The organism is uncultured Nostoc sp. (assembly GCF_964245575.1).
Classification (GTDB): Bacteria; Cyanobacteriota; Cyanobacteriia; order Cyanobacteriales; family Nostocaceae; genus Nostoc.
In genome coordinates this window covers 1-57,671 of record NZ_CAXTNP010000008.1, presented here as the reverse complement: position 1 = coordinate 57,671, position 57,671 = coordinate 1, and the positions used below count along the sequence as shown (strand labels likewise).

Here is a 57,671-nt window from a genome sequence, read left to right as displayed (position 1 = left end):
CGCGTGAAATTGCGTAACTTAACGCGTTTTTTAACTCAGTTATTGTTAAACTACTAGTTGGATTTATATGTATCTGACCTTTATCATCTTGGCTATGACTATGGCCAGCAAAAAACAGTATATCCCAGCCTTGTTTATCCCAAAGCCACTTATCTAATTCCTGACGTGAAGGTTCTACTAAAAATACTGTTGATGCATCTGGTAATTGTTCTAAAATTTTTCTATCTTGCTGAATATCAATTCCTTGACTATTACCCAAAATTGCCAATATTCTAACTTTATTTGTTTTTTGTTTGGGTAATGGTATTACTCGCTCATATTTTGGAGTACTTACAGCAACTTCGCATAATTGGTAATGCTCAATAAAATTCCACAAATGCCAAGGTAGGCGTTGCAGAAGATAATCGCTTGCTTCAATAATAACTTGAAATTCTTCATCTAAAGCCAATGTTTCTCGTAGTTTTTGATCTATTGGGCGAAATAAATCAGAGTTTAGCCAAGAATTTATTGCTTCATATAACTGTTCTTGAACTTCACTAAAATCTACTTCACTAACGTTATTTAAACCTGTTGATTCTACTTCGAGTCCAGAACGACTTACGAATCGTTTATGAAGTGCTTGATATATTAATTGAAAGCGTTTATAGAGTTCAGCAATTTTTGGTGCAGGAGGTAAACTACCTATAAATTTTATCGGACGAGAGTTATTAGTTTCCCACAATTGTGCAGTTACAGGGAAAAAGCCATCGTTTAAGTTACCTTTTTCTAAGCTTATAACAATTAACTTACTCATCTTTAATTATAAAATAGCTATGATTCACAGGCATAATGCATCCTGTTTCAATGTATATTATAAGTGTTTTTATATTAATTCATGACTTGAAAATATTAATTAGCTAATCCAGGTTTGCTTAAACACTTATAATATTTGTAGGTTATTAGGTTGAGCAATGAAACCCAACTCCAGTTTAAGGTTCATGTTGGGTTTCACAAGGTTCAATCCAACCTGTCCTATATTGATAAACTTTATTATAAGTAATTACCCAAATTTGATATAATTTCAAATCGAAAAACTTTCTATCATCATGAAATTATCAAGAGTCAATTGGATAGAAAAGCTGGTTCCGCTTAAACCTTTAAAACGGTTAAGTTGAATGTAGCAATCTAGACTTCTCGATTCAATTTGTTGTAGAATGTTTCCCGATTCCAAAAGCATAATTTTGAGATTTGGTGGCAAATATTTCTTATTGCCAGTGGGATGAACTTGTACGATGATAGCAATTTTTTTGTCTTCTTCCTGCGAGAGAGCAAGCATCAGTGCTAAAGATTGTCCTCCTAATTGTACCCCCAAATCAATTAGTTTGACTCCATTTACACCTGTTTTTTTAGTTTCAGAAAAACTTCTTAACTCAAATACTAAATTTCCTAGCTGGGAATTTAAAACTTGGTCAATAGGTTGCCATCCTGCTGTAAACAGCTTTTGAAACCATTGATTAAGGTTAACCTGAATCAATGAGGAGTCTACAGAGATGCTATTCATTGATTCTATGCTAGGTGACAAGTATTTCTCAGCAGTGGAAACAGTATTTTTTTGTTTACCTAAACGTTGATTATACAGTTTTTGTCGCCACTGTTCATTGCAAATTAATGCCGCCCACTGAGCAAATGGTATATCCAAACGTAGCCTGGGAGAATAAATAGAAGCATCGTTCAATGTCTGCAACAGGTTTTGAGCTTCTGTTACTGATAAAGTTACTTCAGGTGGAACTTCTTCTCGCCAACGCAGTCCCAGTGTAGCAAAAAGTAAAGTGAAGTTTTCAGTTAACTGTTCGATAGGTAAAGAATAAGTGCGATCGCTTGAATTATATTTGCCTTGGTTTTTCAATTGAAGATGCGTAGCAAACCCGCATACTCGTATCCAACAATCATCATCATCGCCATCCAAATTTATCTGCACTGGTATATAATAGTCAGCCGCCCAACTATTAATATCTACCCATTCTTGTGGTACGCACAATTCTTCTATATCTATTGTTTCAGTTGGTACTAATACTATTTTGGTTTCACCCACCTTAATTGCTGTGCCATTTACTATCTCTAAGATACTAGGTAAATTTTCTTCACTAGGAAATACCTCTGCGCGTAACGTTGATTCTTGTAAGGAGGCCTGAAACCAAGTGAGTAAGGGACTCAAGCAGATGCGATTAAGATAAGCATTGTAAATTGCGATCGCATTTGAGTGATGTTGGGAAAGTTGCCATACTTTTTCTTGTGCGGCTGTCTCTATTTTTAACCAAATATGCTTAGTGTCAATATTTACGAAATCTGATAAACTCAACATAATATTCCTCCTCCCTAATAAAGTTAATACAGCTGATTTTGAATATATATTTCCACTAGTAAAATCTTTTGTTATAGTTTTAATTATTTCTTTCATAATTTAGCTTAATTTTTCAAAACTTTTTTTATGATAGATTTATAATAATTACCTAACCACTTTTCTAAGTATTCTTTAATCCAAATGTTTATTTCATGCATCAACTTTTCTTGTAATTGATTTTTTATTTTAGTAAGTTTTGTAGCTATTTCATTAAAGCTAATACCTAACTGAGAAGCAATTTTTATTTCATTCATTCGCTCTCCATAATAAAGTTGTAAAATTTCGCGTTCTTCATTTACTAATTTCTTAATGGCTGACACCAAAGCTGCTTGAATCAAATCTGAGTGTACTGGTACATGATACTCACTTTCTAACCATCGTCCTACATACTGTTTAACCCATCGTTGTGGTTGAGAGATTCTGGCTATAGTTTCTAATAATTTGATTGTAGATTTAGTTAGATAACGAGAAATTGTACTTTGATTCATTCCTAATCTATCTGCTAGCTGTTTTTGATTGAGTTCAAATCCATAATAGAGAAGTAAAATTTTCCGCTCATCTACTTTCATGGATTGAAGTTGCTCAGATAAAATTGAATTAGCTTGATTCGCTAAAAATCCTTGTTCTTTTGTATCCTCAATGCTTGATATCTTTTCCCATTCGATTTCCGTAACTTGTAATTCTGATTTAACTTCAAATTCACTTTTTAAAGCATCAAGTGAAAATTTCGGTAAAATTGATATCGGATAACTTTCTAAAGCTTTAATGCAAATCTCCATCCAATCTTGTATTTGTTTTGCAGTCACCTTAGGAGAGTTAGCAAATACCTCATGGGGTGCAGTTGGTAATATCTTTTCTATGTTATAACATTGAGCAGATTTTGAAAAATCTTCTTCGTCAGGGTCTATCCATTTTTTACCTGTAGTTCTGGTTGGATTTTTAACCTTATTAATTAAATAAACTTGTTTAAAGTATTTTCTAGCAAAAATAATTAATGAAATTTCTGGTTCGATAATTCCGAATACTTTTAGTGCTTCTATGAGTTCTTTATCACTCTTTTTGTATAACAATCTCCACCGCGAAAATCTACTTACTTCTGCTGAGTATTTAATGTGGTTTCTTAATATATTGGCTATATATGTATCTAAATTCGCACTTTTAGAATTATATTTAACTAAAATTTCTTTCAATTTTAGTGGGTTGTAAACTAGTAATCTGGCAATACATAGATATTCTTCCCAAGAATTGGCGTTCCGGTCTTTACATAAGTCTTTGGCAGCCCAATAGCATTTTTCTTCAAAGTAACTTGCTAAATGTTCATAGGCAAGTTTTGTTTTATTGCTTGGCTCCCAATCTGCTATTAATTCTGATTCATCAAATGCTACTTTTCGCCAAAAATTTGCGATGTCTATTGCTTTATCCTGGTGGGAAAATAAATTAGAAAACTCCTGATGCTTTTCTTCATATAATTTCAAATTCCGTTGCAGAGAAGGTTGATGCTTCCATTGCAACGCTAATTGATTATTTTGGTTAATTAGCACAATATGGGTAGAAAACTTGTTAATATTATGCCTCCGCTTTGGTAGTATAGGAATACTATCATATTTAGTAAAATTAAGCACCATAATTTTTTTCCCTACTAGACAAAAAAATGAGGTTTACAATCTATGCAGGGGGAGCAACGCGATTTGGTGAAGTGCTAAAACCAAGAATGGAAATAGGCTATTTCGGAATGCGATTACCTCCGGTACTGTACGCGTAGGCATCGCAACAAAAACCCTAGTTCTATTGATAATTTAACCCCAATCTCACTAAATCGCGTTGCTCCCAGCAATATGCAAGTATTAAGTACACTGCATTGTTTTGTGTGATTTTAGCTTTACTGAACTTATTGGGAGCAAAGCAAGCTAATTATGCAGACTGTAGGCATTATAAAAACTTGAGAGTAGAAATAGGTCAAAATGCTTATACTTTTACCCTGCTAGCATAGAATATTTATTTATCAAACAACAAAAAGACAGGTTTTAGCAAGCTAGAAAAAATAAATAATCTCAAAGCTTACGCAACTGGCAAATAATTTGGGTATAAGGAAAGACAAGTGCTGTTCACGTATGACAAGGACTACAACTAGTACCGCAAGGCGGAAGTCAAAAATTAAAAGTCAAAATTCAAAAGTATTATAGAATAAGCTATGCAGGGATTTTAGATGGTTACTCTATTTATGCCGTGGCGTACTAGTAGGGTGCTTAATACCTCTTTTTTGTCACTTTCCGAAAGCAAAAATCAAAAGCAACTTTTAAAACTCTGACTGGATTCGTGTCTCAGATTTTTGAAGTTGCTGCATAACCAGATGTAATTAATAAGGAGCTTTTGTCCTCAGTAAGTTTTTGCGATACAACCTTAAATCCAGCCAGAAATTTCTACGCTAGTTAATGATTTCCCTAGTTTTTCATACTCTGTTTGAGTTGCTCTAAGAATATGCTTCATTTGCACAGGCTCTTCGGCATCGGCGGCCATAAAAGCTGAGTTGAGGGCAATGATGCGGATATTACCACCAGGAGCGTTAAGCTGGGCCAGTCTTTCAACGTTTAAGCCTTCAGTTGGCGTATCAGGCGGAAAAATCCGTCGCCAAATTTCAGCTCGGTGGGCGGCATCTGGAAGAGAAAATTGAGTTACGAACCGAAGTCGCCGCATGAATGCAGGGTCTAAATTACTCTGTAAATTCGTCGTTAAAATAGCCATTCCTGGATAGGATTCCATTCGCTGAAGTAAATAACTGACTTCTAGATTGGCATTGCGATCTTTAGAATCTTTAACTTCACTCCGTTTACCAAAAATAGAGTCTGCCTCATCAAAAAGCAAAATTACACCCCCGCTCTCAGCCGCATTAAATATCTGCTGTAGATTTTTCTCGGTTTCGCCAATGTACTTACTGACAACAGCAGAAAGTTCAATTTTATAAAGATCGAGGTTCAACTCATTAGCAAGAACACCTGCTGCCAAAGTTTTTCCAGTTCCGCTAGGCCCAGAAAATAGCGCTGTAATACCCAGTCCGCGTCTACTTTTAGATGCGAATCCCCACTTTTCGTATACTTTGGCCTTCTGTCGGACATGAGCCGAAATTTCCTTTAGGATTCCCTTCTGAAGGGGCGGCAATACTAAATCTTCCCAGGACAATTTAGACTCAATCCGCTCTGCAAGCTCATCTAATCCAGGACGAGCTTGAATGCGGCAGCTTTGCCATAGAGCCTGTTTTAGGGAAGGAGCAGACTGCATTGTCAACTGTCCGACAGCTGCTGTACAAGCTCGACGAATCATAGAGGTACTAAGTTGAAACTGAGATGTGAGTCCCTGCAACTCTTCCAGCAGCTTATTTGAGTCTGGTATATATTTTCCTTGCTCATTAAGTTGAGTTTTGAGTTCGTCCACAGAGGTTTCCCAGGTAATTAACTGCTCCTCAGGTAGGGGTTTAGGAACATCAAAGCGAATCATCTGACGCTTTATGCCTTGAAGTGGAGAAAGTGTCGTAACGATCGCAAAACATTGTAGTTCCTCAAGCAGTTGATGGAGAGAAGCGAGCTGTAGCTTGTCGGAATGATCGATATCCTCACAAGCTAGAAGGAGTGCTCTACGCTCCAAAATACATTCTCTTTGCAGGCGGCGGATAAAAGTCTCTAATTCATTGGGTTTGAGAGGGATACGCTGGCAGTTCAAAAGACTTACGTGTAGATTAAAATGCTGACAGACAGCTTGGGCAATGTCGGTTTTATCCTCCATCTCTGAACCACATAGCTGAATGATAGGTGGAGAATTCTGAAATGAATTCAATTCCCATAGAGCCTCTATACTATCTGCCAAGCATTGATGAGAAGGAATCAGTTGTTGTGTGTAAAATGGTAGCTCAGTAATTTCTGTCAGTAACGAGTCTGTTGTTTTCACACCTATAAGATAATGAAGAATTCTCTCATCTATATGAAGAGATGTGCTGGTCAGGGTACTACCTGAGCCTAAGTCGATCAGTTTCCAATAGCGGAGTGCTCCATCGGGTGCCAAAGCGCTCCAATGGGCGTTAGGCAATGCACTAAGAGCCAAACCGAACGTTGGATGATATTGACTATTGCCGTTATGGGCTTCAACACATAACTCCGAAAAACGTAGATCGATTTCAATAGCCGCACAAAATACTAATATAGAGCGCTCAAATTCTGAAAGCTCAAACCTTTGACAAAGTTGTTCTAAAGCTGGAGGCTGCAACATCACTGCTTCCAGATCCGTAAGCTCATGTATATCTTGATTCTGGCTAGTAAGCTTTTCTTTTGAATTATTTTCAAGCTGATTAATATAGCTCTGAAGAACTGTGTGAAGCTGGTTAATGACTGCGAGAAAATAATTTCGATTAGATTTATACCAATCTTCAAAATCATTTGAGGTATACATATAAGATTATCCTTATCCCAGATTTCTCACAAGTGACAGAAAATCATTAGAGTGAACAAAATTTAAAGTATTTTAATTAATACATCATTAGATGAATGAGTAAGATAAATATAAGTAAAAAACGAAAGCTCAAAGATAAATAAATTCCATTTTACCTATATTCCAAGGAGATAGAAAATCATGATAAATGAAAATAGACATAGCAAAGCGAGAGTTTAATAAAAAAAATTCACCGGAATAATAAGCCAATAATAAGGAATTAAATTATGTTATCATTAACCAAGGTAAGGGAGTTGAGATAAACACTTGAAACTCGACTACGGTTTGGAGTTTTTTGGAATATTCCAGTCCATAATAAGGATTAAAAAAGGCTTCTAAGCGGAGCTTAATGCGATTATTTTGGTCTTTATTGAGATTAGGACTTTATTATTGACAAGATGCGCTGACTCTGGATATTATAACCGGATAATCGCTTACAATACAGGGCGACCGCATCATGTCAACAAGTCTAGTATATTCTCGACAAAGTCTAAATCAATCTCATTAACCTATGCTTATTGCTAAATGTTTAGGCAATGGCTTTGAGTTCTGCAAACTAAACCAAGCGAGAAATACTGATTCTTTCGTTGATTCTTAATCTTGGTCATGGTTAAGAGTAATTTAGATGCGTTTGCCCCGGCTTACGATAAATATAATGAGTGCAAAGATGAGTCATGCCAAAACGAATTGGTGTAGCCGCACACATTAATCTTGAAAAGCTAGAACAGCGCCATCGTCTATGGTTGGATGTAAAAGGAAGGTCTGCTCATTCGATACTACCTCTAAATCTTTATAGTTTTGGTACTTATATAGTTGTTGATGAACAACTTGAACCTTTTGAACCTCAGCATGTAGATTTTGAGGCAATTTAAACAAAATTCTGTTGTCTTCAACAATTTGTGGTTCTAATAGGTTTTCTCCTTCGTTCAGACGCAACAGAGTTATATCCCCATTAAGATTTTTCCCATAGATGATTATACTGCTCCCCGCTACAATCTCGCTATTTGTAGGTGATGCAACAATTTTCTCAATCTGCGGCTTATTCAATGCCCCTTTATTAGAACTTGAAGCAAGTGAAGATTTCTTAGATCCAATAAACATCATCGATACTTCGTAGGCAATTGAGGGTCGATAAGAACCTTGTAAGAGCGACCACAATCTAGACATTTGTTCTGTATCAAATAAGTTTGGCGTGATCCTTACTTGGTCTAACTGCTCGGTCAAAGCTTCAACAGAAATCGATTCGATCGCTTGTGCCAAAAGACCGGAACGATTGATGGTTGCGACATGATTTAGCGCTGCTCGAATCGCGGCGTTGGATAAAACCGGAGTTTGATGCATGAGCTGCATGACATAACCCAAGAGTATTTCCGTCTGAAAGTCTTTGTTTCCGTAGGCGGTCAATACATAATGGAGATTGATGGCTAAAGGGAGAATTGTACTTTCTTCTGTATTGGCTTGATGATGAGCTAGCTGGTTGCGTAGCTTGCTGCCTTTGGCATCGTGCCCACCCAGATCTGCATTACGATTTTCTGAAACCTGGTAGAGAAATAGATTTAGCTGAGGTTGACCATCGACTCCAATAGAAATCTGATCTGGGGGAAGTGTGGTTACTAATATATTTCCCATACTCGACAGTGCTGCATTCTGAACCAAGCCGTCTTCTAATAAGTTTTTGAATACAGCTGTTATCGCTGCGATCGCTAATCCATTACTCATAAGTTTCCACTTAATGCACTATCTTTATTCAGAGCGTTGTCTATATAAATCTTTTACTTCACCCGTTTAAACCCTTCGTAAGCTACTTCTACTTCCTCAATTTCTATCTCTTGGCTATTAGATTTAAGGTCTGAAATTTTGTACCGCGATGGCCAGGCTGCTGTAAGTTCAAATTTTGCCTGGGGTTTTCCATCTTCATAGATTGTTAAAAGAGCATTTTTTCTCTGTTTAGCCCAGTTACCATCCTTAACCAACTCAAACCAGTTCCATAAAGCCATCGAACTTGTCATTCCTCGAAGTAATGTTAAATTTCCACTCTTGGCATTACCTGGAAGTTTTGTTTGCACAAACTTTCCTTTGTTTGCCTTGCCCCATCGACCCGAAGTAACTTCACTAAACTCAATTACATCTTGCGAATAGTTAAATCCCTGACATTCCAAGAAAACTGCGTCTACCACGTCGCTTGATCCATCAAGCTTTAAATCTAAATAGAAATTAGATGCAGTAAGAATAACAGGACTTCTAGATAACTTTACCATAATTTATTTCGTTGAACTAAAGTATCTAAATGAATGGACTAAAGAGGATTAAAAGAGAAGATTTGCCCTCTATTAAAAGAGGGCTAGTAATTTTTGCGTGGAAGCAATCTGAATATTAGCTATTCTTCACGCGTAACTTCTTGGGCGACTAACTCTATCGTTTCGCAAATTAATTCTCCACCTGCGGCAGTCATTGAAGAAACTGAATACTTGCAGGGATAGCATTGCTTAATTTGCCATTCCATAACTTTCTTCCCATCGGCATACGCAGTGATTTTTGCATCTTCAAGTTGTCCTTTCCAGTCAGGACTCTTACCCGTAGGAGGATTAACTTTGTTAAACCAAGTATAGGCACTCTTGTCTTTACACCCAGCTAAAACAATCGTTGGGTTCAACGGTTTGACCGGTGACGGCTTTGGTTGCATTGTTTTTTCTCCCTGTTTTCCAGATCCAGCAACATGATCGGTGGGAGGAGCATCCATACCCATATTACTGAACTCCTTGACTGGTAAGTCCTTGATCTTAGACCCGGCAGTAAAGGTAAAGCTAGAACACTCAATGTAATCTTGACCTGGCATGATTTTCTCCTAATGATTTTGTTCAATGAATAGTTGACTTAAGAAAATTATTAGTTTTGTTCTGTTTCAAGAGCATTCCACTGGCTAATGCGGAAGACCACAAATTCAGCCGGACGTACAGGACATACACCAACATCGATATATAAACGCCCCAAGGTCATTGTTTCAGGTGTATTGTTTTCGGCATCACATTTGACGTAAAACGCTTGGCTAGGAGTAGCTCCGAACAATGCACCCTCACGCCATATGCGCTCTAAAAAGTTACTAACAGTATATTTAACCTGCGTCCATAACTCTTCGTCATTCGGCTCAAAGACAGCCCACTGAGTTCCAGCTTCAATTGAGCGCTCGATATAGCTGATGAGCCTTCTAACACTGATATAACGCCATTCAGTTTTGTCCGGTTCAACCAAGGTTCTGGCACCCCAAATCCGAATTCCTCGGTTCGGAAATTTACGAATGCAGTTGATACCCAGTGGGTTAAGGAGTTCTTGCTCTCTAAAGTTGACATCGTATGCTAGTCCAGTAATTCCTCTGGGGACTTCATTCGCAGGAGCCTTATAAACACCCCGCGATTCATCCGTTCGACCCCATACGCCCATCATGTGGCCAGAAGGAGGAACAAGAATTGAACGCCCTGCATTTTGAGGATTGGGTACTTTAACCCACGGATAATAGAGAGCCGCAAACATGGAACGACGACCAAACTCATCTAACCAATCAACAACATCTTGAGGCTTAGTGCGATCGGGGGGAGGATCTAACACAACCATTCGATTCGTTGGCCCTGGCATATCACCGCTACTAGAACCTTCAGACATGCTGATCATGGTTTCCATCACACCATGAACTTGTTCAAGGCTTAAAACTTCAGCTTCATAGGCTCGCATTAAATCTGGAAAACATATCATTGTAATCTCGTCGATTTCAAAGATGCCGAGAACGCCAGTTCGTTCGCTGCGATCCCCTTCTATTTCACTAGCAAATTTCTCAGGTGTAGAATTCGGCGCTGGAGGCAGTAGTTCGTATTCACCATTTAAGGGCCGTCGGGATAAGGGCTGTCCGGGCTGGGCGATATCTCCAATCAAAATATACTTAGAGTTTTTCAGAGCCTCAACAACGTAGGTTGCAGCCTGCGTTTGAGGTTTTGGATCCATACTCAAGTGATTGTATTGCTCAAGCACTTGATCGTCTCGGCACACTTTTACAGAGAAGAACTCACGTGGATTATGAGGTATTTCTACTTTATGCGTTCCCTGCGATTGACCTTTAATCTGGTCGCTCGCTTTATCGTCATTCTTAGCAGGAGGTAATGCACGAGGCATTCCATCCTGAATTTCGATTTTAATGGGTCCGTTATCGAAGTGTTCAGGCCGGATGGATAAATTTAAACTTGGCTTATTACCGCGTCTTGGAATCTCTAAGGGAGGTGCTTGCCGTTTTGAATTTTCTAGCCCAATACCGGGGAGTTGCGTTCCAATACTTGTAACCCAACAACGTCCGCCTCCATTCAAGAAATATCCTCGAACTGAGAAAGGTAAATACGCATCAAAGTCTGTGAACCCGTTAGAGTTGCGTCGGGCAAAGTATTCAAGATACTGAGTCCAACTTGTGACAAGCATGGGTTTAAAGAGTTCGGCCCCGCCTCGTATATCTTCAGTAAAACCGATAAATCCTGCGACCGAAGTACTAACGCCCTCAATCGGACGACTGCCGCGATCGACTTCTTCAACATAAACGCCTGGTGCAAAGTAATCTAGTCTAGCCATGTTAAATGCTCCTTGTTGGATAATCGATTGATATAGAAATTTAGTAGGCAGGCATAAGTAATATCTCTTGAGGGATACATGATTCTCCGTCTACAAAAACATTGCAAGTCTTAAACTGATAGCCAAATCGTTTAAGATGTAAAATGTAGTTTCCAGATGCCAAATTCTCAAACATAAAATACCCTTCCTCGTTGCTAGTTACTGATTTTTCGGTTCCTTCAAGTATGATTTGAACTCGCTTTAATGGCTTTGAATTCAGAGTATTTTTCACAACACCAGCAATGGCAACTCGCTGAGTTTTAGAGCCGTTTCGGCTGATACCGGGAATTGAATTATTGACCCCAAAATGTCGTTCAGTAACCAATGGTACAGTTGTTTTTCTCCATACATTAAAGGGAACAGTTACTGTCAAATAAATAGCAGGCCGTATGGGAATAGAAAGAGAATTCCATAAACTTACTACATCAATGGGTGGGTCGCTAGTGACTGATAATGATAAGTTGCCGTGACCACGAAGGTCAGGAGTAAGAAACTCCTCTCGCAAGACTCGACTACGCATTAACAGCAGTAGAGTTTCAGACAGAAGATGAAGCTCTCCTAATACAGTGCGATCGCGGGCTGTGATCACAATGGAGATATCGAACCAACTGGGTGTTCTAGATACTTCTGCAACCTGTCGTGAATCATCAAAATAGCGTTCAACCTGCCTGCCATTAGTTGGCATTTTTTTACTGATTCGAACATCATAGAGATAGAGATTAAGTGATAGCTTCCTATTGCTATTCTCTAAACTTGCAGGATGACCAAAGTCTATTTGTTCAGTGCTAGTGAGAACAGCTCCGTTAGTCAAAATTTCAGCAAGAGTTTGAAGAATCGAATTTAGCATAAGCAGATATCTAATTCGTTTCTATATACTCAGATTAAGTCATTTCCTAGCCAATGCAATCAGACTTATGTATTAATTTAAATTCAGAAGTTATAGCTTAATTGTTTTTCAAAAGTCACGACAAAAGGTCATTTTTGCATAGACCCTTATCTCATGATGTAATTAATTTTACAAATTTTTTATTACAAATAGGTTAATTCTATACAACCCCTTCAATCTACTTCGTACCTTGATGTGGTCGGCTGGCACTACTTATGGCACTCACATGTTGTGCTTATCGCTACAAGAGACTTGCCATCATTTGAATAATTTTATTCCCCAACTGTTATACCAATTCGGTATGAAGATGCGCCAAACTATATGAGGAACGAACCGCATTCGCGCAGCGTCTCCAAGAGTTGAACACATAGACACGTTCGCGGAGCGTCTCGAAGAGAAGTGGCTTCCCGCAGGGTAGGACACAAACAAAGAAGAAGCCAAGATCATTTGGCGCAGCATCATAAAGAAATAGTATTAGCAGCTTCTTCAATACAACTTCACCGAATTAATCGTACTTTACTTAAATAGGACTTACGCAAAAACCCTCTCAAACTCTTATTCCTCCGTGTCGCGCCAGTTGCTTCAAGTCGGGGAACCGCAAGGGCGCACTGGCTTCTCTGCGTCCTCTGTGGTTCGATTTTCCATTACCTGTGCGTAAGTCCTGTTAAAGTCATTGCTCACAAGGCGTGAGCGTAGACGCGTTGGCGCAGCCTCTGGTAGAGAAGTAGCTTGTCGTCAGACATCGCCCAAGTCGGAGTGAAGCACGAGTCCGTAAACGCCGCCCGAAAGCTTATCCCTTAATGACAAAGTCTAAGCAATTACAAACTGCTTAAACCACAAGTGTTTTGGCTTTACAAGCGTGCCATTCGGGTATGAGGCGATGAACATGCTCCGCAATGAACAAATTTCAGGTATCAAAAAAGGTGACATTTTAGGTCAAGTAGAATTTGTTTCTCAAATTTTTGAAGTTGCTGCATAACCAGATCCAGAGGATCTTTTGTCCTCAATAAGTTTTTGCAATACATTTGCCGTTTTTTGCGCTCTTAACAACTGCTTGAGTTCTGTCTCGCTTTCTTATAGTCTCTAGTTTGTAAACCCCTGCCATTGCTTTAGCTTGAACTCGCTAATTTTACTCTGTGATCTGTAGCTTATACCATTTCACGCAATGCTTGATACAAATGATTTGTCTCTAACCCTTTCTCCCTGCTCCCTGCTCCCTATTTGTATCAATCTTAAAGTGAAATGGTATTACTGTTGGAGAACTGGTATTAGTCGGCTTTGGAAATGGTATTACTGTTGGAGAACTGGTATTAGTCGGCTTCGGAAGTGGTTTTGGCGTATCAACTTGGAGCAAAAACGCACGTTTGACTGATTGACCTTGTTCGGTTTCAGCCGTGAGGATAATTTGAGAGAGATTTGTGGTCGCTTTGAATGTCCTAGAACCGCTAGCTGAGACATCACCTAAAGGTTCGAGTTTAACCTTGACACCATCCCCCTGTACCTGCCAGTTGAGAGTCACAACTTGTCCAACTTTCAAGAATATTGAGGGATTCGCCTCTGAACTTTGATTATTGAGCGTAAAGTTCATAATTTGAAGAGGTGTTGCCTTTAACTGGACTTGAATTGCTTTGGAGAGTGGCGATTGTTTTTGACTTCCACTAGACACAGGTTGAAGGCTAATCGCATAGTTGCCTGGTTTAGCCGGAAGCCCTATATCCACGTTGGCACAACTCAATGTCTCGTTGACTGGAGGTTGACATTGCTTCGTTAGTTCCGAAGGAATTTGTTTTTGAAAATCATAAGTCTTGAAAAGCGTTGGTTTACCCTCATTGAGTTGACCCATAACCTGAAGCTGACTAAGTTGGCTAAAATTCTTGATATTCCAACTAAGGGTTAAGGGTTTCCCTTTTTCGAGTTGAGACTGGCGTGCTGCAATGCTCATCACCTGGGGCAGTGGCTTAGGTTGAATTACAACATTCAGTTTCTGCTCAATAGGCTTTTCTACTGATTTTGCTTTAATCTGAAGTTGGAAAGTGTATTCTCCTGCCAGTCGGGCACCTGTATCGACGTTAGTGCAGGTTAAATTGCGATCGCCTACAGCGCGAATTTGGCAATAACGGTTCAGTTCTGTTGGTAAGCCTTGACGGAAGTCGTAAACTTGGGGACTGTTCGCAGTTTGATCTTTAGTTGAAGAAACCACCAGCTGAGCGAGCCGATCGGAATTCGAGATTGTCCAGTTTAGGCGTACCCTGCCTCCTTCGGTATAGCTAGTGCTATCCGGTTTGAATTCTGTCAGGATTGGTGGAGGAACAGGTTTAAAGAACACAAACCAAATCAAAAAGCCGAGTCCCGACAATGCACCAACCCCTGCCAGCAGCCACAGCAGAAACTGCCACCAAGGGCGTGCTTTCCAGACTAACAACCCCATCGGTAAATTTTCTGGCGTTGGTAATGCTTGAAGGTCTTGAACATTGATTTGAAACGGTAGCTCTAAGCCATATCCAAAGAGGGGACGTCGCCATTTCTGCTTGGGATAAACGGTTAGACTAATCGTCGCTGTTTCGCCAATCAACAAATTAACAGAAGACGGACTGCAAACATAGTAGCACAACTGGGTTTCATCCCGGCTGCTAGCACTTACGGCCAATTGTCGAATTGAATTTCCGTGATTTGTCAGTATGAGTCGATACTGGCCCGGACTGTGACTAACTTTTCCCAGAATAGTCTCCAGTTCAACACTCAGGTGAAGTTTTGGCTTTACCTCTAAATACACCAGATCCAAAAAGACCTGCTCTGGGGCATTATCAGAAATAAGCTGTAGAGTTGGTGAATAGTGACCAGCTGGCATGTCTATTGGATAATGGAGCTCAATGATGATTTCACCTTGGCCTCCAGGATTAAGCTCCAAACCATCGGTACTGGAAACGACGCCTAACTCACTCAGTTCGTTGGAAGGATATTGAATCGTGAACCACGTTTTATCCAAGTCAAGACAATGGAGCCGAAACCGATCCACTCGACTAGAGTGGTTGTTCACGATTACTGATAGCCTCTGGTGGTGGTTGGGCTGAATTAATAAAGGCTGAACGGGACTAGTTGCTGGGCTAATTGAAAAGGTAAGCTTTTGTGACCGTATAACAGCCTGCTCTTTGACTAGAACTTCAAGACTGCCTGGGTAATAAATCGGTGTCTCTTCTGGATAATGCTCTGGGGCATCTACTACTACCGTGTAGGGATAACTTCCTGGTAGAGCGTCTAAGGGAATCTCAAAGACCAGGCTGACTTCACAAGCCTGTTGGGAGTCGAGGGTGACCCGCTTTCTTGCAGATGGACACCATGACAGCAGGTTCTGAGCCGTGGGATCGATAAACACATCAATCGCGGCTCCCTGCTCGCCTTGATTAATCAGACTGATGTCAAGGGTAACGCTCTCCCCTGGGAAACCCTCTAGGCAAGTGGGAGGATTCAGGATAACTTTGAGTGGTGTTATGAGATTCAACATCTTTACAGCGTTTTTAGTAAAGGACTATGGCGTTGCTGAAATGTAATGGTAGTTGCACAATAAAAGAATAAAATTTTCATGCAGCTTTATTTAAATTAGAAAAAATGGTTGCCGTCGTGGTATAGTATGCTTTTTGATTCAACTTAGTAGTTTTCTTCCAACTAATTCCTGCCGCATCAAACAAGTTACGCCCCAACTCTTGGAGACGCTACGCATAGCTTGCTTCCCTGTAGGGGTACGGGGAAGTCAAAAATATTTTAAAAAGGATTATAGAGTAAACTAAAATACAGACCATTTTCTTGTAATGTTCTCTGATCATTTGAGTTAACAGATACTAAAGGAATACCCCAGTCAAGACGAACGGTGAAGCGATCGCCTTGTGACCAACGCAACCCCAGACCAACAGCAGCTAGAGTATTAGGGTCGGGATTATTTCTACCAGAACTGTTCCAGCCAACACCAAAATCTACAAACGGCACAACTTGTAAAGTGCTATTTATCTGGGGTAAGCGCACAATTGGGACTTGAACTTCCGCAGAAACAAAAGCGCCATTATCCGTCAGCAGATAATCTTGACGGTAGCCGCGAATACTGTCTTGGCCACCTAAGCCAAATTGCTCTATAGGCAAAAGTGTTCTAGATGCAAGTTGCGTATTTAAACGAAGTAATAATAAGCTTTCAGGAGCTAAAAGCCGTGCCCACTGCGCTTGCCCTTGCCAAGCAAAAAAACGGCTATCAGGAGCATCTTGATTAACCGTGGCATTCAACACATCTATGCCCAAACTGAATTGAGAGCGTAGGGCGATAACTTCCCGACTGTTACGATTCGTCCATTCTTGAAAAAATCGCAAGGCAGATACCCTAGTGCGTCCCTGTTCATCAGCACCAGGCGAAAGTTCCGAGGCGGGAATTCCTTCTCTCTGTAATAAGGAGGAGATATCACTTTCGCGTCGGGAAGCTGTTAACCCCAGAGCCAATTCTTGTGTAGAAGTTTGGATTATTGGTTGGCGAAATGTCAGTTCGTAGTAGCGAGAAGCCGATTCGATATCTAAAAAGTCGAAAGGAGGCTCAATCACATGACTCGACGTCGTGCCATAATTAAAGCTAAGAGTTCCATTGCGGGGATTGAGAGGCAATGTATAACTAGCGTCAAAAGAGTTGCTACCATCAGTATTGGTGTAGCCTAAACTCAGACCATCTCCCAATCCGAGTAAGTTGGCTTCATTCAATCGTAATCCGCGTCGAAAACTGCCAACACTAGGCGATCGCCCATTATCAAGAATTATTTGCCCACTAAAGGTTTTTGCCTCACTGATTTTAACTTCCAAAAGACTCGTACCCGTTTGCGATCCGGCTGAGAGTTCAGCAGTCACGTTTTTAATCAAAGGATTGAGTTGCAAAAGTTGCAGGGCTTCTAATAGACGCTGGCGATTCAGAGGCGCTGATGTGGCGATCGCTAGTCGGCTGTGGACATAATTGGGATTCAACCGCCGAGTCCCAGTTACCTGGATATCTTCTAATTTACCTTCCACCACCTGAATTTTCACAACACCGGATTGGATTGTTTGGGGTGGAATCAAGGCACCAGAAGTAATGTAACCATTTTTGACGTATAGCTCAGTGATTTTAGAACGTGCTTGAAACAATTGAGTCGGTGAGATCGGTCGTTTGGTAAATTCAGCAGTGGCTTGGGCTAACTCTTCGGCACTAAAGACTGTGCTACCAATAACTTCAAACCGCTCTACAACAATAGTTTGAGGAAAGTCGCCAGAGGGTGGTTCCTCAAGTGTAGGAGTTGGGACAGAGGGTGGAAATAGTTCTGCTGGTGGAGGGAGTGGCTGTGGCACTTCCGGTGAGGGAAGTGGTGAAGATGTGGTGGGTGGTTGGATATCCTGTGGTGGTGGAATTTGTTGTGATAAGATAAAATTAATAGTTGGTAATTTTGTCGTATCAACAGCCTCAGCTTTCAGTGAACTTAAAGATGTACTGCCCAGTAATGGAAGCATACTAAGTGGGAAACAGGACATTATCAGATTTTGGGGATATTTATCAATCATCGCACTGGACTATTTTTGTCAGTAACTTTTATTCATCTGGGTTAAAGCGATAGAGATGAACTTGTGCATCATCGGAGCCACTGGCAATCCAAACCCCTTGCTCTTTAGCAATCAAGTCTAAAGAAGTAATCCTGCTGGGTAGGGTTGCGATCTGCTTCGGTTTTTGAGTCAGATCGGGAGTGACCTTTGCGGTTAGACGCCAGGCCAAAATCTGACCATCATCGCCTGCACTCACGAGCCATCGTCGATCTGGAGTAAATAGAATGTTGCGAACCGATGTTTTTGAAACCTGCCACCTCGCCCGTTGTTCGCAGCTTTGCTGAGGCAGCTGCTCTTTAGGCGACCCCTTTGGCGTTGCTTTCTGACATTGACTTAAGTCCCAAAGAGTAACGTAACCATCAGAATCAGAGGCTGCGAGGATGGAAGTATTGGGCGCAAAGTTGACATCCCAGAAAAAGTCGTTTTCTCCGCGATTTTGAGCATTCTCTGAGAGTCTTAGCTGCCAAGGTTGCGAGTTGGCAACATCCCACAAGACAAGCCGCTTAAACTGTCCGGCACTTACAAGGATCTTTTCATCTGGACTGAGTGCTAAAGACCAGGCTTGATATGCGAAGCGATCAGGCACCTTCAAAACCTTGGCAGGCTTTGAGTCAAAACGGACATCCCTCGGTCTTTGCCAACTCCGAATGGTTCCGCTCCCATAGCTAGTGTATAGCGTCAGAGAGTTGCGAGTAAACATCAAGTCCAGAATGCGATCGCTTGTTTGGTCATTGGGGTCTTTGAGTGTATAGAGTCCCTTGCCAGTGTTGATATCCCAGACCTGAACGGTTCCATTTTCTAGACCTGCAAAGACCTGATTATTTTTTACCGGAATTAATGCTAGGGAACGGATTGCTTGCTGAGTAATTGCCAGAAGTCCTTTGTCAGAGTTAGGTTGAGTATCCGTGCAGGTTTTGGCTAACATCCCCTTACTCAAGCTACCCTGCGGGGTTAGCGTTCCCCAATCTGTCACGCCCCAAGTCCGAACTGAACAATCGTCTGAGGCACTCATTACCAGTGGCGATCTGCCACTCGTACCACTGAGTCGCACGGCATTAACGCCAGCTAGATGAGTAATCGGCTTTGGTATAAATATAGCGGCTGCGATCATTGAGAGCAATGCCAGCAATAACCATAAGGGTATAATTGGGAAAACCTTTAAAAATAAAATCTGGGTTGCTGGATCGGTACTCCCTAATCTTGGGTCTGATAGCCAAGGTTTGAGTTCAAACTTTAGTTTTCGCGACCAGCCGATCCAGGGACGACGGGGGGAGATGGTTAAGTTTGTAGAAGTTATTTCTCCTAATGGCAGAATGGGTTTTTCTGGATTAACCTGAATTTGGCATCCTTTCGCGTCTTGGCCTCGTACTTCAAGATCGAGCGTTTGCAACAGATTACTATTGTTCTTAAACATCAATTGGAAGGTACTGCTACGCGATCGCCAATTCGGGAGCCAAGGTCTTTTAGCCGGGATACACTGCTGCTGAGGCTGGACTTCAAACTCCATGAACCCAACGGGCAGAACTTCTAAAATCCCTTGTGCTTCAACGGGAGAACTTAGATGACTTTTGGCAATTATGATAAAGGGATAATCGCGACTTGCAACTCGATCTGCTCTAGGGGGCTGACATTGGAAAGTTGCTGTTATCTCTTCATTTGCTGCAATTTCTATATACCGTTCAGAGCTATCAACTAGCCAAGACGACTCAAGTTCTGTACACTGCAAGCGTACTTGGTAAGGCTGCGACCCCACATTCTTAACAGTCACGGGAATATCCACGATGTTACGCGGATAAACTTGAAACCGCTTGGTGGGTAGTCCGATCCGCAGTAGATTTAATTCACGGCTAGGTTCTAACGTTAACCGCAGAACTAATCGTCGTTCTTCAGAGAGCTGGGGCGAAAAAACCCGCACCGTTAGATTGATGATACCGACGAAATCAGGGATGGGAGAATCTAAAATCTTAACTTGAAAATCAGTGCGATCGCCCGGTGATTTCGCCGCAGATACATCTGGAGAAAGATGATACCAGTTACTCTGCTCGCCTGCTCCCGCCGCTTTAATTTCAAGTTGAAACGACGCAAACTGATTGCTGCGGTTGATCACCGAAACACCAAAAGAAACCGATGGACCACCGGGGCGAAAGGCTATATTTTGCGCGGTCAAGCTAGCATCGATTATTGAGCGGGCAAGCATAGTAAAGAGAAATATTTGGGCTGTTTTAATATTGAATAACAACTTTGATTGGAATAGATCCGACTTCTGTCTAATTCACTGAGGCACTTTAATAGGCGATTACACCTACATCGCGACCTTATGCAGCAGTTGTTTTTTAGTATAAACACCAATAATCATCTCAAAGGCTGCATATTCTGATTTCAGTTACCCCAATGAGTAATACAGAAGCGTAAGTGCGGCTTTGGCTTTAAGTCGTTAGTTATGCTTGCTTACAAACAAAGAACTGTACTTACATGCTGCTCCACAAGACCCAATTATTTAAAGGAGAAAACAGATGACGACAGCAACCAAGACAACAACCACTCTCGAACAGTTTTACACTGAACTGTTGAAAGATCCGGTCGTGTCGCAAAACTTACTGAGTACAAAAGAGCCTCTTTAATTGTAGTTAATTTGAGACACGAATTGTACTGAGAGCAATGCGATTTTGTGAGGTCTGGTCAAAAACAAGCGATGCCTGCGGTTTTTGCTAAACTGTCGCTAATATAGCGGTTCTCACTTGGATGAGATACAAAGATTCAGGTCGGGGACAAGGGGAACAATAGTGGACAATGGTGGACAAGTGTGTATTGCACTCAAGTGCAAACCGCTATAACTATCTATTGTCAAAATTTTATGACCAATATTCATCTAGATAAGTTTCTTTTATTTCCTGATTTTAAACAGGCTGTTTAGTAAAAATCTCTGGTCATACTTTTGTTATAAGTTTGTCATAAGTGCGTCAATTTAATATGAAATGATTAGAGGTTATGTTTTACTGCTTATGTGAGTTGGGTTATCGCCAAGCCTTGTTGACAGGCTTGCTCCCTCAGCATTTCATCACCTACAAGAATGTACCCGCGCCCGTGGTGATTACAATTCTCTGCTTTGGCTACTGCTATGAAAAGCCAAGCTTTGAAATGTCCCCCCACAAGGGATCTACCGTAGCTTCTTTTAGTGGATGCAAAATTTTCAACAGAATTACGGAATTGAGATGATATCGCTTGAAATTATAATTATCAGTCCAAATATAAACTGACTGCATTCACTGAATTTCTTGCTTTACCAACTCCAAGTAAGAAATCTTGAAAACGGCCAAATGATTAAGGGAACGATGCGATTTTGTTAGATCGGGTTTGAATTCTCAGTTACAAAGCTAGACTCTCAATCAAAAACAGCTATATAGGTGCTATGCCTCCGACAGGCTATGCCTATGCACTATAAAATAGGTGATTTATATCCCTAATTTTTAGCACCTGACAAAATCGTACTGCTCCTTATGGGAAGCTGATCATCAACGACAAGCCTTTTCTACCTTACCATCTCATTCACTTTTTGCAACACAATCTTTTTTCCAACAGAACTAGAAGTAAAGCATATAATTTGGAGGAAAGTATGGATAGTCTTACAGATAACCCAGGCATAGCTCTCAAACTTTTAAAAAATCTGAGTCCTCAGTCAGAAAAGGGGACTCCCCAGTATTACACCCGGAAACTAAAACATTTCTTGCAGTTACAGATCGAGCAATTGGCAGCTCAATCGCAGATTCAATGGACGAGAGTGGTTTATCAAGATCCGCAGATATCCGATCGCCAACAAGTTCTTGAAGCCTCTCAAATACCTTTTTCTTTTGCGAAAGAGACCCTAGCTTACTTACAGACCGAAGGATGGTTAGCTAATGTTTCATCAGCTCTGGTGCTAAAGCCAATTGATTCAGGGATAATAGAAAAAGGCTTCTATTATTGTCATTTTGGTGAATCAAGTCAGCCTAATCAATACTTACTATTATTTGCCAAGGGGCCTTTGTCTCATACTCATCGGCAATTCATCAAGCGAACGGCTGTCAGTATCGGTGAATATTTAGACGAACATCAACAAAACTGGCAACACCGCCAAAAGATTCAAATTTTAGAACATCTTGTTCAACGAGTTGGACATCAGTTACGTCATCCTTTGGGTTTAATTAGTCTCTATGCTCATAACCTTAGTCGTCTTCTGCCTAACAGTAAGGAGCAAGAACAAGCTTCAGTCATTTGCAAGACTGCTCACGGCTTAAATCAAACTCTCACTGAGATTGTGCAGTGTGCAAGTAGTAAAAAGTTGCAGATTGTACCGCAAGATATCCGTAGTCTCGTCTATAAAACGCTGGAAGAATTTCAAGGCTGGATTTCGGAGAAAGATATTCAGGTTTGTTGCGCCGATCGCACAGTTATTTTGAAACTCGATCCACTTCAAATCAAACAGGCTATCAGTAATTTATTGAGTAACGCCATTCATTTTAGTCCTCAAGGGGCAAAAATTTTCATTGATTGGCAAGAGCAGCAGGGCGATGTTTTGCTGACCTTGAGAGATGAAGGCCCCGGTCTTTCCTCAGAGGATTTACAGAAGCTATTTAAACCTTTCTATACTCGCCGTTCGGAGGGAACAGGTTTAGGATTAGCTATTGCCCAAAAAGTTGTGCTCGATCACGGAGGGAAACTTTGGGCAAGAAATGCACCCAAAAAAGGTGCAGAATTTTCGATCAGCCTACCTCGATTGATTCCATCCATTGACTTATCAGAGGATAACGCCGCATGTTAACCCAAGTAGAACAAACCAAAACCCTATCGATGCTTTTAGTCGATGACGATCGTCAATTTCGGGCTGGAATCAGAACTTTCCTAAGCTTTTCCCAGATTCAGGATCGAGCCATTAATGTGATTGGGGAAGCGAATTGTCCGGCTCAGGCTTTATCCCTTACCAAGCAGCATACTCCCGACCTAATTCTGATTGATATGGAATTAATTGAGGGAGATGGTCTCTCTTTATTACAGCAGCTCCGAGACAGCAATGCATCAAGTAAAACCCTTGTTCTATCGGGTCATCAAGAAGACTACTGGATCTATCAGGCTATGCAGTCAGGGGCGGATGGCTACGTATTTAAAGGTCAGGTTTCACAGCAGTTGCTAGATGCGATCGCCACTATTATGCAGAACCAAATCTATTTACCACCTGAAGTTGCCACTAGCTTCTTTAGAAAATTCCAAAAAACCCAAGCTTCATTACCCTCACAGATCGGTCAGCCCTGCAACCTGTCCGAGAGAGAAAGCGATGTTCTATATTGGCTTGTTCAAGGAGCCTCAAACGATGAAATTGGGAAGCAACTCTACATTTCAGTAGCTACTGTTAAGACGCATCTTACTAATATTTTTCTAAAGCTACAGGTAACAAGTCGGACACAAGCTATTGTAGCAGCGATCAAGATGAATCTGGTTCAGTCGTAATTGGGTTCAATCATTTTGGTTTAGCCCTAACTACCGAGAAGATTTTATGCCTATTGTTGATTCTAATGCCCTAGCTAAATTCTACCGATGTACCCAAAATGCGCCTCTGGGCTGTCGAAAGCCGATAGAAACTACTGAGAAGATACCTGGTGCCAAGTTTTGTATGGAATGCGGATTTCCCACTACATTGCCAGTTCAGACTGAACTTCGGGGCAGCTTAGGCACCTATCGTATTTCTGAAATACTTAGGTCTCAGGGAATGGGACGGCTTTACAGAGGAACTCAGACCAACAATGGTCAATCTGTTGTGGTGAAAGAGTATTTACTGCCTAAGCAATATTTTAATGCTGTAGAAGCACAACAGCGCAGAATAGCCTTGGGTCAAGTGGCTAAGGGCAATTTGACCACTCCGAAGGGTCGGGAGTTTCGGTTGGTCAGTCCATCAGAAACCATTGCCGATCCATCCAGCGATCGCGTCTATCTGATTTTTTCAGGCGAAATCGCGACACTTCCTACCCTGAAGCAGGTTTTAACAGAGACAGGAGCCTTTTCTGGCTCGCGAGTGCGACAAGTCCTAAATCAAATGTTGCAGTCGCTACATTTCCTCCATAGTCAGCCATCGAGTTTTGCCTCTGAAGCAATAGGTTCAGGAACTGCCCACGGCAACTTGGGGCTTGAGAGCCTGGTCATAAGTGATAGCGGCTACGTCTATGTCTGCGATCTGGCATCCTGGGAGCAGCTTTTTGTCCCTGCCCCGCGCCAAGTGCTGTTACCGGAACAAGACTTAATCGATCTTGGAGCGATCGCCTTTGCTCTGTGGACAGCTCAAGGGATTCACTCTGGTTCTAACGCACCGCTAAATCCGCGCGAGGCTCAACATTGGCCCCAGGACGATCCGCCCCTGAAAGATTTTCTGCTTCGTTTGCTAGGGTTAGAAACTCCGTTCAACTCTGCGGCAGAGGCGCGTCAGGCTTTGATTAAACTGCCTCAACCTGAAACGGCTGTTGCTTTTCATGGAAATCTTAGCCCAGAGTCTCCAGCGAAACCGAATCGAAAGTATTGGCTTTTGAGTTTACTTGCTTTGCCTCTATTGGGAGGGCTATTGTGGTTGCTATTGCCCCGATTTATGTCAAATACTCATGCAGAGACGAGTAGCTTTAAGCATCTTTTGCCATCGTTTGCAGATGTCAATGGTATTCAGCCAGGACAGTATCCCTATACGGGAGAAGGGCTGGGAACTTGGACAACAGTCTTGGACAAAAAGCCCGTGAGCGATCGCAAAATTAGAGAGTTGCTGACTCAGCCCAAGTTGGATATGGCAGCTATTTTTAACTACCGAACTTATGCCCCTCAACGGTCTCCCCTCAATGAAGTTCTCGAAGCCAACGCCAAGGCAAATTTTGCGATCGCTAGTTTATCAACCCCACTGCCCGAAGGATTAATTCAAGAAACCATTGCCTACGATGGTCTTTTAGTCTATGTACCTGCCTATAAAAGTCAAAATTTACCAAGTGCATTGCAAGGTAAGATTAGTCTTGCCCAATTGCAGCAAATTTTTACAGGACAACTTACCAACTGGAAACAGCTAGGTTCAGATTTTCCTGACCTGCCGATCAAACCCTATCGACCGATGGAACCTGAAGCATTACGCCTGTTCCAACAAAAAGTTTTAGGCAACGATCCGAGTCTGATTGCCCAATTTAGCAAGATTGAGCAACGTTCAACCTTTGATACCTTGCGCTCCATCGCAGTTGGAGAAAAGCAGGGGCAAAAAACTGAAGCTGGCTCAATTAGTTTCGGACTATTGACCCAAACCTGGGATCAATGCAAGATTTACCCCCTAGCTATTGCCCAAGAAAATGTAGACCCAGTACAGCCTCTATTGAGAGAAACCACCAACGGCACAATGCAGCCCATTTCTCCGTCAGACAATCTCTGTCTAGAGAAAAAGCCCTTACCTAATATATCAGCTTTTCATACAACAACCTATCCACTCAGCACGCCGTTGATTATTGCCTATCCTAGAGATAATAATTTGCCTGGGAATGTATCAGGGCCGCTCTTCGCTAATTTTCTCAAAACTCAAGATGGGCAGTATCTCCTTCAGCAAGCGGGTCTTGTGCCGCTACAAACTCCACCTAAAAACTACACACTGTCGTCATCTATTCGCAATCGTTAGGAAGTGCAATTACTATGGCCCAAACTCATCGTTGTCCAGAACCAAGCTGCTCTTTCTTTAATCAGGTATTACCGCACAACGCTAATATCTGCCCAATGTGCGGTACTTCCTTAGCACAGGCAGTACAACCACCTCCTGCTATGGTAGGCTCGGTAGCCCGGTATGCTCAAACCTCGGCTCCTTTGTCCCAGTTCTCATCAACAAGCAATAACCAAGAACGTCCTCAGTTGAAGTTGCTTCATCCCAACAAACAAAGTTTTGTATTGCTTAGGGAGTCTGGCACCATCGGTCGTCAAAGTCTAGATAATGGTATGCGACCTGACATCGATTTAACAGGACTACCCCATGCAGGTATCATCTCTCGCACTCATGCTCATCTCTACTGGGATCTTGCTCAACAAGCTTACATGATTGTTGATGATAGCCGCAACGGTAGCTACCTTAATGATAAATTATTAGCTCGTGGAGCGCCCCATCCATTGAGTCATGGAGATAAATTACAGCTAGGTCAAGAGCAGTTGATTTGCTTGCAAGTTGAGTTGATTAATAATTAAACTTAAATTGCAATGTATGAAACTCATCTTTTTTTAGTTAGCAAGTGAATTTTGGGTAAAAATATTAGTTTTGTAACTTTCTTCTGAGATAAAACATAAACCAGGGTGTTTAAAATATTATTAGACAGCAAAAAAACAAAGCGATCGCTTTGTTCTTTGCTACAATTTCGTAATCCAAAAAGCCGTTAGCAAAACCAGGGGTAAAACTAACGGCATTGAGAAACCTAACTGTACTTTATGTTACAGATTTTCACGTGTGGTTAGATAAACTTTGTCATTCTCCAAAAAGTTAGAAAACCATATCGGATCTATCTGGTATTTCACCTATCACTATAATGAGTTGCTACGGATTTAGAGTTATCTATCCTTACCTATTTAGGACTACTAGACAGTTTTCATTGCTCTAGTTTTCTTTTAAGGATGTGACATGCTCTCAATTAATATTTGGTGTTTTTATCTTGGCAATCGGTTGTTGTTTGCTGGTTGTTTGTTGCACTTTGATTAAATGGTTTCTCAACTGCTTCTCTGATTTTAGATTCAGCAATATCGGTTATCTTGTATCTCATTTAATCTGATAGCCTATCAATCAATCCGCCGAAAACTCTAGCAAAAAAGTATCTAATAGACTCCATAATTTTTACCTAATAGTTGAAAAGTTACCTCAATTAAGTTCATACTAGTTTAGCAGACTACGAAATATCAGTAGACTTAAGTCTGATTTTAAATATATTCATACTTGTCACAATATAGTTACTAGTTAATCCTATATTTCCAAATCATTATGAGTTATTTACAACAGACTAAAAAGCAAGATAATAACAATTCTAATCCTAAGGACTCGCGAACGACCGATTCCCACAAACCGCCCAAAAAAGATGGGAGCAAGCCATTATCTTTATCTAATCAAAAATCCGGAAACTTACTGGAAAGAGACAGCAAACAAGCTGCTTCTAGTTCGAGGGCAGAGGAAAATGACTCGCCAAATCTTGTTGGCATAGAACAAGAGTTGACATCTGTAACTTTAACTTTAACCAAAAATGGCTCAGAAGCCGACAAAAAAAATGGAGTAAAACTGGCCGAGACAAATGAAAAAGCGTTTAGTGACTTCCCAGTATTTAAGCTTGAAACTGAGGGAGCAGAAAGAAATTCTCTTTGCATTGAGTTAATATATGGCCCTCTAAAAATGGAAGAGTACGAGAAGAAAGCTTTGATAGATGCTAAAAAAAAGTTGTTTGATCAATTAGGAATTCGGCAAACATTAAGAGTAGCTTTGGAAAAATATAATAATCAGCTTCAAAAAGGACAAGAGAGATATAGATTAATACTAGATCCTGCATCTGACAGATACAACGTAGTCCCAAAAAAGAAATCTACCAACACAAATACACAAACAAATGTAGCTATTCCATATAGTAAACTGGGTAAAATTCCACAAAGAGGAGAAACAGGTTTTGAAGAAATGTTCTTGCCAAATGAGAGAAAGTTCTATCAAAAAGCAAGAGATGAAGCAAAAATTATTAAGCAAGAAATAGATAATAAAATAGATAAAATTCCCAATGGCAAATATCTACAATCACTGCTGACACATATAATATTTCAAGAAGCAAAGTTTATACAGCACAGGATTAATAAAAATGAAATTGAGGATAAACATAAGCACCATTTTCATGTAATGCTCAAACTTAGCCCTGAAGATGCTATAATTAGCATTCTTAGCAAAGAAGAAAATGAGGCGCTAGGAAAATGGTTAAAAGAAGGAGAAGCACAACTTCAGAAGTCTATTGAGAATACTTTAAAGACTTTAGGTAATCCACGCGATTTCAAAAAAGATATAAAGATAAAATCAATTAAAAATCAATTAGAAAAAGCTATAATCGCTCGATCTAAAGGAGCTAAAAAGCTTAAATTAATAAACACAGACACAAATAAAAAGGAATCAGAAGCCCTTGATGAATCTAACAAAGTGATTAAGGATGAGAATGACAATGACATAACAATAGGACATACTCACCCACGTCCAACAAACAGAATATCCGTATATTCCCAGTATGACGAACACTACATGGTGGTAGAGCAAAGATCAGGCAGCCATATGTTAAATGATGGTAAAGTAGAGGATAACTTTGACAGTAAAAGTAAGTTAATCGCGGGTGTATCTACTGCCAAAAAATTCTTCATCAATCACACTAAGGGAGATGGTAATTGTTTTTTCCATGCTGTGTATGAGGCTATGCACAATCAGCCCTCAACAACTAAGGGCCAAGAAGAAATTCGCCAAAATGTTAGAAATCAATTAGAAAACAATGAGAAAATACAAAAGCATCTATTCGGTGATCCACCTGACCTACAAAGCATTCAACGAGAGATACAAACTTTAAATACAGGGGAATGGACTCAAAATCATACTATTGCATATGTAGCTGAAGCTTTAAGTTTGACCATTATAATCTATAATCCAGATGGCAGCCATCGCTACACTGCTACTCCAAGTACCTCAACCTCATCCAAAACTATAGAAATGACCTATACTGGTGATCACTTTAACTCACATACCCAGAAACGTTTATAGAGCTTTTTAACTCAGGTCTTTAAGGAACCGAAAACCCCGGTCGGTAGATTGTTGAGCCTTATACTCCCGGCAACAAGTCATCTGCTCAACTCCTCGACATCACTTAGTACAGCTTTGCATTAATTCGTAGCGAATTTCTCCATCATTTGCGCCACTGTATATGACCATTTTATTGGTTGTGCAGAGTCGTTGTAGCGGATAATAAAATCAGTGATACGTTGATGTAACGTCTGTATATCAGGAAAATCATTTGGAGTCAGTAATTTACCCTGTATAATTATGAAACTCATCTTTTTTTAGTTAGCAAGTGAATTTTGAGTAAAAATATTAGTTTTGTAACTTTCTTCTGAGATAAAACATAAACCAGGGTGTTTAAAATATTATTAGACAGCAAAAAAACAAAGCGATCGCTTTGTTCTTTGCTACAATTTCGTAATCCAAAAAGCCGTTAGCAAAACCAGGGGTAAAACTAACGGCATTGAGAAACCTAACTGTACTTTATGTTACAGATTTTCACGTGTGGTTAGATAAACTTTGTCATTCTCCAAAAAGTTAGAAAACCATATCGGATCTATCTGGTATTTCACCTATCACTATAATGAGTTGCTACGGATTTAGAGTTATCTATCCTTACCTATTTAGGACTACTAGACAGTTTTCATTGCTCTAGTTTTCTTTTAAGGAAGTGACATGCTCTCAATTAAGATTTGGTGTTTTTATCTTGGCGATCAGTTGTTGTTTGCTGGTTGTTTTTTGTACTTTGGTTAAATGGTTTTTCAACTGTTTCTCTGATTTTAGATTCAGCAATATCGGTTATCTTGTATCTCATTTGATCAGATAGCCTATCAATAATTCCGCCGAAAACTCTAGCAAAAAAGTATCCAATTGATTCCATGATTTTCACCTTGTAGTTAAACGATATTAAAGAGTGGTCTTAGTTAAGTTCATACTAGTTCAGCAGACTATGAAATGTGAATAGACTTATGTCTATAAACAGGGTTATTCCATTTCTTTACAAGACTCCAGGCAGAATTATTAAATTAAAGCCATTAAGAATCTGTACAGTAACTATATGCTGAACTAACCTATTTACTAGTTTTTGAGCGATGTTGCTAAGATAAAAATTTCACTTCTGATTACACTAAACACTCAGTGGAGGGCGTGGCAGTTTTCTTACTATTGGGGTCTGTAGGGTGCGCTACGCGCTTGATAAAGCACCCTATAGGACTGACTCGCACTTACTTAGTGTATTCTAAAATCGAGTTTTTGCTTGACTCCATTTTTTACTTCAAGGTTCTGGCCTGCTTTCAACCTTGAACCATTTTCTGGAACTCCAACATCAAACTCTAAACTTCTAGAAACCGTTCGGTTACCTTCATAGATATTTCCTAATCTCGGGTTATCCTGGATTATTACCTGCTTCGTCTCATTTGGCCTAACCACTTCATCCCACGCCCTTCGCCATCCATAAAAGGTCAGCGATGTTGGCTTTACTGCATATTGGTCAAGTTGTTCTGTTGTTTTTCCTTCTACACTATCTTGTTTGTGAATTATCTCCTTCCATTCCAGAGGAGGAATACTGGTGAACTTCAAAGACTCTGATGTAGTGTTTGTTACGTGGAAGGTGACTTGAAACGCGTGTCCTATCTCATCTTTGCGATCTATCGGCTTAAAGTCTCCTTCTATTTTATCTACCCTCATATAGTTATTAAAATCTGCTCCTGCCACCTCTCTTAAATTAGACTCTTGTCCGACCGTTTGTGTTTGTTGTTCTGGAGGATTTAGAGATGTGGGAAGGAGGCTGCTACTCCTTTGAGTACCTCCCCTTCTCCTCCGATTACCTTCGGTGTGCGGGCGATTTGGAAGTTCTATTTCTTCTTGACTTGATTCTCCTCTATTTCTTTTTTTGAGACTAGAATCACAATTGCCCATAATATCCTCGATGTATTAGTAACTGAACTTTCTGTTTTTATACGTAGGTGTCTTTATGACCTAGACTTAGATCTTGCACCTACTTTTTCGTCCGCCAAGAAATAAATTTCTTAGCTCACTGGATATACATTTGAGTCCGTTAAAACGGACTTGGACTATAAGCCTTCAACTTCAGTTCAAGGTGTACTCAGGGCTATATGCAAGATCTGAGCCTCCCATAGGCGTGTTCTTAGCTCCCACGAAATATAAAAGAAGCACATTTTTCTCATATTTCTCAATGACACTAAGTCCTAATCAGTATAAATACTACCAACAAGGAAAAAGGCCTATGAAGCTTACTTGTTCTGCATTCTAGCCCTTTTTGCTACCCTTCAAGTTCCAATCGTCTATCCCATACTTGGTAGCTAATGGTGAACCTTGCCATTCTTTTTCTATTCTCTGTCTATCTTCCTCTGTTCTGTCATGCATTACACTTAACCCCTTTTCTTTATTATCTATTTCGCTCTCGATTAACACATTTTTACCATCTTCTCCTAAAGTAATCGCATATTGGTTGCTTTGTAACTTAATTGAGTGAAAGTTGTTAGCAGCATAACCGCATTCCTTGAAAAATCCTTTTAAATCTTTTACATCTGTATCGTCGGAAAACCTACGCTCATTAAGATAAATTTCAGTGGGGTTTATCTTCTTATATATTGCTTTAAGGCTAGGTTTAGTTTCGTCTAAGGACTTAGCAGGAAAATGAAAAAGCCCTCCAATTTTTGATGTTTTGTTAAACATGACTATTGGCGAACAACTAGAAAAGTTGTTACTATGTAATATAAATTGTCCTAAGTTAGCTGCCACTCCTTGTCCCATAGCAAGCTCCACACGGCGTCGTTTTTCAACAGCACTGATTCCTTGTTGCTCTGTTCCTAATTCATGAGGTTGAGCTTCTATCGTCTCTATTACCCTGGCGAATTGTTCAATTATTCCATCGTAAGAATTGCTCAATTGTTTTTTGAGTTTTTCTGCGTCTTCTGGTTCAGTAATTGGTTTAATCTGCTCATCAAACTTGTCAATTTGCTTCGAGGAAAATTCATTCTTTAGTCTATTAAAATTTGTTTTTAATTTATCATATTCTCCAGTCTTTAAATTTTCGCCTAATCTTTCCCTAATCATTGCTAACATTTCGTATGCATCATTTTCTGCTGCTTCAACTTGTGGATTTTCTACCTCACTTTCTGCTGCTTCATGTTGTGTATCTTCTACATCACTTTCTGCTACTTCATGTTGTGTATCTTCTACATTACTGCCATCAAAATCTGCTCCTGCCACCTCTGTTGGATTAGACTGTTGTCCAACCGTTTGTGTATGTTGTTCTGGAGGATGTAGAGATGAGGGAAGGTAGCTAGTACTCCCTTGAATACCTCCACTTCTCCTCTGAGTACCTCCCGTGTGCGGGTGATTTGGAAGTTCTGTTTCTTGTGGAGATTCTCCTCTATTTCTATTTTTCTTTCTGAGACTAGAGTCACAATTGCCCATAATATCCTCGATGTATTGGTGATTGGACTTTCTGTTTATATGTGCAGGTGCTTTTCTAATTTAAATTAATTTCAAATTGATGCTGGATTATTAGATGAATTATTCCTTGTATATCTGCACTATCTTATTAATTTTAATTATTAAGGTTTCTTTGATAAAGCTATAAAGACGAAATACAAATTTTTGCTTAAAAAACTGTGTATTTCAAAAACGATCTGGCTATCATTGTCTGGGATATGTCACATAATGTGGCAGTCAGACAATTTGTGAATTATTGCTGCTTTACAGGCAATTTTAACTGCTGATTCATAATAAGAAACGATGCAAATCAGTTCTGCGTCAGTTGATTCGGCAGAGTTTGCTCGTAACTCGATACTCTGCTGGGTTTGATAAATAGCAAAAGGCTTTGAAATTGTAATAGCCATAATGCATATATTTAGATACAGTAATTTAGAGCGTATCTCTTTAGCAAACAATTTCCTTGTGACTTTAAGATAGTTTCTTTTAATTCGTATTCTTATTTAGCTTGAGCATTTCGATTTTACTTTTAGATGTTCATTTATAGTGTACTTTCAACCTTTTTATAAGCATATAGACCTTCGGCTGATAAAATTTCTCCAATCACCAGATATCCTAAACTTATACCTGAAGTTTAGGGACAATAAGCATGGCAAACCTAATAAACGAGCAGCCAAAGTATTTAGGTACAGGTTTGTCTTTCCCATTGCAAAGCAATGTACAGGGAGGACTAAAGCTGAGTTCTGAAGCTCAGAAAGTCAAAGAGGCAATCTGGTTAATTTTGCGTACCGATTTAGGCGAACGTGTCTACCGCCCTGATTTTGGCTGTCGCCTATCAGAACTAGCTTTTGCCCCCTTAAATAACGATACTTTACTCAGAATTCGGATCTACGTATTGGAAGCATTACAAAAATGGGAGCCTCGAATTGACGTTGATGAAGTTCGCGCAGATCCCGACACTGCTGGGCGCGTCAATATTCTCATTGATTATCGTCTCAAATCTGATCCCGACCCCTACAGTTTTGTCTACCCGTTCTATTTAGTTTCAGAGGAGGAGAATAGTGAACTTTGACTTTTTACCTCGGCTTCCCAGTTCTCGCCTGGACGATCGCAACTTTGACGATTTAGTAGAAGAATGCCTGCTGCGTATTCCCCGCTATTGTCCAGAGTGGACAGATCACAATATTAGCGATCCTGGCATTACTCTGGTCGAGCTATTTGCTTGGCTCACCGACCAGATGCTGATGCGATTCAATGAGATTCCCCGCAAAAACTATGTAGCCTTTCTAGAAATATTGGGAATCCGTTTACAGCCGCCGACTCCGGCTCAAGTCAGGCTGACTTTTTACCTCAGCACTCATTTACTGGAAAACTACACCATCTCATGCGGAACAGAGGTGGCAACAGAGCGTACTGAAACTCAAGAAGCCATTATTTTTACTACCGATCGAGACCTGATAATCGGTCAACCGACTATAAAACATATATTGTTTGCACCAGCTGCGGGTAATACTCCTCAATCGCTGCACGATCGCACCGAGCAATGGCATCGTCAACATGACGGTCTTGCAGTGACTCACGAATTTGAACTATTTCCGCAAAAGCCGCAGTCTGGCAATAGCTTTTATCTTGTAGTTGAGCCTGATACCAGCTTAGAAGGAAATGTGTTGGCGATCGCTTTCACAGGAGCGCAAGGCACGCCTACAGGCATCAATCCAAAGCATCCTCCCCGCAGTTGGGAAGCGTGGGACGGCGAATCGTGGGTAAAGGTACTCTTGCAGGAAGCAGACGACACCACTAATGGCTTTAGCTTTGATGAGAATGGGGGAGATGACGATAGCTTCGAGCAGAGTGGTGATGTGATTCTACATCTGCCCGAACGCTGGCCTACATCCAGTTTTGATGCCTATCGAGGTCGTTGGATTCGCTGCACCCTCAGCGAATTTAGCGCACGCCAGCCAGGATATGCAAATTCTCCTCGGATTAAAACAATTGCCATGCGTTCCATTGGCGGATCGGTGCAGGCTACTCAGTGCGTTCTGGTAGAGGAGGAAATATTAGGTATCAGCAACGGCAAGGCAGGGCAGAGCTTTGAAGTTGAGACTGCGCCCATTCTAGAGCGTCGGGGAGGGGAGCAACTGCTTGTTCATCCCCTGGGGAAGCCCCCCGAAATTTGGCAGGAGGTTGAAGACTTTGCTGATTCAAACCCCCAAGATCGGCATTATGTCGTTGATGCCTTGGCAGGCACTATTCAGTTTGGCCCATTGATTCGCGAACCTCAAACGCTGAAGAAGCAAACTCAAGCTCGTGCCGATCAACAGCAAGTGCTGCCAGCAGAGCGATCGCCCAGTCGAGACCTCCACGAGCAAATGATTGAGCAACAGTATGGGGCAATTCCTCCTCGTGGTGCTGAAATTATGTTTACCTATCGTACCGGGGGCGGTAAACAGGGAAACGTGCAGGCGAACAAGCTAAGTTTTATGAAGGCGGCAATTCCTTATATAGACCGTGTGACTAATCATCATGCTGCCGTCAACGGTGCCGATGCCGAGTCTCTCGAACGAGCCGTCTTGAGAGCGCCGCAGATGCTGCGATCGCACGACCGAGCCGTGACTGCTGCCGATTTTGAAGCCTTAACTCTCAAAGGCAGCGGCGGGGCGATCGCCCGCGCCTTGACCTTACCGATGTCTGCCAATCAAACTGCTGGGAGCGTCAGCGTCTGCGTTGTGCCTCAAGCCAATACCGATCTCATTGACTTGGGACGCGGGATTGCTCCAGAAAACTTCTATTTAAATTCGGCTCTGCGCGATCGCGTCTTACACTATCTAGACGAAAGACGTTTGCTAGGCATTCAAGTGCAGCTACAGCAGCCCAACTATGTGGGCGTATCGGTTCAAGCCGAAGTTACCCTAGAGCCTGCCTATAAGAACCCAAGCGCTCAGGCCGAGATTACCCAAAAACTCAAAGTCGCGCTCTATCGCTACCTCAATCCTTTAACTGGCGGCTCAGAGATGACGGGCTGGCCCTTTGGTCGTCCCCTTTATCCGTCAGACATAATGGTTCTCCTTCAGCAAATAGCAGGAATTCAATATTTGGGCGCTATTTTACTGTTTCCTATTCAAAAAAATGGGGAATCTTGGGAGCGGCAAACAACGCCTGTAAACTACATAGATCCCGGCTCCTTGGGTTTATTCTGCTCCTGGGCAGATCCCCAGGCGCGCACAGGACATACTGTGAATGTTCTGACAGACCAATCTGCGGTGAGGATTTAGGGTATGGTGCCAGTACTTACCTCCAAATCAGTTAGTCTTCAGATTTCTCCTATGCAGATTTCTGCGACTACCTCCCAAGGAGGCAGTCGGATGCTGGGAGCTGAAGCCACAGAAGGCTCGCAGCAGCAATCTGAAATTGTCGTTCATCCGGGAGAACTCTGTCGGGTTGCCCTTGAGATTAAAAACTGGGAGTCTCAACCTCGACACCTTACTTTAAAGCTAGATGGGACGTTCCCTTTGGAATGGTGTCGGGTGCAGACAGATGTTGAGACCGCGCCTCAATTTGGGACAACCCTGGAGCATAACTCAGTGGCGCAAACGTCAAACACTGCAATGAAGGCTGCCATCGACCTGTTAACGCTAGAAGTAGCTGCCAAGAAAAGCAGACATGCTGACTTATGGTTTCTGATTCCTGACGATTTTTTTGAGGGGCAAGATGCCCTTCAAGGAAGTAAGGAAAAGCAACTCGACTTTCGAGGTTGTCTGTCGATTTATGCTAGCCAAACCCTGAGTCAAGGGTTAAGTCCACATCCGATTCAAGAATCCAATTTTGAGCTAAATGTTCGACCCCGGAGTACCTATACTACTTTTTTGCCGATAGTTTATCAAGAAGTTGACTACATTCATCGCTTCATCAAAATTTTTGAGCAAGCGTTCGATCCGGTAGTGAATAGCTTCACTTCAATGTGGGCGCATTTAGACCCCTTGACTGCACCTCAAGCGCTGTTGCCGTTTCTAGCTCACTGGGTGGACTGGCCAATTGATGCACAGCTAGATTTAATCCATCAAAGGCGGCTGATTCGACGCGCTGTAGAAATTTATCGCTGTCGCGGAACCCGTAAGGGACTTCGATTTTTTCTACATTTATATACGGGTTTACCGCTCGACGAACAAGTTGAGCAAGAAGAAGATAAATCAATCAGCATCACCGAACCCTTTGGTCAAGGATGTGTATTTGGATTAGCCCATGTGGGAGAAGATGCGATTATCGGCGGTGGCAAGCCTTATCACTTTGATGTACGCTTGCGCGCCCAGCCGAATAGCCCAATTGACGAGCAGCTCGTCCGGCGAATAATCGATCAAGAGAAACCTGCATTTTGCTCTTACAGCCTGCGGATAGAAACAGAATAGATAAAAACAGACCATTGTTGAGCCTTCACCCAAAACTTATTCAACGGAATTAGTCTATCGTATTGGAGATATTCTCATGGCCCATCCTTTTCCAAACCCAGCGATCGCCCCTATGCAGCGCCAACAAGTTAGAGATGGCTTGCTCCTAACTGCCGAGCGTTGGCAACGTGCCCATGACTATCAGCGCAAACGCCAAAATCTTCACTATCAGTCAATCAATCAGCCAGGAATTGTTTGCGGGTTAGGAGTACGGGTAATTCCAGCCCCAGAAGAAGTTGCCGCTCAATATCGAGACAATCGCTGGGTACAAATTCAGCCGGGAATTGCCATCGATCTAGAAGGGAATCCGATCATCGTGCCCCATCAAATCAATTTTCGGATCGCAACCGAGTTAAAGGATTCAGAACCTGTCACTGTTTATTTGGTTGCTCAGTATCGAGATCCCGATCAGTTGGGGGGAAGCCCCGATCGAGAAGTCGTACAGGAAACCTTCAGAATTGACGAGAGAAGCCGTCCCCCTGAGCGTTCAGACGTGGAGCTTTGTCGTGTCCTGCTGCGAGCGTCGCAGCAGGAATTACTCCGCACACCTGCCGATGTCTTTTTTCCGGGATATGGCGATTTAGACTTGCGTTATCGCCGTCAAGCACAGACAAGACCTCAAGGCTTAGTTCAAATTGCCGAAATTAACTCTGATGATGAAGATTGTAGCCGAAATTTTTTCAATCTCACCTACTTACTGCGCGCAGTTGAAGATATCTATCCATCCTTAAAAGGTGCAGAAACCGTCGATCGAGTTACTTGGGATGGAGACCTGCATCCTTACGAACTGCTATATCTGACTGGGCATCAGGGTTTATCGTTAAACAACCAGCAATTCTCGAAACTTTCAAGCTACCTGAAGTCAGGGGGCACTTTGCTGGTCGATGCCCCTGCCGAGAGTACAGAACTGATTCAATCAGTCCAGGCAATAGCTCAACATTTGCAAACACCACTGAAGTCTTTACAAGAAGCTCGGCGCGACCATCCCTTGCGGATAAAGCCGTTTCTATTTTCTGCGTTGCCAATAATGGATGGAACTAGAATTCAACTGTTATCTGGCGGGGGAATTATTCTAGCGATCGGCAATCTGGGTGGATTATGGGGTTTAGATGAACAATTGCAGCGATCGCGAACTGACATCAGAACCGCTCAAGAGTTAGGCGTAAATATCCTACATTTCGCCTGGAAACGCAAACAGACGCTTGATTTACAGTCTGAAGAGGGCGCTGTTGCATAAATCAACCCAGTAAGATTAAGGGTTTCAAGTGAAATGGCACGCTCGTTAAGATGAAACCTGATTAAGGCAGGGGGTAAGGTGTAGTTCATTGAAAAACCTCCCAAAAGTATGGAAACCCTGCGTCTTTTAGACCGCAAAGAAACACGACACGGCTACCGCTTAATAGCTGTCAAACTCTCCACAGTTGAATGGCACGCTTGTAAAGCGTAAAGGTAGATGAGATATAGATTCCAGCTTTTTATCAACGAATCGTGGGTGGATTGACGCTTGACGCTTGCGATCGCTCTATGAATGCAAACAGATCACTATAGACAAAATGATGATGCACCTGACTTTTCCCGTTAAGTCATGAAACAACGAAGCAGCAAGAGTTTCAGACTATACTTTCTTCTCAATAACTTAAAATTACTGACAATAAATTACGAGAGAATAGGGCTTTGGGCTAGGGGTATAGTAAGCGATCGCTCAATCAAGGAGATAACGGGAAAAGTCAGATGATGCACAGGTTGCCCAAAAACTTTTAGTTAAGAAAAGCGGTGTTGCATAAATGCAGGGCGAACGCATCTTAATTGCTAATAAGAATTGGGAAGTAAATTCAAATATCTAAAATCAAGCCAGATCACTGAGATAAATAGTGAGGGCAAATCAAAGTATAAACTCAGATATTAAAAACTTATGATTTTTCATGAAGATGTAATTTTAAATCAACACTTAGCAGAAAGTGGGCAACATTAGTTAACTTCCTACAATCCTAAATCTAAAAGTAGTTACAGCCTAATTAAATGCCCTATGAAACCAGATTTAAGCCAAGGAAAGTAATCTAGCTAAATATTGATTATCCATCGCCGCTAGAAATTGTTTATTTTTTATTCCTACCTTGGGCTTTACTTTATTTTCACTATGACTTTACCATCAATGCCCGATCGCTTATACTTCATCCCACACGCGTTGGTATAAGCCTTGTCGCGCTTACATTGCTGCCAAAATTCCTTATTTAGTATATATCTACTACATTTAGATGCGTTCCCTGTGCATAAATGCGCGATGAATCGGGGGTTGAAATCATTGATAATTCGTTCCAAATTGGGCGAAATCATCCCATGATACAGCAACGCCTAATTAAAATTAAACTGCAAAAAATTCTTCAAAAAATGGATAAAACTTGTTTGCTAACAACTCAAAGTTTTCTCCAATATAATCAGGGCGAGCTATTTTATAACCTCTGCCATTGTACCAATCAGGATTCATCGCTGGAGAATAACATAGATAAGCTGTGCCCTCTTTGTAGTACCCAGATATAGTTAAGATACTTATTTTAGGTAAATAATTTACTTTAAAATTTCCGACAGCACGGTTTCCATTTTTAAAAGTAATAGCTAAATTATTATCAACAATGTTTTGATAGTCTTTATGTAATGATTTTAAATAGGTTTTTGGTACAACTAAAGCTGCATGAACCTTACCTATTTTTCGAGCCGATAACTGAAACTTAGTGTCGCTAAAAACTTGTCCAGCAATCTTATTAACCTCTGTTTGAAAATCTATTTGTACCGTGTAAAAGAGTCGTTCTAAATCTAAATTGAGCATTACTTTACCTTCCCAAATTCAACTATTATCAAAAAATATTATGAGATTTTTATGGTCTAAAATGTTTGCTAAAGTTACATTTTTGTCTAAAAATGCAGATTTTAGTACTAATTAATGAACTAAATATCAGGTTCATTCTTGAGGCAAAGGAATTAATAAAAATGAAATTTACAAAGCGATTAATCATTAGATACTCTGGAGCTAAATTGATATTCATCTTAGACTACATACGGCACAATCTGTTTTCCAGAAATACACTAGAAGTAAAGCAACTTGCTAATGCCCAATCTGTTCTTTATTAGCTCACCATCAGCCACGCCGACAGCTTTACTGATGAGAGACAGATTAGCTCTCGGTCGAACGGCAGTAATGTTTTTCAGTCGTTGCGGCAACTGATGAAGCGCAATCACCCCGCTTTGGTAACGCCCCACGTTTTGATTTACTCTGTTCCATGCACGGCAGTAGGATTTGTCAACGCTCGTCAGCGGCTCCAGAGGAGTTTGACTTGTAATGAGGGTATAGCTATGAATGGCACTAAGATAAGGAAAATCGTTGAGGTTCTTGGGTGCAGAAGGGCAAAGGAGCAGGGGAGAAAGAAGAAGTTTTAGGCATAGGGATGGAAGAAATAGAAATTCCCCTCTGCACAAGAGCACTCCTGCCCCTGGAGCATCCTTACGCTGCCTACCCTTCAGCTTAACTTAGTGCCATTCCGTTTACACACCAAGTAATCTGCGCTTGAGCTAGCCCAGCCCAAATTTAAAAACTCAACCTCCAAGGTATTCAGTCGATTTAGCTACGACCGAGCAAGGAAGTTATGCAGTAATAGCTTCTCAAATCCTTATAAGTGAGGCTTTTTAGCAGAGTAATCAAATTTTTCTTAATTGGTTTTCTTACTTGTGCCAAATTCCATTTCATAATTAATAGTCATTGAATGGAATAATCTATTGCAGACTAATAGTTTTCTTACAGAATCTGTGGAAGACCGTTAGCAGTGACCAGTCCTAGCATTGAAACTGTCGGAGCCGTGATGGTGATTGCAGAGCCTGACGTTAAGGTGATTGGAGCGGCTGACACTGCTGAAATTGGCCCACCTGCCACTATATTAGCGGCACCTCCTGCCTTGACACTGACTAGACCACCGGCATTGACATTAACAGCACCGCCACTACTAACATTAACTGCTGCTGCTCCATTTACATTAATCGTCCCTGTGGTTCTAAGATTAATCATCATTGCAGTATCAACAAAGGTTAGCTGTTGTCTCATTCTAGTTCTAACGCTAACAATAGATTGTGTATCATTTAAAATCACTTGATTTCTACCTGACGTTTTAATTTCGATCTTTTTCGATCTAGGTTTGTCATCCATACGGATGCTATGCCTACCAGCAGTTTTAATTTCTATAAATTTTTGACTATCGTTGATGTCGATACGATGTCCGCTCTTAGTTTTAATATAGATTCCTGCTTTGGAACTTTTATCATCTTCCTCGACAAATTGAATTGTATGTCCTGTACGAGTTTTAATAGTGCGTACTCTCACTTTGCGGTTCTTAATAGTATTAGCAACCGTTTCAACCGTTTTGTCCTTGCCATTCCACACACCCCCTACTATATAGGGCCGATGAATATCCCCATGCTCAAAACCAACAAGCACTTCATCATTAATTTCTGGTAAGCAATAAAATCCTCTTTTATCGGATGCCCCTAAACCCACCACTCTTGCCCAATGACTGTCATGCTGTGTTGTCAAAGTGGGGAATTGTACTTTAACGCGACCCAAACCTTTTGGATCTTTATTATTAGTTACCAGACCCACTAAGAGAGTTTGACCAGGTTGCAGATGGGTTTTGGGCGGCAGTGTAGAAAGTAAGCTCCCTTCTCTCAGCCCTCTAACTGTAAAATCAGTTTTGTAAACTCTATGACTGTAGCGGTGACAAGTTCCTGTTATGTAGTATTTACCGCTATAGCGAGTTCCCATATTTTTCAGTGCAACCACTTTGCCTGGTCGGATTTTAGGGTTTCCTTCAGCTTTGGCATCAGCAGTTACAAACTCTCCGCCTAGCTCATTACAAAGAGCCTGAGCCATCTGTTTAGCTTCTTTTGGACTATCTACAGGTTGGTCTACCACAATCATTTTGGGAGGTTGTTTCATTCTAAACTCCCGACTGATGCGGCTCCCGTCGCCATTTCCCGTTACCGTCACTAACTGTTCCTTTGAAGCAGTTTCTGAGATTAACTTTTTCTGAGTATAATCCCAGCTATTAACTTCGACCGAACTAACTTGTTCAGCACTGGTAACTCTTACGTCAAAGCTACTAATGTCTTTAAGCCACTCCAGCTGGAGAGAGACTTCACTTTTGGGCTTGCGAAAATAAAGCTTATTGTCCTGCACAAAGAGTTCAAATCCTATTCTGGCGGCGCGCTCCCGCAGAAACTCCATATTGGTTTGATTTTCTTGGAAAACATATTCATGGGGAACACCACTCATATCTACTTGACCAATTTGAATCCGCGCTTCGGTAGCAATACGTCGCACTATATCAGTATCTGTAGAGTTTAAGAAAGATCGGTTGTAGCGGCCCCGATGCAGTCGATGGGAAACGTCATAGCCACGCACGATAAGATGGGCTTCAGAGGTCTGGGAAAATTTGACTTCAATACCCGTAATTTCACCCTCAATTAACCGTTGCTCTTTTTCACCCACCCGAAATTCAGGATCTTCTGTCGTACTAGCATCAAATCCAATTGTAATGCGATCGCCAATATTAAAGTACTTTTCGTTTTTCCAAGTCTCGCTGTTCTCGCTCGCGGCGACATAGACATTATGAACTTTGATGACAAACATACTTGGCATGTGTAAGCTTTCATCCACAATGATTTCTAGAATGTCCTTCATCAGTTCATCTGGTGCATTGGCTCCACCCAGTTTGAGTATAGGCTTGGATAGATAAAGGGTTTGACTATTGTTAGTAGACATTAAAAAATACTCCCAATATTATTAGGCAAAAATTTAGAGGTTATTCTCTTGATAAATAATTACTAATTCGTAATTTATAAGTTGTAATTTACGAGGTAATAATTACAAATTACGAATTAATAATGTCCGAATTATTTCAGTATTAGGTTCAAGTTGTGGCACTAATTGTAATTACGAATTATATTGACAGATAGAATACATTCTTGGATTGAGACAACCTTTAACAGGTTTTAAAATTTAAGGAAATGTTTTAGCAGTGGCTCCTGTTGTCGGTGGCTTTCCTCCCGGTATATTTTCAGGATCGACTTCTTCAAGCCCAATATTAACGATCGCTTTAACCGGAGTGCCATCAGCCAGAAATAAAGTTAGTCGATAGTTCAAACTCGTCATAACGCAGTGAAAATAGCTATCGTGCCAGGTCAAGATATAGACTGGTGGACGACTAAGAGTATTGTTACGAGCCGTTGCACCCTTTTTAATGTTGTTAATATATTCCTTAAGAACAGATGTCTTTTTTTCATAAGTATCAAATAACAAATTCTGTAATGTAAACGAATAGGGTTCTACCCCAGAAAAATTAACCTTTGGCAATAAAGTGGTTCCCCGACTGCCTGTATCACTATCCCAATTTACTCGCCGAGTGAAATCAAGTTCTGAGGGATTAAACATGAACTCAATATCTTTGGCTTGTCCGCTGAGGTCACTATGAACTATTAGCTTTGCTTTTTCAAGTTTCATTGAGTTTTCTTGAACCTTTTGAATGCATTAAAATTACCAAGGTAAACAGCCTACAGACCTTCCCCGTCGCTCGCCCTCATGGATTAAACGGTGGTGCAAAAGCTGCTCGATTTCCTGAACCAACTGTTCTAGTACATCTGTTGACTGTTCAGATTTTGAGGAAATCTGCTGGGTTGCAATCGTTTGGTGCGAAAAAATTCGGTTGCTTTGATGGAAACCTTTACGTTCCATCTCAAGGTTTAGATGCGGACTGAGGCGATCGCAAACCATCTGTGCAAGCAACTCTAAATCTTCTGCTGCTTGCTGAACAGTATTGACGGCTGGAGTTAGGACTTCCTCAAGTATGGAGTTTTGGGGCGCAAAAGTACCTGGTGGAAGCTCACCCTCCTGCTGGGTCAAGAACAACAGGGCTTTAGCACGTTGGTCATGGCGATCGTTGTCATAAGCCAGTAAGTCTCGAATACTAGACTGTTGTGTGGATCGATCGGTTGATGTCTTCGCTGCGTTACTCCGATTGAGCTGCCGCAATAGGTCATGAACTGTCTTATCTGCTTCGTTGTCTACATCATCGTCAGAAGCGCCGTTAGAGCGCTCTGACGATTTGGACTCAATAGGGCGGTTAAACTCACTCATGATTAAACTTCCAATTTTCGTTCATTTCCAGGCGCTTTCACCAAAATATCCCTTCGCATCTCTAGAGACTGCATCGCCACCAGCAGACTGCTTGCCAATTTTCAAACCCTCAAAGGCTAAAGTTAATTCTTCAACTGCAACCGTATTCCCATCAGCCTCTAAACTTGGGAGTTTCCACCCCACTGGAATGGCACCAATCAGGCACCAGCTCTTCATGATTTCTCCAGCTTGGTTGTATGTCAAAATAGTAACGTTGCGTCGCTGCGTTTTTTGCTCAAATAATTCGCCTAACCACTGCGAAAAGGTATGGTCGTCAGTTGTCCCCCGCTTTAGTGTGATATCTGAAAAACGAGTGTGTCCTAAACTAATTCTTTGCTGCTCGTTTACGCCACCCTCATAATATACCTCCTTTTCCACTTCAATACTGATGCCTGAACATTCTGAAAATGAAGCAACTATATTTTTCCCAATTTCTACATAGAATCGGTTGGTTGTAACGTAATTCTCAGCGTAAGAATTGGATTGTTGTGTAGCCATTTTATTGTCTTCCTGTACTAGAGTTACCGATTCTTTCTATCTGAATTTTGATGTCTGCGTAGAGTCGTTCGTAAACGCGATCGCATAATTGATGCATTAGCACCGGATTGTTGAGATATTGTTGAGCTGACTGTGCCAGACGGTTATACTCAAAATCTGTATAGGTTAAGTTTGCATGACTAAATTTTTGGGACATGGACATCACCGAATCATTTATGGGTGTTAACTTTCCAAGGACAGGCTTAGACGACTGCTACACTATGATGTGCGTATTTCCGTGGATAAGCCCATATTAAGGTGGGTAATGAAGGATGAAAACAGACAAACGTCGCATTTCAAATCCCAAAAGGCAGTTCCTTAAAATTACTTCCAACTTTGAATCAGCATTTGGGCATCCTTAAAAAAGTGGCTCGTCTCAGAAATTTGTTCAGCCAGAGTTCGCGCATTGCGAAATTTACCATTTCTAGCCAATTCTTTGGCAAAAGAAAGTCGACAAAAATCCAACTCCCGCAGTTTTTTCTGATACTGCTCCGAGCTAGGCGGCTCTTCTGAAACCATTACGTTATAAGTAGAACCATTGATGCGGCTTGAAGACGGCTGTTCTAAAGTCTTCACCACAGCTTGCTCCCTGCCTAAATGAAAACGAGATTGTAGTTGCTTTAGGTCAATCTTCCTCCAGATTGAATCAAAAAATTGCCCTGTGAGACTTATAAAGCGCGAGGTAAACGAGCCTGATGTCCGAAAGATATCCCGAAAAATACTTGGATGGAATAGTTGAACATGCGCCCGATTTTTTGGTACAATCTCCGCAGGCTTTGACATTGAATATTGTCGCATCCTCGATTGGAAAACCGTTTGATCCAGCTCGGTAGACAATGGCCGTATTGCTTGATAAACCGTTCGATCTGCTGGATTATGAATGGCTGAGTCCGAGTATTGGACAATAGTCCGATCTGTTAAGTTTTGATTGACCGAATTTGAATATTGAACAATGGTGTTGTCATGGTTTTGAACTACAGCAACCCCAGCAGCATTAAGATTTTTAGAATCATTCTCTAAGGAAAATTGAGCAATGGGATTTGGTGTAAGGCCTACTGCCTCAACAGTTTGCGTAGGTTGAGATGAAGAGCCGATCCGTTCTACCACTCCAGGTTTTTGGGGTGAGATAGATACATGATTGACTAATACTTCCGAAACAGGAGAGTGTTGGGGCTTTGGGTTCGGTAGTATTTGCAAAACGGTCTTGTCATTTCCTGCTTCTGCTTCTGAAAGAGGACTTGCGACTTGCACAATGGTCACATTTTCAGAGATTTGTGCTGACAATGGTTCTGCGTTGATGTCGGTGTCTATTGCGATTTGAGAAGGTCTGACCGATGGAGTTTTGACTGAGTGAGTCCTAGTCCATTCAGGCTGGCGCGATATGCGTAGGCGTAGCCCGCCGGAGGCATCGCTTACTTCTACCTGTTCGAGTGCCTCCCGTAACTTTTGCTCTGAAGGGTCAAGTTCGTTGAATGGATTCTGCATAGAGGGCTGTCTCATAATCATTAAGTGTATAGGTTAAGACATCAATAAACATTTATTTTTTAGACGACAAGTCTAGAAAATATTGGTTGGTTTCGCACCCTTGTGAGTGCCTATCCAATTAGCACAACATTGAAAGAAGATAATCTCAAATTGGGGCAGAGGGAGAAACGCAAAAAACAAACAGTCATACTTTTAAGCAACTACTTAGATATAGACTATATAACTCTATATAAGAGAAGTTTAAAGCAGAAGAGATCAGACAGAAGTCTGATTTGATTTCCTCACATAAAAAAGGAAAATGATATTGCAGAACTAAAGGACGATATCTCAGGCACTAAGGGACTTCCAAGAAATAAAATATACAAATAGTAAAAATGATAATCATTATAAGGTGGGTGGAGGTCAAGGGTGGGGAGGGAGAGGATGCTAATATCCTCTCCCTTCCATAATAATGATTATCATTTCAATATACTGTATATTTCATTCTCTGGAAGTCCCTAAGTCAAGATAAGTAGCTGTGAGGAACACACAGAGCCGGGAGATGCTACTCTAAGAAGAAATGCGGAAAGCTGAAACTTCAGTAAGTAGACTTATGTATAAAGTCAGATGCACGCTAAAAAAGAGTGTGTTAAATATAACACTTTTAACTTAGTAGTTACGGTGCGAATTTTCGCGCAATTCAACTGCAAGTAATTAGATGGAGCCTGCTAGATGAACTCAACTCATTTGTCAGAGCCTTGGATAGGTCGCCGTCTAGGCGATGGTCAGCGTTATCGTCTAGACAAGCGTCTAGGAACGGGCGGCATGGCAGATGTATTCTTGGCAACGGATACCTTGATAGGTAAGCAAGTAGCGCTAAAGCTACTCAAGGATACATTTGTAGGGTCGGCAGATTTGAGAAAGCGCTTTGAACGTGAAGTAACTGTCTCTGCTGCCCTCAAAAGTGAGCATATTGTTGAGGTCAGTGATTATGGGGTGACTGATGAAGTGCAACCCTTTTACGTCATGGAGTATCTAGCTGGGCAGACACTTAGACAATTATTGCAGCAACAAAAACGGCTAACTGTAGAGCGGACGGTTACCATTATTAGCCAGGTATGTGATGGACTTAAACTTGCTCATGAAGGGGTCACCCTCTGGCGAGATCGAGGAAGGTGCAGTGAGCATGTACAGGTAATCCATCGTGACTTAAAGCCAGACAATATTTTTTTAATGCCTACATCGTTAGGCGAACTAGTGAAGATTTTGGACTTTGGCATTGCCAAAATCCGTAATGACTATTCTGAACATACAAAATTAACAAGTATGTTCATTGGTACAATTCACTACGCTGCCCCTGAGCAATTTGCAACTAAAACAACAGGTGTGGATAGGCGAGCAGATATTTACAGTTTGGGAATGCTACTGTACGAAATGCTCAGTGGAACTGATCCGTTTGGGCTTGGTCGCAATCCCCAAGAAATCAGCCCGATGTCGTGGTTTGTAGCTCACACATCTGAGCAACCTATACCGCTCAGGTCACAACTAGATTGTGAGTACATTCAGCCAGAAATAGAAGCGGCGGTTATGCAGTGTTTACAAAAGACCCCAGATGATCGCTTTGCCACAGTAGACAACTTGAAACGAGTGCTGCAACTGGCTTTTACTAATAAAAGCGAGTTAAGCAAATCTACTATCCATTTTGGGCAAGAAATTTTTGTAGACACTGATGAGCCGAACCCGCCAAATAAAAGTATTTTCTATTTGGATCAAACAGTTGCAGAATCAATAGAAAAAGTTAGAACATATGATTTGCTCCCAAATACCTTAATAAAGGAGACAAAAAAACAAGGAGAGGAAAAAGGGCAGGATCAGAAAAAATTACAGCCACTTTTACGTAAAGCAACACTTGTAACTGCTGCTCTTGCCGCAAGTGTAAGTTTGGGTATTTACACTTTTACTCAATTGCAAGCCGACCCACATCAGGCTGTTTTAGAGAGCGCCAAACAGCTAAAAGCTGGAAAAAAATTTGACGAGTGCGTCAAGAAAGCACAAACAGTGCCACAGAAATCAAGTATTTATGTTGCTGCTCAAAATATAATAAACGAGTGTCAGCTTGCACAAGCTAAAGATTTGGCGCAAAACAACAATATTAAGGATGCGATCGCAAAGCTCACTATCATCGCATCAAATAGTAGTTTTTACCAAGAAGCTCAACAGTTAATTAGCCAATGGTCTGAAAAGCTTTTTACACAAGCTCAAGAATTATACCTCAAATCTTACAACTCCCAAGGCTTTGAAAATGCAATTAATATCATCAAAGCTATTCCGAAAACTAGCTCTGTTGCCAAAAATGCTAACGAAACCATCCAGAAATGGCAAACTGAGTGGAAAAACAATGAAAATTATCTACAATTAGCTCAGAATGCACTCAATGAAAGCAACTGGGCAGAAGCAATAAATCAAGCTAATCATGTAAGGCTACTTGGGCAACCGATAAAGCAAGATACCCACTATTGGCAAACTAAGATGAAGCCAATTATTGAAAAAGCAGAGGAACACATAACAGCTAGTAAAAATATTCCTAAACCAACAATTCTTCCACAACCAAATCGGTCTGAGTCAATACTAAAACCAGTTAAGTTTGAATCAACACCAAGAGTAGTTAAATATGAATCGCCATCAAAACCAGTTCGGACTAAATCTTTACCAAGAGTAGTAAGGTCTGAATCAGCACCAAAATCAGTTCGGATTAAATCATCACAAAAAACTCAACCTCAGCCACTACTAAGACTAGTTCAGTCTAAACCCCGGCGAAAAACCCAGTTTAAGTCTGCACCAAATACAGGTTGGAGCAAAAAGAGATTGTAAAAGAGTTAGTTATCAGTTGTTAGTTGTCATTAGTAATTTTTCTCCCCCTGCTCTTTTGCCCCCCTGCCCTTGTGAATTACTTCACTGACTGCCAAACTTTGATAGTATTGTCTCCGCTAACACTGGCAAAGGTTTTTCCATTTGGGCTGAAGGCAACAGACAAAATTCGCTGGGAGTTTTCTGCAAAATCACGAATTTTTTGTCTAGTTTTCACATTCCATATCTTTACAGTTTTGTCCCAACTACCACTCACGAGGATTTGACCATTAGGGCTGAAAGTAATGGAAGTAATTTCATCTGAATGACCTGCCAGAGAGGCTTGCAAATTCCCTGTCTCCACAACCGATAGTTTAATTGTTTTATCTCCACCGCCGCTAGCGATAATTTTGCCATCTGGGCTAAAAGCAATAGAGTTAACAGGATGTGTATGCTTGGCAACCGTGCGGATAAATTTGCCAGTTTTTAGATTCCACAACTCAACAGTCCTACCTAAACCACCAGTAGCAAGGGTTCGATTATCTGGGCTAAAGGCTAATGAAGTAACCCATTGTTTTTCTGCTATGTTACGACGTAAATCACCCGTCCTAACATTCCATAATTCAATAGTCTTGTCACCACTACCACTAGCAAGAGTCTGACTATCAGGGCTGAAGACGACACTTGTAACAATATTGGAATGCTTAGGAAAAGTCTTGATCAGATTTCTATTCCTCCAATCCCATAGCCTAACAGCACCATCTAAACTACCACTAGCAAGGAATTGACCATCTGGGCTAAAGGCAAGGGCATTAACTTGAGCTGGTTGTTTTTGATCATTAAGGGTGCGTTCTAGTTTCTGCTCTGCTAAATTCCAGATTTTGATCGTTTTGTCTGCACTCCCACTGGCCAGGTATTGACCGTCTGGACTAAAGCCGACGCAACGAACTGGAAGTGTATGTCCTCCTTCGCCACGACCAATGGTCAACACATCAACAGTTCCTGGTTGCCAAGAAGGATTTAAGACAGCAAGGCCATTTTGCTTACTTTGGGGCTGTTCAAGTGGTTTAGATAATAATTGGTTTACCTTTGTTTGAGGGACAGGTAAGGTTTTAGCTGATACCTCGTATCCAAAGAAAGAAGTTGGACAATGAAATAAAGGTGGGATTGAAAGAATTAATGAGATAGTAATCCAATTAACGTAAATACTTTTTTGAGGAAACATAAGACATCATGTTTAAAGTAACCTTAAGTATGATATCGCTGTTTTAAATTGAACTTCCTCATTTACCTATGATTCTTCCACCGCAGGGTCGAGGCGACTTGACAGAGCGACAATGGAAGCGATTGAAGACCTTCTGGAGTTTAGACTAGTCAGGAGTGCAAAACTCAGAAGGCTCATTCTATAAAGCCTAAAAACCAAGGTTTTAGTTCCTGGAAACATCTTAAATCCGTATCCTTATTTTTTGGAAATTTAGTTTGGTACTCCTAACTAGACTAAACCATGAAAAACGACCCAGCACGCTTGAGTTAATCAGAGACTTGCCAAAAATATAAACAAGTTTTGATATTAATACCAATTTAATGTGAAGCTGCATAGAAAAGGGCTTCTAGAATAAAGTTATAAGAAGAGACAGACATAACCTGTTCAACTGTGATATCAAATCCGGTAGCATCGAAGTGATATAATTGTCACTAAAAAATCAAGGGTGCATTGTTAAGGCGATCGCCATGCCGAAAAAATTGAAACTAGAGCAACATCACTCTGTAGAAGAGTTGTCAAAGCTTTACCGTCAAGCATCAGACCCCATAGAACGCACGCGTTGGCAAGTAATCTGGCTCCTAGCTTGCGGATACAGGGCAGAAGAAGTAGCAAAAGTCACAAAATATCGGCGAGGTTCTATTTATAAAATCGTAGGTCGTTATAATCAATTAGGTGTTGATGGTTTAAAGGATAAACGTCACGAACATCTCGGTACTGAGACGTTGGGATCAGAGATGGAACAAGCTTTACTGTGGCAAGCATTGCAAGAGCCACCACCTGATGACGGTTTATGGAATGGTCGAAAAGTTGTGGATTGGATGAGTAATCATCTTGACTGTCCTATCCACCCTCAGAGGGGGTGGGAATATTTGCGGGCTTTTGAGATGCGTATAAAAGTACCACGTCCAGCACACGAACTTGCAGACTCAGTAGAACAAGAAAATTGGAAAAAAAACTCGTACAAACACACCGGAGTTGTACGAGCCTATCCCACTAATATCAAAATGTGGTAATTTATTTCTGGCTTGAGTTGGGTGCATCACTGTATGGCTGGGCGTTTTGAAGGATTGAGCGACTTGGAATGGAAGTTGTTTAAAGATATATTTCCCAAGGAGTCAGAAAAACGTAGTAAAGGAATGCCTCATGCGCCGTATCGCCATGTGCTAAATAGTATGTTGTACATTCTGATTACTGGGTGTCGATGGTGTGATCTACCACGGGGGGATATGTGGGCATCGAAAAGCTCGTCCCACCGATGGTTAAAGCGATGGCGCTCAGATGGAACATTTGAATATTTACAGGGGCGTATATTAGCGATGCCTGCGGCGGGCTACGCCTACGCTGATGAAAGATGAAGTGGTTAAGTTCGGCTTGGGCGAGGGTTTGGTTGTCAACCTTCTGAAGCTGGGCTGACTGGTGGGCGAGAATTGCGTCTACCCAAGTCTCAGCAGCTCTCTTGTCCCCTGTTGGATTAAACTCAACGAGGTTGTTACCAACCCCGTTGGTCTTCAAAACCGTGCGTGAGACTTTCGCATCATCCGGCTCCTCAATGGTTTGGTGCTTGTCATGCATACCTCATTACCCATTTGTCCTCAACCCGTTCGAGTTTTTTGGTGGGCTTAGGCTCGGCACTATTACAGCCAGATTTTGTGCCAGGACTGCCATCTAGGGCTGTCTTTGTGTCGTGGCAATGTCTGTGTAAAAGTTGAAGATTTTTATAATCATCCTTTCCACTTTTCGATTTCGGAATGTTATGGTCAACTTCCATCACATCGTCTTCACGGAAGAACATTTCGCAGTGGGTACACTTCCCTTTTTGCTTTTTTAGGAGTTTTGAAATCCTATTTGGCATTTCTGGGTTATTACCCATTCTCGAACTCCAATAAACCAGATTTCCGTCCTATGGTGACGATTCGCCTTTAACTTTCACATGAGGCACTATTGGAGTGTCGGCATGGTTTAGTAACCGAAGTGGGGTTAACCCTGACTTCCTGGTTGCGAATACCCAATTATCACCGCCTATGGATTGCCAATACCTTTTTGACACCCATTCCCCGTTCTTTTTAGGATGGCGGCGTTTTGCCCAAGCGCTTAACTTTTGGTACGTGAGGTCATCGATATCGGAGTAAGCTTCCTTACTTACCACAGTCGCGTAGTAGTTAGCCCATCCCCTAATGATTGGGTTTAAATGGTTGATTAGCGCCGCTTGCGGTGCTGCCTTATGAGCTTCAATAATACTGGCGATTTGTTTATAATGTACCTTTTGCTTCTGCTTGCTTGGGGTGATGATTGTCTTAAATCCCTGCTTCGAGTGATACTTTCCTTGTGGAAATTGTTGTATCGTAAAACCAAGGAAATCGAACCCTGGTTTTGAAAGCTCATACTGTATGAGAGTGTGAGCGAGTCTCGTTTTACTGGGCTTTAATTCCAAACCCATGCCTAGTAACCATTCAGAGATTATCTCTTTACATATTTGAACAATGGTTATGTTTTCGTGGAGAATCACGAAATCGTCGGCATAACGAATTAAACTTAAGCTTCTACGTTTATCCTTCAGTTGTCTTGGCGCAGCCTCTCCCTTTGGGAGAAGGTTCTGTACCTTGCGGCTAATCCTCCGAAACCCTTATGAGTTTTAGTTTCTAGCCAACGATTCGCACGGTTATGCCGAGTTCTGCGGCGATTCTTTTGAGGCGCGGGAGGGTGTAGCGTGAGAGGACTTGCTGTGTATATTGCGGATGTGTCATTATTTAAATCTCCATGTATTTGGAAAAAAGGCGATCGCACAGTTTCTCTGGCTAGGGCGGTCGCCTTTTGTTTTTGAGACTTTAGTTTTAGCTGTTAGCCTCATGTAGACTATCTTATGACATCAATATATTGATATCAATATGTATATATCAATATATTGATAATAAGCTAGAGTTGTTAATCTATTGAGGTAAACAGATGCATATATTGGTTTCAATGGCGAGAGCTAAAAAAGCTGTGCCATCAGCACATGGTTAAAAAAAGACTCAGTATCAATTTATGTTGACTCCATCGGCTTCAGAGATGCTCGATCAACTAGCAGAAGCCGCAGGCATTACTCGCTCAGAATGCGTAGAGAGATTGATTCGCACAGCAGATTTTTTGAAAATAAAGGATTTTGATATTAAAGAAGTTGACGCAAGTTAATGAAGTACCTTGTTATTGACCCGATGAAATTTTTATCGGGTCTGTCGCGCTGATACTGTTGGCAGAAAGCTGTCCTATCCTTACTTGGCATCTGTATTTTGACTAATACTCAAGGTAGACCAAGTTGACTAGCTCCGATTGAAACAACGTTAGATCGTGTATTGCAGCAACTTAATAATCAGGTGGTGCTAATGCAGCGATCAGGTAGTTAGTCTGCGATCAACTTAAACTCATGTCACCGTCATCAAAGAAGTGGAATTATGAGCAAACCACCTTCTAAGCGTAAAAAATCTGCCTCTTGGGTATCTAACGAATCAGAACTACCAGTTCACCCCGCTAACCAAGATATCTTTCCTCAATAAAACACAGATTCAGCAACAATAACACTTGCAGTTGCCGAAATTGAGGAGTTAACTAACGATGAACAAAGCGATCGCTGTCATCTCGAACGCAAAGTGGAACAGGCGTTTTTTGAAGCTGGCAGGGCTTAATCATACCACAATTCAATACCCATTGAAACGCCGTAGTCTTAAAGTGGCACAATGAGCAAACAATCTTCCAGACACAAAAAGCTACCTCTGCTGCGTCCAGTGAATTAAAACTGCCTTTTAACTCTACCAAAAATTTTCTCAATTCTCTGTTAAAAATCTCAGTTGAAACAATTGTTTTCAAGGTTCATCTATGTCGAAAGGCAGAACTTTTCATTTTAGATATATACCATTGATGAGTTGAAAAATTCAAAGCCGATCAAATAAAGTAAAGCGTGCAAGCAAAAACTATCTGAATATTTTTCAATTGATCGGTTTGGCATAAATTGTTCACAATGTAGAAATAGAAACAAATAGCGTATGGATCTTAGTCTTAAAGATAAAGTCGCTGTAGTTACTGGAGATGATTTCGGCATTGCAAAAGTGACGGCTAAACTGCTTGCTGGTGAGGGTGCAAAGGTTACTATTATCGATAAGACTTCAGAAACTCTTCGACTGGCGGCTGAGGAGTTAAAAAAAGTCTGGAGAAATATTTACGGTTCAGGCAGACCTCACCCAGCCTAAAGAAGTTGAAGCTGCCAAAGAGCAAATACTTGAGCGCTTTGGAACAGTTCACATTCTTGTCAATGCAGCAGAAATTACAGGTGTTACAGGATATTTCCTGGAGCTAGCCGATGTAGAGGAAACCAGCACCGCAAGGCAAAAGTCAAAAGTTAAAATAATTGTATTCCGGGCTTTTGCACCATTTGAAATGGCATGTTTATTTCCGCCGTGTTGTACTAGTACTCGACCAACCCAATAATCAGGGGTGAAAGCAAGCTGTTTTTTAGCAGGAGGAGAGCTGTTATATCAATTGGTAATAAAGGGGTGTAAGACCTTACAGGCGTACCAAGATTGTATCTAGTTTTTCAGCTTGGAATCTGTAGCTGGATTTGAAAGAATTGGTATAACTATTATTCTTAATTTAAAAGTTGATTATGAAACAGATAGAAGCAGTTGTTGGCAATATCACCAATCTAAATGATGGCGAAATGCGACAGGTGTCTGTCGGCGAGACAGAAGTTTTGCTAAGTCGTATCGATGGAAAGTATTATGCTGTCGGCGCACACTGCACTCATTATAAAGTGTCACTGGCAGAGGGGGTGCTGAGTGGACATCATGTTGTTTGCCCTTGGCACAATGCCTATTTTAACGTGACAACTGGCGACCAACTAGAGCCACCTGGCTTGGATAATTTAGATTGCTATGAAGTACGCATTGAAGGTGAAAACGTTATTGTCAGCGTACCAGAGCAAACAACAGGATTCCGCTCGCCTGCAATGGCGCAATTCGACCCCAACGTTGATGGACGCACATTTGTCATCTTAGGTGCAGGGGCGGCGGGTGTCCATGCTGCAGAAACTTTGCGAGTGGCTGGATATCAAGGGCGAGTCGTGATGATTACTCAGGATGACAAGCTACCTTACGATCGCACCAAGCTGACAAAAGACTACTTCATTGGTAAAACATCCTCCGAGGAAATGCCCCTGCGATCGCCCGATTTCTACAAAGAACACGGTATTGAAGTGCTGTTGAATAAGCGAGTTGAACGGGTGGAAACAACGGCAAAAGCGATCACCTTTACCGATAGCGCCAGCGGTAGCGACGTAGGAACGTCTGGTGATTCATTAACTTATGATGCCCTATTAGTAGCAACAGGAGGAAAACCACGCCAGATAGATATTCTAGGTGCGGACTTAGAAAATATTGTGACATTACGTAGTTTTAATGATACTGATTATATTTTGACAAGTATTAAGGAAAAAGGACAAGCGGTAGTCATTGGTTCGAGTTTTATCGGCATGGAAACCGCAGCTGGGTTGTGTCAGCACGGCTTACAAGTAACTGTGATCTCGCCGGATTCTGTACCTTTTAAGAAAACCCTGGGCGAGGAAATTGGCAAACTATTTCAGCAAGTCCATGAAGAAAACGGCGTTTGCTTTAAGTTTGAAAGAAAAGCGGTGCAATTTGAAGGTAACGGTAAAGTAGAAACTGTAGTTTTAGATAATGGTGATCGCTTAAAAGCAGATATAGTAATTGTCGGAATTGGTGTACAGCCCGCAACAGACTTTCTTGAGGGTGTCGATTTGCATCCCAAAGATGGCAGTGTTGTTGTTGATGAATACTTGCGTGCAGCTGATAGCATATATGCCGCAGGCGATATTGCCTATTATCCCGATTGGCGTACCAGCGAATCGATTCGCGTTGAACATTGGCGAGTCGCAGCCCAGCAAGGGCGAATTGCAGCTCATAACATGGCAGGTAAAACAGTCAAATTTAGAGGGCTTCCTTTGTTTTGGACGATGCAATTTAAGTTTCCGTTGCGCTACATCGGACATGCCCAAAGTTGGGATGAAATAATTGTCGATGGAGATTTGCAAAAACAAGAATTCATTGCTTTCTACCTCAAAAAAAATAAGGTCTTAGCAGTTGCAACTAGCCATAAAGATAGGGAAACAGCAGCTATCTCAGAATTGATGCGCTTGAATCAGATGCCAACTGTTGAGGAATTACGAAGCGGTATAATCGATTTGATTCAAAAACAGCCTGAAGCTAATAATCAGCACTAGCTTTGTAGTCAGTGCTTTAGTACTCAATTCAGTACTTTAGTGCTGATAATTAATCAGACAGACTAATAAATTTGAGATCAAAATAATTTGCAACCTCCTGCATATATGACACTTTTCCTACCCAAACAGTGATCGCTCGGACTCAGCATATCATCACCCAAATATCCTGGCTATTATAAAAAATTTTGGTATAGTGAAATAGCATATTGTTTGGCAAAGGCCTGTTTTCTAAGGCTGCGTTAGCAGAGCTTAACGAAGTTATCGCTTAACGGTAAATCAAGCCTTTGAGCTTGTCCTGCAGCAAGGTTATGGTTTCAAAAGCGGCAAACTTATGGTTACAGTCACATTTTCGCTGTCGGTTCGCGGACAAAGTGAAAATTGTCGCAGACTATGTGAAAATATTCGCGGACTAATTGAAAATTATGTTTGTGTAACCCTTATTCTTTCGTACTAAATGGCGATCGCTGGTTACAGAATTATTGCTCCAAAGCCTTGTACTGTAATGAGTTGCATTTTTTTCCTCATTTGGCGGAAAATTTCAATTAGTCCGCGAAAAAGGTCGGGAATTTTTCATCTACTGTGCGACAAATTTTCACTTAGTCTGTGACAAGGTACGCTAGAACCCTGATTATTCCGTTGAGAATTTTTCAATATAGTCTGCGAACCGACATCGCCAACATGCTCAAGCAAAGCGAGTATATTGGAAACGAAAATAGAAACTATTACGCCATCGCTACCATCAACTACAAAAATCATCCACACGAATATCCCGCCAAATATCGGTTTTCTACCAACCTGATTTCCCTACTGATTGAACTTTTGTGTTATCACGCACTTGTATGTAATTAGGTTCTATTGGTTCTGGAATCGCTGCTGGTGGTTGCTCATCAACTCCCTGCGCTGAAGAATTAACGTTATCAGCTTCCAGATTTTGGAGGCAAGCTTTTTCAATATGGAGCAATTGCTAGTTCATTTGAAGCGGCCTACACAATTTTAACTGGTTGGGGGATTAATCTTAGTTTCAAACGAATTGAACGCTTCACATATAATTTTGGTAAAATTGGCATCAACTTGCGTCAATCTAAAATCAAAAATTAAGCAACTAGGAAATTTAGCTGAAGGCAATGTTCTTAAAGGACAAAGAGTTGTTATCGCCGTAGATGGGGGTCGGAGTAGAATCCGAATTAATAAAAAAGGAAGAAAAAACTCCCAAACTAAGCGACACGGGTTCATTGGTCAATGGGTTGAGCCAAAGTTATTCACAATTTATGTTGTTGATGAGCAAGGCAAGAAAGTAAGTAATTCTGACATTCCTATTACTAATGATGGCACTTATGACGCAGGGCTATTTCATTCTAAATGCTGGCAATATATGGTATAGTCAGCGCACAAATT

43 protein-coding genes and 4 pseudogenes (1 of these 47 running past the window's edge) are annotated in these 57,671 nt (G+C 41.2%); 18 read left to right on the top strand and 29 right to left on the bottom strand.

What is annotated here, in order from left to right; all coding sequences use genetic code 11:
• The 12 genes from ACFFAP_RS02520 to ACFFAP_RS02465 all read right to left on the bottom strand — a co-directional run.
• Window positions 1-793, bottom strand: partial view of a CHASE2 domain-containing protein gene (locus ACFFAP_RS02520; RefSeq protein ID WP_375509745.1) — the beginning only. It extends 1,517 nt beyond the left edge of the window; 793 of the gene's 2,310 nt are visible here — the first part of the coding sequence; the start codon lies at window positions 791-793; the stop codon falls past the left edge of the window.
• A 267-nt stretch (window positions 794-1,060) separates the two neighbouring features.
• On the bottom strand, window positions 1,061-2,341 hold the full coding sequence (locus tag ACFFAP_RS02515) for a DUF1822 family protein (protein ID WP_375509744.1): 1,281 nt from the start codon (window positions 2,339-2,341) through the stop codon (window positions 1,061-1,063).
• Between the two features lie 104 nt (window positions 2,342-2,445).
• Window positions 2,446-4,005, bottom strand: a complete 1,560-nt coding sequence (locus tag ACFFAP_RS02510) for a sigma-70 family RNA polymerase sigma factor (protein WP_375509743.1) — start codon at window positions 4,003-4,005, stop codon at window positions 2,446-2,448.
• Between the two features lie 775 nt (window positions 4,006-4,780).
• Complete coding sequence (locus ACFFAP_RS02505; RefSeq protein ID WP_375509742.1) at window positions 4,781-6,817, bottom strand: ATP-binding protein; 2,037 nt, start codon at window positions 6,815-6,817, stop codon at window positions 4,781-4,783.
• Between the two features lie 744 nt (window positions 6,818-7,561).
• Window positions 7,562-8,575: a DUF4255 domain-containing protein gene (locus tag ACFFAP_RS02500; RefSeq protein ID WP_375509741.1), complete on the bottom strand. Its 1,014-nt coding sequence runs from the start codon at window positions 8,573-8,575 to the stop codon at window positions 7,562-7,564.
• Window positions 8,576-8,628: 53 nt separating this feature from the next.
• The gene (locus tag ACFFAP_RS02495) at window positions 8,629-9,114 is read right to left on the bottom strand and encodes a phage tail protein (RefSeq protein ID WP_375509740.1); all 486 of its coding nucleotides are present in this window, start codon (window positions 9,112-9,114) and stop codon (window positions 8,629-8,631) included.
• 119 nt (window positions 9,115-9,233) lie between these two features.
• Window positions 9,234-9,692, bottom strand: a complete 459-nt coding sequence (locus tag ACFFAP_RS02490; protein WP_375509739.1) for a phage tail protein — start codon at window positions 9,690-9,692, stop codon at window positions 9,234-9,236.
• A 50-nt stretch (window positions 9,693-9,742) separates the two neighbouring features.
• On the bottom strand, window positions 9,743-11,461 hold the full coding sequence (locus ACFFAP_RS02485) for a phage tail sheath family protein (protein WP_375509738.1): 1,719 nt from the start codon (window positions 11,459-11,461) through the stop codon (window positions 9,743-9,745).
• A gap of 40 nt (window positions 11,462-11,501) precedes the next feature.
• Entirely contained in the window at window positions 11,502-12,347 is an 846-nt protein-coding gene (locus tag ACFFAP_RS02480; protein ID WP_375509737.1) for a Pvc16 family protein, read from the bottom strand.
• Between the two features lie 1,228 nt (window positions 12,348-13,575).
• Window positions 13,576-15,888 (bottom strand): hypothetical protein, encoded by a 2,313-nt coding sequence (locus ACFFAP_RS02475; RefSeq protein ID WP_375509736.1) that lies wholly within the window; start codon window positions 15,886-15,888, stop codon window positions 13,576-13,578.
• A 257-nt stretch (window positions 15,889-16,145) separates the two neighbouring features.
• Window positions 16,146-17,945, bottom strand: a complete 1,800-nt coding sequence (locus ACFFAP_RS02470; protein ID WP_375509735.1) for a ShlB/FhaC/HecB family hemolysin secretion/activation protein — start codon at window positions 17,943-17,945, stop codon at window positions 16,146-16,148.
• 28 nt (window positions 17,946-17,973) lie between these two features.
• Entirely contained in the window at window positions 17,974-20,181 is a 2,208-nt protein-coding gene (locus ACFFAP_RS02465; protein ID WP_375509734.1) for a hypothetical protein, read from the bottom strand.
• 1,416 nt (window positions 20,182-21,597) lie between these two features.
• Here ACFFAP_RS02465 and ACFFAP_RS02460 point away from each other — a divergent pair.
• The 6 genes and pseudogenes from ACFFAP_RS02460 (at window position 21,598) to ACFFAP_RS02435 (ending at window position 28,767) form a co-directional block, all read left to right on the top strand.
• Complete coding sequence (locus ACFFAP_RS02460) at window positions 21,598-22,782, top strand: sensor histidine kinase (protein ID WP_375509733.1); 1,185 nt, start codon at window positions 21,598-21,600, stop codon at window positions 22,780-22,782.
• A complete protein-coding gene (locus ACFFAP_RS02455; protein WP_375509732.1) occupies window positions 22,776-23,465 on the top strand; it encodes a response regulator in 690 nt (229 codons plus the stop codon). The genes ACFFAP_RS02460 and ACFFAP_RS02455 overlap by 7 nt, the downstream gene beginning before the upstream one ends.
• Window positions 23,466-23,511: 46 nt before the next feature.
• A complete protein-coding gene (locus tag ACFFAP_RS02450) occupies window positions 23,512-25,644 on the top strand; it encodes a substrate-binding domain-containing protein (protein WP_375509731.1) in 2,133 nt (710 codons plus the stop codon).
• A gap of 14 nt (window positions 25,645-25,658) precedes the next feature.
• Window positions 25,659-26,198 carry an FHA domain-containing protein gene (locus ACFFAP_RS02445; protein WP_375509730.1) on the top strand — a complete coding sequence of 180 codons (540 nt, stop codon included), beginning with the start codon at window positions 25,659-25,661 and terminating at the stop codon, window positions 26,196-26,198.
• Between the two features lie 190 nt (window positions 26,199-26,388).
• Window positions 26,389-26,553 (top strand): annotated as a pseudogene (locus tag ACFFAP_RS02440) (IS1 family transposase); the annotation flags it as partial.
• 426 nt (window positions 26,554-26,979) lie between these two features.
• Window positions 26,980-28,767 carry an OTU domain-containing protein gene (locus ACFFAP_RS02435; protein ID WP_375509729.1) on the top strand — a complete coding sequence of 596 codons (1,788 nt, stop codon included), beginning with the start codon at window positions 26,980-26,982 and terminating at the stop codon, window positions 28,765-28,767.
• Window positions 28,768-28,886: 119 nt separating this feature from the next.
• Here the strand turns inward: ACFFAP_RS02435 and ACFFAP_RS02430 are convergent, their stop codons facing one another.
• A complete protein-coding gene (locus ACFFAP_RS02430; protein ID WP_375509728.1) occupies window positions 28,887-29,057 on the bottom strand; it encodes a hypothetical protein in 171 nt (56 codons plus the stop codon).
• Between the two features lie 163 nt (window positions 29,058-29,220).
• On the opposite strand from ACFFAP_RS02430, the pseudogene ACFFAP_RS02425 reads away from it, so the two are divergent.
• Window positions 29,221-29,385: pseudogene (locus ACFFAP_RS02425) on the top strand (IS1 family transposase); the annotation flags it as partial.
• A gap of 82 nt (window positions 29,386-29,467) precedes the next feature.
• Here ACFFAP_RS02425 and ACFFAP_RS02420 read toward each other — a convergent pair.
• From ACFFAP_RS02420 to ACFFAP_RS02400, 5 genes are all read right to left on the bottom strand, one after another.
• The gene (locus tag ACFFAP_RS02420; RefSeq protein ID WP_375509727.1) at window positions 29,468-29,662 is read right to left on the bottom strand and encodes a hypothetical protein; all 195 of its coding nucleotides are present in this window, start codon (window positions 29,660-29,662) and stop codon (window positions 29,468-29,470) included.
• A gap of 347 nt (window positions 29,663-30,009) precedes the next feature.
• Window positions 30,010-30,699: a hypothetical protein gene (locus ACFFAP_RS02415; protein WP_375509726.1), complete on the bottom strand. Its 690-nt coding sequence runs from the start codon at window positions 30,697-30,699 to the stop codon at window positions 30,010-30,012.
• A gap of 351 nt (window positions 30,700-31,050) precedes the next feature.
• Window positions 31,051-32,016 (bottom strand): hypothetical protein, encoded by a 966-nt coding sequence (locus ACFFAP_RS02410; protein WP_375509725.1) that lies wholly within the window; start codon window positions 32,014-32,016, stop codon window positions 31,051-31,053.
• Complete coding sequence (locus tag ACFFAP_RS02405) at window positions 31,983-32,213, bottom strand: hypothetical protein (protein WP_375509724.1); 231 nt, start codon at window positions 32,211-32,213, stop codon at window positions 31,983-31,985. Before ACFFAP_RS02405 ends, ACFFAP_RS02410 begins: the two co-directional genes overlap by 34 nt.
• A 249-nt stretch (window positions 32,214-32,462) precedes the next feature.
• Window positions 32,463-32,648, bottom strand: coding sequence for a hypothetical protein (locus ACFFAP_RS02400; RefSeq protein WP_375509723.1), 186 nt, complete (start codon window positions 32,646-32,648; stop codon window positions 32,463-32,465).
• A 242-nt stretch (window positions 32,649-32,890) separates the two neighbouring features.
• Between ACFFAP_RS02400 and ACFFAP_RS02395 the strand changes: the two genes are divergently transcribed.
• The 4 genes from ACFFAP_RS02395 (at window position 32,891) to ACFFAP_RS02380 (ending at window position 37,920) form a co-directional block, all read left to right on the top strand.
• A complete protein-coding gene (locus tag ACFFAP_RS02395) occupies window positions 32,891-33,313 on the top strand; it encodes a GPW/gp25 family protein (RefSeq protein WP_375509722.1) in 423 nt (140 codons plus the stop codon).
• On the top strand, window positions 33,303-35,513 hold the full coding sequence (locus ACFFAP_RS02390) for a putative baseplate assembly protein (RefSeq protein ID WP_375509721.1): 2,211 nt from the start codon (window positions 33,303-33,305) through the stop codon (window positions 35,511-35,513). The genes ACFFAP_RS02395 and ACFFAP_RS02390 overlap by 11 nt, the downstream gene beginning before the upstream one ends.
• Window positions 35,514-35,516: 3 nt before the next feature.
• The gene (locus ACFFAP_RS02385) at window positions 35,517-36,644 is read left to right on the top strand and encodes a phage tail protein (protein WP_375509720.1); all 1,128 of its coding nucleotides are present in this window, start codon (window positions 35,517-35,519) and stop codon (window positions 36,642-36,644) included.
• A 76-nt stretch (window positions 36,645-36,720) separates the two neighbouring features.
• Complete coding sequence (locus ACFFAP_RS02380; RefSeq protein ID WP_375509719.1) at window positions 36,721-37,920, top strand: DUF4159 domain-containing protein; 1,200 nt, start codon at window positions 36,721-36,723, stop codon at window positions 37,918-37,920.
• A 1,125-nt stretch (window positions 37,921-39,045) separates the two neighbouring features.
• Here the strand turns inward: ACFFAP_RS02380 and ACFFAP_RS02375 are convergent.
• The 7 genes from ACFFAP_RS02375 to ACFFAP_RS02345 all read right to left on the bottom strand — a co-directional run bounded on the left by ACFFAP_RS02375 (window position 39,046) and on the right by ACFFAP_RS02345 (window position 45,918).
• Window positions 39,046-39,507, bottom strand: a complete 462-nt coding sequence (locus ACFFAP_RS02375; protein ID WP_375509718.1) for a hypothetical protein — start codon at window positions 39,505-39,507, stop codon at window positions 39,046-39,048.
• A 963-nt stretch (window positions 39,508-40,470) separates the two neighbouring features.
• Window positions 40,471-42,486 carry a VgrG-related protein gene (locus ACFFAP_RS02370; RefSeq protein WP_375509717.1) on the bottom strand — a complete coding sequence of 672 codons (2,016 nt, stop codon included), beginning with the start codon at window positions 42,484-42,486 and terminating at the stop codon, window positions 40,471-40,473.
• A 237-nt stretch (window positions 42,487-42,723) separates the two neighbouring features.
• Window positions 42,724-43,224 (bottom strand): hypothetical protein, encoded by a 501-nt coding sequence (locus tag ACFFAP_RS02365; RefSeq protein WP_375509716.1) that lies wholly within the window; start codon window positions 43,222-43,224, stop codon window positions 42,724-42,726.
• Window positions 43,225-43,257: 33 nt separating this feature from the next.
• Window positions 43,258-43,857 (bottom strand): hypothetical protein, encoded by a 600-nt coding sequence (locus tag ACFFAP_RS02360; protein WP_375509715.1) that lies wholly within the window; start codon window positions 43,855-43,857, stop codon window positions 43,258-43,260.
• Between the two features lie 21 nt (window positions 43,858-43,878).
• Window positions 43,879-44,394 carry a phage tail protein gene (locus ACFFAP_RS02355; RefSeq protein WP_375509714.1) on the bottom strand — a complete coding sequence of 172 codons (516 nt, stop codon included), beginning with the start codon at window positions 44,392-44,394 and terminating at the stop codon, window positions 43,879-43,881.
• A 1-nt stretch (window position 44,395) separates the two neighbouring features.
• Window positions 44,396-44,590, bottom strand: coding sequence for a hypothetical protein (locus tag ACFFAP_RS02350; protein ID WP_375509713.1), 195 nt, complete (start codon window positions 44,588-44,590; stop codon window positions 44,396-44,398).
• 167 nt (window positions 44,591-44,757) lie between these two features.
• Window positions 44,758-45,918, bottom strand: coding sequence for a hypothetical protein (locus ACFFAP_RS02345; protein ID WP_375509712.1), 1,161 nt, complete (start codon window positions 45,916-45,918; stop codon window positions 44,758-44,760).
• A 711-nt stretch (window positions 45,919-46,629) separates the two neighbouring features.
• Between ACFFAP_RS02345 and ACFFAP_RS02340 the strand changes: the two genes are divergently transcribed.
• Window positions 46,630-48,768, top strand: coding sequence for a serine/threonine protein kinase (locus ACFFAP_RS02340; protein WP_375509711.1), 2,139 nt, complete (start codon window positions 46,630-46,632; stop codon window positions 48,766-48,768).
• Between the two features lie 76 nt (window positions 48,769-48,844).
• Here the strand turns inward: ACFFAP_RS02340 and ACFFAP_RS02335 are convergent, their stop codons facing one another.
• A complete protein-coding gene (locus ACFFAP_RS02335; protein ID WP_375509710.1) occupies window positions 48,845-49,969 on the bottom strand; it encodes a WD40 repeat domain-containing protein in 1,125 nt (374 codons plus the stop codon).
• 464 nt (window positions 49,970-50,433) lie between these two features.
• On the opposite strand from ACFFAP_RS02335, the gene ACFFAP_RS02330 reads away from it, so the two are divergent.
• Window positions 50,434-51,021, top strand: coding sequence for a transposase (locus ACFFAP_RS02330; protein WP_375509709.1), 588 nt, complete (start codon window positions 50,434-50,436; stop codon window positions 51,019-51,021).
• Between the two features lie 33 nt (window positions 51,022-51,054).
• The gene (locus tag ACFFAP_RS02325; RefSeq protein ID WP_375509708.1) at window positions 51,055-51,363 is read left to right on the top strand and encodes a transposase; all 309 of its coding nucleotides are present in this window, start codon (window positions 51,055-51,057) and stop codon (window positions 51,361-51,363) included.
• Window positions 51,364-51,572: 209 nt separating this feature from the next.
• On the opposite strand, the gene ACFFAP_RS02320 is transcribed toward ACFFAP_RS02325, so the two are convergent.
• Window positions 51,573-51,878, bottom strand: a complete 306-nt coding sequence (locus ACFFAP_RS02320) for an HNH endonuclease (RefSeq protein WP_375509707.1) — start codon at window positions 51,876-51,878, stop codon at window positions 51,573-51,575.
• 30 nt (window positions 51,879-51,908) lie between these two features.
• On the bottom strand, window positions 51,909-52,514 hold the full coding sequence (locus ACFFAP_RS02315) for a group II intron maturase-specific domain-containing protein (protein WP_375509706.1): 606 nt from the start codon (window positions 52,512-52,514) through the stop codon (window positions 51,909-51,911).
• A gap of 518 nt (window positions 52,515-53,032) precedes the next feature.
• Between ACFFAP_RS02315 and ACFFAP_RS02310 the strand changes: the two genes are divergently transcribed.
• The 3 genes and pseudogenes from ACFFAP_RS02310 to ACFFAP_RS02300 all read left to right on the top strand — a co-directional run bounded on the left by ACFFAP_RS02310 (window position 53,033) and on the right by ACFFAP_RS02300 (window position 56,276).
• The gene (locus ACFFAP_RS02310; RefSeq protein ID WP_375509705.1) at window positions 53,033-53,179 is read left to right on the top strand and encodes a hypothetical protein; all 147 of its coding nucleotides are present in this window, start codon (window positions 53,033-53,035) and stop codon (window positions 53,177-53,179) included.
• 848 nt (window positions 53,180-54,027) lie between these two features.
• Window positions 54,028-54,469 (top strand): annotated as a pseudogene (locus ACFFAP_RS02305) (SDR family NAD(P)-dependent oxidoreductase).
• A gap of 175 nt (window positions 54,470-54,644) precedes the next feature.
• Window positions 54,645-56,276 carry an FAD-dependent oxidoreductase gene (locus tag ACFFAP_RS02300; protein ID WP_375509704.1) on the top strand — a complete coding sequence of 544 codons (1,632 nt, stop codon included), beginning with the start codon at window positions 54,645-54,647 and terminating at the stop codon, window positions 56,274-56,276.
• A 787-nt stretch (window positions 56,277-57,063) separates the two neighbouring features.
• Here ACFFAP_RS02300 and ACFFAP_RS02295 read toward each other — a convergent pair.
• Window positions 57,064-57,237, bottom strand: a complete 174-nt coding sequence (locus tag ACFFAP_RS02295) for a hypothetical protein (RefSeq protein WP_375509703.1) — start codon at window positions 57,235-57,237, stop codon at window positions 57,064-57,066.
• Here ACFFAP_RS02295 and ACFFAP_RS02290 point away from each other — a divergent pair.
• A pseudogene (locus ACFFAP_RS02290) lies at window positions 57,225-57,612 on the top strand (ISLre2 family transposase); the annotation flags it as partial. The gene ACFFAP_RS02295 and the pseudogene ACFFAP_RS02290 overlap by 13 nt on opposite strands.
• Between the last annotated feature and the right edge of the window lie 59 nt (window positions 57,613-57,671).

Excerpts from the sequence above, each read along its gene's own strand:
- ACFFAP_RS02460 (WP_375509733.1), top strand. The coding sequence starts at position 21,598 with ATGGATAGTCTTACAGATAACCCAGGCATAGCTCTCAAACTTTTAAAA.
- ACFFAP_RS02365 (WP_375509716.1), bottom strand. The coding sequence starts at position 43,224 with ATGAAACTTGAAAAAGCAAAGCTAATAGTTCATAGTGACCTCAGCGGA.
- ACFFAP_RS02415 (WP_375509726.1), bottom strand. The coding sequence starts at position 30,699 with ATGGGCAATTGTGATTCTAGTCTCAAAAAAAGAAATAGAGGAGAATCA.
- ACFFAP_RS02395 (WP_375509722.1), top strand. The coding sequence starts at position 32,891 with ATGGCAAACCTAATAAACGAGCAGCCAAAGTATTTAGGTACAGGTTTG.
- ACFFAP_RS02355 (WP_375509714.1), bottom strand. The coding sequence starts at position 44,394 with ATGGCTACACAACAATCCAATTCTTACGCTGAGAATTACGTTACAACC.
- ACFFAP_RS02490 (WP_375509739.1), bottom strand. The coding sequence starts at position 9,692 with ATGCCAGGTCAAGATTACATTGAGTGTTCTAGCTTTACCTTTACTGCC.
- ACFFAP_RS02455 (WP_375509732.1), top strand. The coding sequence starts at position 22,776 with ATGTTAACCCAAGTAGAACAAACCAAAACCCTATCGATGCTTTTAGTC.
- ACFFAP_RS02450 (WP_375509731.1), top strand. The coding sequence starts at position 23,512 with ATGCCTATTGTTGATTCTAATGCCCTAGCTAAATTCTACCGATGTACC.
- ACFFAP_RS02475 (WP_375509736.1), bottom strand. The coding sequence starts at position 15,888 with ATGTTGAATCTCATAACACCACTCAAAGTTATCCTGAATCCTCCCACT.
- ACFFAP_RS02505 (WP_375509742.1), bottom strand. The coding sequence starts at position 6,817 with ATGTATACCTCAAATGATTTTGAAGATTGGTATAAATCTAATCGAAAT.
- ACFFAP_RS02345 (WP_375509712.1), bottom strand. The coding sequence starts at position 45,918 with ATGCAGAATCCATTCAACGAACTTGACCCTTCAGAGCAAAAGTTACGG.
- ACFFAP_RS02360 (WP_375509715.1), bottom strand. The coding sequence starts at position 43,857 with ATGAGTGAGTTTAACCGCCCTATTGAGTCCAAATCGTCAGAGCGCTCT.
- ACFFAP_RS02435 (WP_375509729.1), top strand. The coding sequence starts at position 26,980 with ATGAGTTATTTACAACAGACTAAAAAGCAAGATAATAACAATTCTAAT.
- ACFFAP_RS02310 (WP_375509705.1), top strand. The coding sequence starts at position 53,033 with ATGTTGACTCCATCGGCTTCAGAGATGCTCGATCAACTAGCAGAAGCC.
- ACFFAP_RS02445 (WP_375509730.1), top strand. The coding sequence starts at position 25,659 with ATGGCCCAAACTCATCGTTGTCCAGAACCAAGCTGCTCTTTCTTTAAT.
- ACFFAP_RS02465 (WP_375509734.1), bottom strand. The coding sequence starts at position 20,181 with ATGCTTGCCCGCTCAATAATCGATGCTAGCTTGACCGCGCAAAATATA.
- ACFFAP_RS02340 (WP_375509711.1), top strand. The coding sequence starts at position 46,630 with ATGAACTCAACTCATTTGTCAGAGCCTTGGATAGGTCGCCGTCTAGGC.
- ACFFAP_RS02495 (WP_375509740.1), bottom strand. The coding sequence starts at position 9,114 with ATGGTAAAGTTATCTAGAAGTCCTGTTATTCTTACTGCATCTAATTTC.
- ACFFAP_RS02380 (WP_375509719.1), top strand. The coding sequence starts at position 36,721 with ATGGCCCATCCTTTTCCAAACCCAGCGATCGCCCCTATGCAGCGCCAA.
- ACFFAP_RS02500 (WP_375509741.1), bottom strand. The coding sequence starts at position 8,575 with ATGAGTAATGGATTAGCGATCGCAGCGATAACAGCTGTATTCAAAAAC.
- ACFFAP_RS02420 (WP_375509727.1), bottom strand. The coding sequence starts at position 29,662 with ATGGAATCAATTGGATACTTTTTTGCTAGAGTTTTCGGCGGAATTATT.
- ACFFAP_RS02300 (WP_375509704.1), top strand. The coding sequence starts at position 54,645 with ATGAAACAGATAGAAGCAGTTGTTGGCAATATCACCAATCTAAATGAT.
- ACFFAP_RS02325 (WP_375509708.1), top strand. The coding sequence starts at position 51,055 with ATGGCTGGGCGTTTTGAAGGATTGAGCGACTTGGAATGGAAGTTGTTT.
- ACFFAP_RS02385 (WP_375509720.1), top strand. The coding sequence starts at position 35,517 with ATGGTGCCAGTACTTACCTCCAAATCAGTTAGTCTTCAGATTTCTCCT.
- ACFFAP_RS02375 (WP_375509718.1), bottom strand. The coding sequence starts at position 39,507 with ATGCTCAATTTAGATTTAGAACGACTCTTTTACACGGTACAAATAGAT.
- ACFFAP_RS02510 (WP_375509743.1), bottom strand. The coding sequence starts at position 4,005 with ATGGTGCTTAATTTTACTAAATATGATAGTATTCCTATACTACCAAAG.
- ACFFAP_RS02485 (WP_375509738.1), bottom strand. The coding sequence starts at position 11,461 with ATGGCTAGACTAGATTACTTTGCACCAGGCGTTTATGTTGAAGAAGTC.
- ACFFAP_RS02515 (WP_375509744.1), bottom strand. The coding sequence starts at position 2,341 with ATGTTGAGTTTATCAGATTTCGTAAATATTGACACTAAGCATATTTGG.
- ACFFAP_RS02320 (WP_375509707.1), bottom strand. The coding sequence starts at position 51,878 with ATGGGTAATAACCCAGAAATGCCAAATAGGATTTCAAAACTCCTAAAA.
- ACFFAP_RS02350 (WP_375509713.1), bottom strand. The coding sequence starts at position 44,590 with ATGTCCCAAAAATTTAGTCATGCAAACTTAACCTATACAGATTTTGAG.
- ACFFAP_RS02370 (WP_375509717.1), bottom strand. The coding sequence starts at position 42,486 with ATGTCTACTAACAATAGTCAAACCCTTTATCTATCCAAGCCTATACTC.
- ACFFAP_RS02470 (WP_375509735.1), bottom strand. The coding sequence starts at position 17,945 with ATGATTGATAAATATCCCCAAAATCTGATAATGTCCTGTTTCCCACTT.
- ACFFAP_RS02335 (WP_375509710.1), bottom strand. The coding sequence starts at position 49,969 with ATGTTTCCTCAAAAAAGTATTTACGTTAATTGGATTACTATCTCATTA.
- ACFFAP_RS02400 (WP_375509723.1), bottom strand. The coding sequence starts at position 32,648 with ATGGCTATTACAATTTCAAAGCCTTTTGCTATTTATCAAACCCAGCAG.
- ACFFAP_RS02480 (WP_375509737.1), bottom strand. The coding sequence starts at position 12,347 with ATGCTAAATTCGATTCTTCAAACTCTTGCTGAAATTTTGACTAACGGA.
- ACFFAP_RS02430 (WP_375509728.1), bottom strand. The coding sequence starts at position 29,057 with ATGAGTTTCATAATTATACAGGGTAAATTACTGACTCCAAATGATTTT.